This window comes from Microbulbifer aggregans, from assembly GCF_020524005.1.
In the GTDB taxonomy this organism is placed as follows: domain Bacteria; phylum Pseudomonadota; class Gammaproteobacteria; order Pseudomonadales; family Cellvibrionaceae; genus Microbulbifer; species Microbulbifer aggregans_A.
In genome coordinates this window covers 57,672-115,342 of record NZ_JAIVKK010000013.1, presented here as the reverse complement: position 1 = coordinate 115,342, position 57,671 = coordinate 57,672, and the positions used below count along the sequence as shown (strand labels likewise).

Genomic DNA, 57,671 nt, shown 5'->3' with positions numbered 1-57,671 from the left:
CGCTTCCGCTCTCGCCAGTTCCGGATCCAAGCGCGAGATAATCCCGTGGCATGCGGGTGCGCTGGGTGCGTATTACCTCGCCGCTGTGCGGCAGGGTGAACTTGCCATGGGCGCCAGCGCCGATCCCGATGTAATCCGCAAAGGCCCAATAGTTCAGGTTGTGCCGCGACTCGCGGCCGACCGGGCTGTACGCCGATACCTCATAGCGCTGGTACCCCTGTCCCGCCAGGAAGTCGCGTCCGGCACGCTGGATCTCGGCGATCTGCTCGGAACCCGGGGTAACCGGCGGTGCGGAATAGAATGCGGTGTTCGGCTCGATGGTGAGCTGATACCAGGAAATATGCTCAGCCCCCAGGTCCACAGCGCGCTGCAAATCGTTAATCGCATCGACGGTGCCCTGCCCCGGGAGTCCGTGCATCAGGTCGATATTGATATTGTCAAAGCCGGCACTGCGCGCCTGGGTAGCGGCGGTTTCCGCCTCGGGCCCCGAATGAATGCGGCCGAGGTTTTGCAGCTGCAGCGGGTCAAAGCTCTGGACACCGATGGACAGACGGTTGACGCCCGCGCTGCGGTAACCGGCAAACTTGGCCTGCTCGAAGGTCCCCGGGTTGGCCTCCAGGGTGATCTCTATGTCCGGGGCAAAGCCGACCAGCAAGTCGGCCATCTCCAGTATTTCCCCGATCGCGGCCGGTGAAAACAGGCTCGGGGTGCCGCCACCAAAGAAAATTGATCCCAACCTGCGACCCTGTACCCAGGGCAACTGGCTTTCGAGATCCCTGCGCAACTGCGCGACATATTCGCGTTCGGGCAGCTGGCTCGGGGAAGTTTTGGTGCTGCTGGCGTGGTGGATATCCACATGCCCTTCCACCCCGGCCTCGGCAACCTGATGTGAATTGAAGTCACAGTAGGGGCATTTGCGCACACACCAGGGAATATGCACATAGAGGCTCAATGGCGGCAGCTGCATCAGACCGCTGGCCGTATCACTGGAAGTGTCACCTGAAGAACGCGTATCCGGATTACTCACCCAGCATCTGCTCCCGCCACAGCTGTTCAAATTTTTTCACCGCCTGTGCGCGATGGCTCAACCGGTTTTTCACATCCCGCGGTAATTGCGCCGAGGTCATATTTTCAGACTCGACGAAAAACAGAGGATCGTAGCCAAACCCCTGATCCCCCGCCGCGCGCTCGAGGATGCGCCCAGTCCAGCGTGCGGTGCACACCAGGGGAACCGGATCTTCCGGAGTACGCACAAAGGCCAGCGCGCAATGGAAACTGGCTCCGCGCTCTGCCGCGGGAACGCCTTCAAGAGTCTCCAGCAGCTTGCGGTTATTGTCCGCATCACTGGCACCAGCGCCGGCATAGCGCGCGGAGTAGATCCCCGGCGCCCCGTCCAGTGCATCCACCGCCAGGCCGGAATCATCCGCCAGTGCCGGCAACCCGCTGGCACGGCTGGCATGGCGGGCCTTGATCAGGGCATTCTCGATAAAGCTGAGCCCGGTCTCGTCCGCTTCCTGATCCAGAAAATCAGATTGCGGCAATACAGCAATCTGCCAGCCGGAAAACAGCTGGGAAAACTCTTTCAGTTTGCCGGCATTGCCACTGGCGAGAACGATTTTTTCCATGGAAACTTTTCCAGTTTTAGAAATTTAACGCGGCACAAACAAAAACAGCGAGCTCACATGGCCCGCTGCTTTCGTCAAACGCCGGTGTCAGTTTTTGTGGAGCTGACGACGGAAGGTCAGTTCGTGGCTGCTGCCATCCGGAAGCACCAGATCAATATTGAAGGTCAAGCTTTCTTCATTCTCAAACCGGAATGGCGCCAGATAATAAACGGCATCCTGATCGCGGATTTCTTTGAACTCGAGGTTGCGCGACTGTTGGATAAGGTTTGTCGCCGTTCCGGAAAGGCCCGCACTCTCCCCTTTCATCGCGCCCTTTTTGGCAACTGAAATATTCACGAATGCCCTGTCCCGCGCGCGCACGAGATTGTAGTTGCGCGCCATTTCCGGGGAAATAAAGTCACTGTTGAATACCGTGTAGGTCACCCGGTACTCACCGAAGTCCTGATAGTTTTCAATGATCTTGGCTCCCTGCGCCGCAGCAGCAGCTGCCCACAACAACAGGGCTATGGAAAAAAATGCAGCAAACAGACGTTTCACGGCGTCCTCCTTTTTCACTCAAATTCGCTCGCTCCCAGCGTAGCAGGCACAGTTGTGTACTCCTACCGCCGGCGCGTATTACTACTATCTGACTTTTATTCTAGCGAGTCAGATGGTAAATCGCCGTTTCACCAAACAGATTTGGCAAAAAGTCCTTCAATAGCCCGCTCACCCTGGATTCGGAGACCACCTGGCGGTGTGCAATCTGCCAATTGTGCTGCTGGCACAGCACTTCAAAATCCTTGAAAGTACAAAAGTGAATATTGGGCGTGTCGTACCATTCATATGGCAATAAGTCGGATACAGGCATGCGCCCGGAAACCGCCAGGTGCCAGCGCGCCTTCCACTGCCCGAAGTTTGGGAATGTAATGATGCACTCTCGCCCGACCCGCAGCATTTCTTCAACCACCAAATGGGGAAAACGCAGAGTCTGCAGCGCCTGGGTCATGACCACAGTATCGAAGCTCTGGTCAGCGAAATTCGACAGACCTTTGTCGAGGTTCTGCTCCACCACATTGACCCCGCGCTCAACACAGCGTTGTATTTGTGCCGGGTCAATTTCCAGTCCGTAACCACTAACCTGTTTTTCGCGGGTGAGTCTCTCCAGCAGGGCACCGTCACCACAACCGAGGTCGAGAACGCGGGTCTGCGGATCAATCCAGTTGTGGATAATGTCGAGGTCTTTACGCAACATCACCGGGCCTCGCCTTGCAGTTCCGCCGCTACATTATTCATATAGGCGGCAAATAGTTTTTCGTAACGCTCGTTCGGCAGCAGGAATGCATCATGCCCCATCGCGGATTCCACTTCGGCGTAGCTGACCGGCACATTGGCATGCATGAGCGCGTCGGCGATTTCCCGTGAGCGCTCCGGGGCAAAGCGCCAGTCAGAGGTGAAAGACACCAGCAGGAATTTGCTGCACGCGTGAGAAAACGCCTTGACCGGGTCGTTGTCATACTCCCGCGCAAGATCAAAATAATCGAGCGCTCGGGTCATCAGGATGTAGGTATTGGGGTCAAACGTACCGGAGAACGAATCCCCCTGATAGCGCAGGTAGCTCTGCACCTGAAATTCCACCAGCTCTTCTACACCCTGCTCAAAGGTGCCAGAGCGCAGCTCGCGCCCGAATTTTTTGCCCAGCCCGTCGTCAGACAAATAGGTGATATGCCCGATCATCCGCGCCACCGCGAGGCCATCCCGAGGCAGGGTCTGCTCTTCCAGGTAGCGACCGTCGCGGAAGTTGGGGTCGGATGTGATCGACTGACGGGCAGTCTCATTGAACGCGATATTCTGCGCGGACAGCTTCATCGCCGACGCAATTACCACCGCGTGACGCACCCGCTCCGGGTATTCCAGCGTCCAGCGCATGGCCTGCATACCACCTAAGCTGCCGCCGACGACCGCGGCCCAGGTTTCGATACCCAGGTAATCGGCCAACTGTGCCTGGCTGTGCACCCAGTCGCGAGCCCGCAGCGGCGGGAAGTCCGGCCCCCAGGGCTTACCGGTCGCCGGATTGATGGAAGCCGGCCCAGTGGAACCGTGGCAGCCACCGAGGTTATTCAGCGCCACCACGAAGAACTTGTTGGTATCGATGGGCTTGCCCGGGCCAATGTAGTGATCCCACCAGCCGGGCCGCTTGTCGTCGAGGCTGTGATACCCGGCGGCATGATGGTGCCCGGAAAGTGCATGACAAATCAGAACGCCATTGCTCCGGTCTGCATTCAGGGTGCCATAGGTCTCATACATCAAGGTGTATTCATCCAGCACCCGGCCACAGGCCAGTTTGAACGGTCCAGCAAACGTATGGCTTTGGGGCTCGACGAGCCCAACCGAATTGGCCGGCAGCTCGGCCGGATTGCGGGGAGTCTGGGATTGCGCTTCCGTGGTCAAAATCTTGCGTGCTTATCTGATTGGCGGGGCGCCAAGTTTACGAAAGGTGGAGGGCGTAGTACACCGCGGCATATTGCCGCACATCCAGGCGTGCAGATAGCAGAGGAATTTAGGGCGAAGGCATGGGTGCCGGGTACATCCTTGTGAGACTGTCGAAAAGAGGATGTGCCCGGCACCTACGCCGCCACGGAGCCTATTCGCTCGCTATGACGCAGCGGGCGCCTTCAGTGGCGTAACGTTGCTGGCAACCGTAGCGACTGGCGCTGGCGCGATCGGCAAAGGCGCGGTGCTGGTCTGCTTGAGCAACTCCTCCAGGGAACCCAGCGCACTGTGGTTGCGTACCAGTTCCTCTTCCAGCGCGTGCAGGTCCGTGCGCTTGCTCTGGGTTTTCTGTTTCAGTTCCGTGAGCTTGATCAGGTGACGGTTCAGCAAGTGCTTCTGGTACTGCACGTGCTGCTTGAGCGGCTCCAGCGCCTGTTCCAGCCAGCCATCCACAGAGGAAATCATCTGGCTATACATGCGCCCAACCTCGTTGGCCAGCGTTGCCACAAAGCGCTCGGTCAGGCGATTGCGGCGGGCCAGCAACAATTGCGGAGACCGGCGCAGCTGTGCTGCCTGTCTGTGCAGGCCGCGCAAGGCCGCGCGGAAAGCGGCAATCTCGAAATGCTGTTCTGAAGCCGCAATATTATTCAGCGTAGAACGATCGTAAATCGCATCAACCAGCCGGTTGGCCTGATCGACCTCCCGCTCCAGATTGGCCAGCTGGTGCTCCACACCGCCCATAAATCCGTCGATTGCGCGAGCCAGTCCCAGCGGTGACCAGCGCTCGTTCAGCGCACGGCGGGTTTCATCAATCAGTTGCTGCAATTGCTGACTGGACACCGGTGCCAGCAGCGAAGAGCGCTGGCGACCCAGCATGCGTTGGCTGGACTTGAGATTGAGCAGCTCCTGGTGGCAGTACTTGTGCTGCTCACGGGCAGTCTGGTGCAGCTGCTTCAGCTCTTCCAGTTGTTCAGCGCTGGTGGCGCCCTGGCGCTTCAGGTGCTCCAGGGTCGCGCGGCCGCTGTTCAGGCGACGCTTCAGCAGGTCGCGGGTGTCTGCCATCAGGGTCAGCGCCTGGTGCAGCGAGCGATGGTTGGCCACTTTGTCGCGGTGGCTGATCAGGCGTTGCACCAGCAGTTTTTCAAAATCACCAAAACGGCTTTGCTTCAGCAGTATCGGGTCGCGCTGCGCGCGGGCCAGCAGGGCTTTTTTCGCGGAGACGCCGATGACATGTTCCTGCGGCAGGTCGAGCAACTTGCTCACTTCGGCGCGCATGCGGCGCTGCATTTCTTCCGGGTCTTCGTCCGGGTCGTCCCAAAGGACATCAATCTTGTTCAGTAACGCCATCACCGCGGTGCCGCGGTGCTCGCGCAGGGGTACCAGATGGGTTTCCCACATATTCAGATCAGTGCCGCTGACACCGGCATCCGCCGACAGCAGGAAAGCCACCGCCTGGGCACTGGGGAGAGTGGACAGGGTCAACTCGGGCTCGTTGCCAAGTGCATTGAGTCCGGGGGTGTCGATGATACGCAGCCCCTGTGCCAGCAGCGGGTGCGGCAGGGAGATCAGTGCGTAGCGCCAGGCTGGGATCTGTACCAGGTTGCCTTTGCCATCAAGGTGGCGGCGGTCAAAACCGTAGCGTGCCGCATCTTCCGGGGTGACCGCTTTGGTCTCAGCCACCTTCATCAACGCATCGCGGGTTGCGTCGGCATCGTCGGGATCGAATTCGTGGTTTACCCACTTCTGGGGAATGCGCCGGTAGCTTTCCAGGCTGGTGTTGGTGACCAGGGTTTCGATCGGCAGCAGCCTGACGGAGGCCTGTTCGGTACCATCGCTGTAAATTTCCGTGGGGCACATGGTGGTGCGACCGGGGCGTGAGGGCAGCAGGCGTTTGCCATAGGTATGCGACAGCAAGGCGTTGATCAGCTCGGTTTTACCGCGGGAGAACTCTCCCACCAGAGCCACGGTGAACTGATCGTCGACAAGCAATTGACGCGCCTGCTGGACGACCTGCCGGGCACCGGCCGAGTTGGGGAAGTGCTCCTCAAGCCAGTGGCTAAACGAATCGAACTGGCAATCCAGTATCTTTTTCCAGCGGTCGTAATCGGCAATGTGCTGGCGCAAAGTCGCATCTTCCATGTTATCGGTTCTTGTTGTCAGTGCTTGCTTTCGAAGAGTCGGCCATTTTCGGGTATGGCGGCGTCAAGATAAAGTACGTTCGTGCGATTTCGAGAACTGGCGGGGGGTTAGAAGCACCCTTGCGGGTGTGAGAAGCGGCAACTGACAGCTAAGACAGGTTGCCGGAGGGTTCAGGTGAAGGGATACCGGGGCCACTGGCGGCAGCCCCGGAGCAAAAATCAAAACGGTACGTGCCAGAAAAGGTTGTACACCATCTGCGGCATCTGCGCGCTCTCGGCAATGCCCAGCAGCAGCTTGTCGGCCACAGTGAGCAGAATAAAGATGAAGATCGGGCTGATATCGATCACCCCCAGTGGCGGGATGATTTTGCGCACTGGCCCATAGAGAGGCTCCAGCAGCTGACGCAGCAGCATCAGCGCGGGGTGCGAGCTCTGGGGTGCAACCCAGCTGACAACAATGGAAATCAGCATACCCACAAACAGGATCGCAATCAGGGTCATCAGGCAACCGAGCAGCGACCAGAGCAGCGCGGAGAGTGGGTTCAGGACACCGACACCCGCCAACAGCCCCGACCCCATGATCATGATCCAGCCTACAAGCAACGCCAGCACCAATGAGGCCATATCGATACCAAACAGGCCGGGCACCACTTTGCGCAACGGCCGCAGTAACGGGTTGGTAACTTTGACGATGCCCTGGGATAGAGGATTGTAAAAATCCGCCCGCGCCAGCTGCAACATGAAGCGCAACAGTACCGCAAACAGGAACAGGATCCCCAGGGTGGCGAGGATAAATACGCCGATATTACTGAAGGTGTTGACCATCGAGAGTCCTTGCAACGTGGTTATTTTTCTCGGGCTGCTTTTTAGCGAGCCCGGTGCCGAGTGAGTGCCGGGGTCGAGAGTTCAGCACTCACCCTCCGATTCTTGCTACTGCGCTTTAACTGAGCGCTACTGATCAAGCTCTTTTGCCATTTCAGCCGCGCGCGCCGCACAGTCGCTCATGGCCTGCTCCACCAACTGAGGAAGACCACCCTCCTGGAAGCGCTTTACCGCGCGTTCCGTGGTGCCATTGGGCGACATAACATTACGCTTGAGCTGCGCCACATCCACGTCGCTGGCCACTGCCAGTTTCGCCGCGCCCAGTGCGGTTTGCAAGGTGAGGCGTTCGGCGTCGGCGCGCTTCATACCCGCCTTTTCCGCCGCGTCGATCATGGATTCCATAAATTGAAAATAGTAGGCCGGGCCGGATCCGGAAACTGCGATGACCTGATCAATACCGGACTCTGCTTCCACCCACAGCGCGATACCCACCGCGTCCGCCATCTGCGTGGCAACGGACTTATGTTCGCTGGTAACGCCATCACCGGCAAATAGCCCGGTAACGCCTGTACCGACAAGAGCCGGGGTATTGGGCATGGCGCGGATAATCGGCACACCGGCCCCCAGCCAGCGCTGGTAAGCTGCCAGCGGGATACCCGCGGCCAGGGTAATCACCAGGGGTTTGCGGGCACTTACTTCGCTGGCGATATCTTCACACAGATCTTTCATCACCTGCGGCTTTACCGACAGCACAATCACATCCGCATCTCGGATCGCCGTGTGATTATCGGTACTGCCACGCACACCGGTGCGGGCCACGAAGTCCTTCAGTTTCTGCTCGTCGCGGCCGGTAGCGACAATATTGTCCGCTGGATAGCCACTGGCCACCAAACCACCGATCACAGCCCCAGCCATATTGCCGGAACCACCGATAAACACCATTTTTTGCTGTGACATGATTTACCCCAATGAACTTTATTTGCGGGCACCAAAAATATCGGTGCCAATACGTACGACGGTCGCTCCGCTGAAGACCGCCGCTTCCATATCGCCAGACATGCCCATGGACAGGGTATCCAGCGGCTGCTCCGGCAGCTGCGCGCGCAGGTCTTCGAGCAGCGCAGCGAGCTGTATAAAAGGCGTGCGCTGATCCTCGGTTTCCGCTCTGGGCGCGGGTATCGCCATCAGTCCGCGCAGCTCCAGGTTTGGCAGCCCGGCCACCGCTGCCGCCAGTGCTGGAAGCTGCTCGGGTGTAACACCAGATTTGGTCTCCTCACCATCGATATTCACCTGCAGACACACCTTCAGCGGCGGCAGGCCCTGCGGGCGCTGCTCAGACAGCCGGCGCGCAATTTTTAACCGATCAAGGGTATGCATCCAGTCAAAGTGCTCCGCCACATCGCGGGACTTATTGGACTGGAGCGGGCCGATGAAGTGCCACACGATATCCAGGTCGGCCAGTTCAGCCTGCTTGTCCAGTGCCTCCTGCAGGTAATTCTCACCAAAATGGCGCTGCCCGCTGGCAAACGCGGAGCGAATATCCTCTGCCGGCCGGGTTTTGGACACTGCCAGCAGCGTTACCGCCGCAGGATCCCGCCCACAACTGCGGCAGGCTGTGACAATCCGCTCAGTGACAGAATTGAGGTTTTCGACGATAGACCCTTTGCGCATATACTGGACCCAACTATTGCTCGGCGGGCATTCTATGCATTCACCGCCTGTGAGTCATTCTGGGGAGCACTGAGTGGATCGGTGGTGTCTCCGGCTTAAAGAGCGGCTTACAATCAAGGCGCGGCTTCGCGGGAAGGTTAATACCTTTCGAGAAGCCGTAACGCAGAGTGTGAGCCGCTCTTTAAGCCCCGCAGGGCGATCCGCAGAGACATCACGGATCCGCTTAGAGGTCCCCATAACAATAAGGTAGCAGTATGGACATTACAGAACTCCTCGCCTTCAGCGCCAAACAGAACGCTTCCGACTTGCACCTCTCGGCCGGCCTGCCGCCCATGATCCGGGTCGACGGCGATGTGCGCCGTATCAACCTGCCGCCGATGGAGCACAAGCAGGTGCACGGTCTGATCTACGAGATCATGAACGACAAGCAGCGCAAGGACTACGAAGAGTTCCTGGAAACCGACTTCTCCTTCGAGGTACCCGGTGTGGCCCGCTTCCGTGTGAATGCGTTCAACCACAACCGCGGCGCCGGCGCCGTATTCCGGACCATTCCTTCCAAGGTACTCACCATGGAAGATCTGGGCATGGGCCAGGTGTTCAAACAGATCTCCGATACCCCGCGCGGCCTGGTACTGGTCACCGGCCCCACCGGTTCCGGTAAGTCCACCTCGCTTGCGGCGATGATCGACTACATCAACGACAACAAGTACGAGCACATCCTTACCGTCGAAGACCCGATCGAATTCGTACACGAATCCAAGAAATGCCTGGTGAACCAGCGGGAAGTCCACCGCGATACCCACGGCTTCGCCGAAGCACTGCGCTCCGCACTGCGTGAAGACCCGGACATCATCCTCGTGGGTGAGATGCGTGACCTCGAAACCATCCGCCTGGCACTCACCGCCGCAGAAACCGGCCACCTGGTATTCGGGACCCTGCACACCACCTCAGCCGCCAAGACCATCGACCGTGTGGTAGACGTCTTCCCGGCGCAGGAAAAGGCCATGGTGCGCTCCATGCTGTCGGAATCCCTGCAGGCGGTGATTTCCCAGACGCTGCTCAAGCGCAACGGCGGCGGCCGTGTTGCCGCCCACGAAATCATGCGCGGCACCCCGGCGATCCGTAACCTGATCCGCGAAGACAAGGTTGCGCAGATGTACTCCGCGATCCAGACCGGCGCCAGCGTCGGCATGCAGACCATGGACCAGTGCCTGCAGGATCTGGTGGAGCGCCGCGTGATCAGCCGTGAGTCGGCGCGCGAGAAGGCCAAGATGCCTGAGAATTTTTAAAGTTTAACCCGGGCTTTGGGGGACTGGATCCCGGCTCAAGGCCGGGATGACGAAACGTTAGGGAAAAGGCTCGACCAGAGAGCTGCACAGCTAACGAAGTGCAAACAGTCGAATTGAAGGCGGGGTACCGGGGCGGGGTTTCAGGATCGTCGGCAACAGGGATGTTGCCGACGAAGCGTACAGGGACGTATTCGCTGGGGGGCGCCTAGCCCGGTCCTGAAACCCCGCCCCGGTGCCCCGCCGCCGCCGGCCAAGAAAAGAACACGAGCCGGGGCCTGTTAAATACACGCGAAACAATCAGCGGTAATAAAAAATGGAAATCGAACGCCTCCTGCAACTCGTCTCCGAAAAAGGCGCATCTGACCTCTTCATCACTGCTGGCGTACCGCCGTCGATCAAACTGCACGGCAAGGTCGTCCCGGTCAGCACCACGCCGCTGACCCCGGAAAAGGCCCGCGAACTGGTCGTCGGCATCATGAACGAGCGCCAGAAGCGCGAATTCGTTGAGCAGAAAGAGCTGAACTTCGCCATCTCCGTGCGCAACGTCGGCCGTTTCCGGGTATCCGCTTTCTTCCAGCGCAACCTCGTCGGCATGGTACTGCGCCGGATCGAAACCAAGATACCCACCATCGACGGCCTCGGCTTGCCCGAGCAGCTCAAAGAACTGGCCATGACCAAGCGCGGCCTGATCATCTTCGTGGGCGCGACCGGTACCGGTAAGTCCACCTCGCTGGCCTCCATGATTGGCCACCGCAACGAAAATTCGAAGGGTCACATCATCTCCATCGAAGACCCCATCGAATTTATCCACCAGCACCGCGGCTGTATCGTTACCCAGCGCGAAGTCGGCCTCGATACCGAGTCTTTCGAAACCGCACTGAAAAACACCCTGCGTCAGGCGCCCGATGTCATCCTGATTGGTGAGGTGCGCTCCCGTGAAACCATGGATCACGCCATCGCCTTCGCGGAAACCGGTCACCTGTGCCTGTGTACCCTGCACGCCAACAACGCCAACCAGGCGCTGGACCGGATCATCCACTTCTTCCCTGCGGATCGCCACCAGCAGCTGTGGATGGACCTGTCCCTGAACCTGCAGGCCATGGTCGCCCAGCAGCTGGTGCCGACGCCAGACGGCGACGGCCGCCGCGCCTGTCTCGAGATCATGATCAACACCCCGCTGATGTCGGACCTGATCCGCAAAGGTGAGGTGCACAAGATGAAAGAGCTGATGAAGCGCTCCGTCGAACAGGGTATGCAGACCTTTGACCAGGCCCTGTACGAACTCTACGACCGCGGCGAAATCACTTACGAAGACGCCCTCGCCCACGCCGACTCGGCCAACGACCTGCGCCTGATGATCAAGCTCAAGTCCGAGTCCGACGCCGAGTATCTCAACAGCGCCGCCGACGAGCTGAGTATCGCCAGCGACACCGATGTTGGCGGCGGCCCAAGCATCTACTGATCCCACTCTCCCTGTAGGAGCCTGCTTGCAGGCGAATCCGAGCGAGCGCTGAGCTCGCTTCGAAGCCCAGCCAGGGAAGGCCGGGCAGGACTCGCCCCATGGACGGTTGCTTGCGAAATTGGTCCAATTCGCCTGCAAGCAGGCTCCTACGCGCTCCAAACAGGAACCCCCACTGTGAAATTTCTGGAACTGGAAGTCCGCACCGCACTGATCGTGCACGGTTTTGATGAGCACAACCGGGAAGTTATCGAAGAAGTGAATGAGCCCAACTACATGACCAAGCTCATCACCATCGAACGCATCCAATCCATCAGCGAACAATATGTTCTGGTGACCGGCTCACATGGCCGCATCATGTACTGGGAGTATCGCGGCAACATGGCAGAACTGCGCGATCGCCTGGAAAAAGCCGGGCTGATGCTGCCGTGAACAAAATCGCCCTGATTACCGGTGGCAGCCGCGGCATCGGCGCAGCCACCGCACAGTTACTCGCCGAGCGCGGTTACGACCTCTGTATCAGCTTTCGCGAGCGCGAGGCTGAAGCACACAAGGTCATCGCCGCGTGTGGCGAATTTGGTGTACGCGCCATCGCCGTACAGGCCGATATTGCCGATGAAACCGATGTGGTCAGACTTTTTGGGGAAATTGACCGGCAACTGGGCCCGCTGACGGCACTGGTCAATAACGCCGGTATGCTGCTGCAGCAAACCCGAGTGGAAGCGCTTACCGCCGAGCGCATCAACCGAATTTTGCAGACCAACGTGACCGGCACCCTGCTCTGTTGCCGCGAGGCGGTCAGACGAATGTCCACTACCCGAGGGGGAGCCGGTGGAGCTGTCGTCAACGTCTCTTCCGGCGCGTCCCGCAGTGGCTCGCCCAACGAATACGTCGACTACGCGGCAAGCAAAGGTGCCGTCGACTCCCTGACCATCGGACTGAGCAAAGAGGTTGCCGCTGAAGGAATTCGCGTGAATGCCGTGCGCCCGGGACTTATCCACACCGATATGCATGCCGACGGTGGCGAACCCGGGCGCGTCGAGCGACTGGCACCACGTATTCCATTGGGCCGCGGTGGTCAGGACACAGAAGTGGCCGCGGCCGTGGCCTGGCTACTCAGCGACGAAGCTTCTTTCTCCACCGGTACATTCATCGATGTGACCGGTGGACTCTAGTTCGGAAACACCCACATGATGGGCTTTAAGGTATTTACGCCGCTTGTGTTCCTGCTGGGCACGCTGCTGCTCTCCGCCTGTACGGAATCACCACACGCAGACCGCATATTTATTAATGGTGACATCTTCACCATTGATGACAGTAGCCGGGTTGCCAGTGCGCTCGCGGTCAAGGATGGCAGGATCCACGCCATCGGTAGCCGTGAAGACATCGCCGCGCTCACCGGTGCACACACGGAAACCATCGACCTCAAGGGCAAAGCCCTGCTGCCCGGTTTTATCGCCGTACACGAACACCCAGCCATCAGCGCTGTGTTTCGCAATTTTGTTGATATGAGCGGTTTCCAGCATCGCACCGCCGCAGAGGCCTGGCAGGCACTGGAACAAGCGATAGCCGCTGCACCGCCGGGCGAATGGGTTTACGCCATGGGCCTGGATCCCGTTTTACTCAAAGGATTGCAGTTACCGGATCGGAATGGCCTCGACGAGATGGCACCGCACAATCCGGTATTCATCCTCGCCCAGAGCATGCATACCGCCTGGGTAAATTCTGCCGCGCTGGCGGCAATGGATATCGATGAGCAGTCACCGGCCCCGGGGGAAGGCTCCTACTACGGCCGCGATGACAGCGGCCGCCTCGATGGAACCCTGGTAGAGAAGCCGGCACTCGAACCCTTCCTGGCGGTGCACAAGAATCCGCTCAGGGTTACCAAGGCCTATACCAGTGTTCTGAGCGATTTGCGCAATGCCGGCTACACCAGTGTTGCCTCGCTCGGCTTCAACATGCCTGCCTAGCTCGCGCAGTGGGCATCCCTGGAAGGTCTGCAGCCCCGCATCCGCCAGTTTTTCTATTACCGCGGGAACAACCTGAACAAACTGTCGGGAAGCCCGGAAGATAATGGCGATTTTTTCCGCGTGCGCGGCGCCAAGTTCTGGTACGACGGTTCGCCTTACAGCGGCAGCATGGTGGTGGAGCAGCCCTATCTCGACAGCCAGCTGGCCGAACAACTGGGCATCGCCCACGGCAGCCACGGCGAACCGGTGATTACCGAGGAGGCACTGCGTACCCAGTTTCAGGAATTGAATGACCGCGGCTGGCAGATTGCCACCCATGTGCAGGGCGATCTCGCTGCGCAGGAATACTTAAACATTCTGCAGCGGGTGTACGAGAGCCTGCCCGAGTCGCAGCAGAAGGAATTTGTCACACGTAGACACCGCCTCGAACACGGACTTCTGCTCAGCAAAGAAATGCTGCCGGCGTTTGCCAAACTGGGGATTTCACCGAGTTTCCACATCAACCATATCTACTACTATGGCGATGCACTGAACACCGAATTGCTCGGACGGGAACGCAGCCAGGAAATGCTGCCGGTAAAGAGTGCATTTGAGCTCGACATGCACCCCACCCTGCACTCCGACAGCCCGATGTTCCCGGCGGAGCCGTTCAGCCTGATGCAAACCGCAATCACCCGTCGCAGCCGCGAGGGCACCGCCATCGGTGAAGCAGAAGCCCTGTCACCCATACAGGCACTGCGCTCGATGACCATCAATGCGGCCTGGCAACTGGGTATGGAAGGGGAGATCGGCAGCCTGGAAGCAGGCAAACGTGCGGACCTGGTCATCGTCGATCGCAATCCGCTCAACACACCGGTAAACGAGTGGCGGGATATCCAGGTTGTGCAAACGATTCTGGATGGCAACTGACCGCGTCAGGCCAGTTCGCTGATGCGCTCTTTCAATGCCCCCAGCAGCCTGCGGCTGACCTGTGGCTCGACATCTGTGCCGTCCAGCTGTACCTGATAGCCACTGGCGACCTTGCGCAGCCCGGCAATGTAGTCGACCGCTACCAGCGCATTGCGGTGCACGCGCACAAAGCGCCCGCTGAACTCACTTTCCAGCTCTTTCAGGGATTCGTCCAGGATCGTCTCGCCGCGGCTGTGATGGGCAATGACGTACTTGTCTTCCGCAACAAAGCAGCGGATATCATCCACATCCAGCAGCTGTACGCCGCGACGGCTCACCGCCTTGATCTGGCGGCGGCCGCCGGGCTGACTGGCTGTAGTTTCAGTCCTGAGTTCCTGAGCCCCGGTTTTTAACTGGGGTTTGCTCAGTCTTCGCGCCTGGGCAATCGCCTGTGCCAGTTGTTCCACATTGACGGGCTTGAGCAGGTAACCCGATGGAGCAACCGCAAAGGCAGGGAGCGCAAACTCGTCGTGGGCGGTGCAGAAAATGATGGCGGGTGGATTTGGGCGGTTGGCAATCTGTTCAGCGAGCTGTAACCCGTTGTCTCCGGGCATCTCGATATCCAGTAACAGCAGGTCCGGGTCGAGTGAATCCAGCTGTTGTAACGCGCTTTCCCCATCGGCAGCTTCTCCCAGCAGTTGGCAACCATCAATAGCCTGCAACTGGCGGGCCAGTCTGGCCCGCGCCAGTGGCTCGTCGTCGACGATCATCACTCCGAGAGTGGTCGGCGCACTACTCACTGAACCGCCTCCTCTCTGACCGCCGCCCGTGCCGGCTCATTTGTTGATCGGGTTTTCAGCGGCAAGCGCAGTTCCACCCGGTACTCACCGTCGTGGACACCGGCCGAGAACCGGAAGCGATTGCCGTAAAACGCATTGAGACGCTGGCGAACATTTTCCATCGCCATACCGTTGCCGCGGTGGGTCGCGGGACGATTTTCCATCTCAGAAACTGCTATAGGATTTTGAATCGACAATAGCAGCTCGCTTTCGCGGCTGCCAATGACATTTTGACGAATGGTTATTTGAACGGTGCCACCGGCGCGCAGCCGGGCAACGCCATGCAGAACCGCATTTTCCAGCAGTGGTTGCAGCAGCATGGACGGCAACTGAGCCTGTTCCGGTAACTCACCAATGTGCCATTCCTGTTGCAGGCGATCACCGAGGCGCAGGGACTCAATTTCCAGATAGCGCTTTGCCAGCGCAATTTCCTGCTCAAGAGGGACCAGTTTTGAGTCTGCGAGCGATGCACGAAACAGCGCAGAAAGATCCTCGACCAGTTTTTCCGCCCGCTCTGCATCCACCGCAATCAGGCTCGCCAGACTGTTCATACTGTTGAACAGAAAGTGTGGGCGAATGCGCGATTGCAGTGCATCGATACGCGCCCCCAACTCCGCCTGCTGCTGGTTGTGCAATTGCTGCTGCACATAGGCGTAGCGCAATACCACGCCGGCACAGATAGCCCCCACCAGCAGGTTCGCCAGCAGATCCCAGTAGTCGATCCCGGCTCCCGCCAGATCCGCCATCCACCAGTGTTGGGCAAACAGCACCGTCGACAGCACCCCCAGTACAGCGGCGAAGCTCAGGGCGGCCGCCAGCTTGTGCGATAGACGGGAAAGGAATGGGCGCAAACGGCACAGCACGGCCGCAGAAGGCAGGATGACCCACTGGATGGTCAGGGAAACCAGTCCCAGGCGCTGCCAGTTGAACGGGTGCAGGCCGTCGAGGGAGAGCACCAGTACCAGCGCCAGCAGCTCGCCCATCAGCACCAGTACCGCGATAGCCGTTACACTGCATAAATCGGGCAGGAATGGCGCCGGGCCGCCAACGTCCGGGCGCGCAGAATCTTTGCCTGAGGGGGCAATTTTACGAATTTGCTGCGCTATAATGCCCGCCGCTTGCGCGGGCCGGGAAGATGTCATACCACTTTATCTTTGTTCTGGACTCGCTCTTCAAGCAGTGAAGATACCGCCATCGCTGGCCCAGTTCCACTTCCCGTGATCGAGCCAGTGACCCGTTTCCCATTCAGACCAGAGGCAGCATGAGTAACGACAACGCATCCGCAAACAACAACCAGAACCCCGCCGCCAAACTCTGGGGTGGGCGTTTCAGTGAGGCCACCGACGCCTTTGTTGAGCGTTTCACCGCGTCGGTCATGTTCGACCAGCGTATGGCGCTGGAAGACATCCAGGGTTCCCTGGCGCACGCGCAGATGCTGTCGGAAGTGGGCGTACTGACCGCCGACGAATTTACCCAGATCGAGGGCGGCCTCAAGGACATCGCCGAAGAGATCAAGGCCGGCGAATTCCCCTGGTCGGTGGAGCTCGAAGATGTGCACATGAACATCGAGTCCCGCCTGACCCAGCGCATTGGCGCCACCGGCAAGAAACTGCACACCGGCCGCTCGCGCAATGACCAGGTCGCTACCGACATTCGCCTGTGGCTGCGCAACCGTATCGACCTGATCGCGGCCGAGCTCACCCGCCTGCAGACCGGCCTCGTGGACCTCGCGGAACAGGAAGCGGACACCATCATGCCCGGCTTCACCCACCTGCAGAGCGCGCAGCCAGTCACCTTCGGCCACCACCTGCTGGCCTGGAACGAAATGCTGACCCGCGACTACGAGCGCCTTATGGACTGCCGCAAGCGCGTCAATCGCTCGCCGCTGGGCGCCGCCGCCCTGGCCGGCACCAGCTACCCGATCAACCGCGCGCGCACCGCCGAGCTGCTGGGCTTCGACGCCCCCACCGAGAACTCCCTGGACTCAGTGAGCGACCGCGACTTCGCGATCGAATTCTGTGCGTTCGGTGCCCTGCTGCTGACCCATCTGAGCCGTGCCAGTGAAGAGCTGGTGCTGTGGACTTCCAGCCAGTTCAACTTTATCGACCTGCCCGACCGCTTCTGCACCGGCTCCTCAATCATGCCGCAGAAGAAAAACCCGGATGTACCGGAACTGGTGCGCGGTAAAACCGGCCGCATGAACGGCCACCTGATTGCCCTGCTGACCCTGATGAAGAGCCAGCCGCTGGCGTACAACAAGGACAACCAGGAAGACAAGGAACCACTGTTCGACGCCGCCGACACCGCGCTGGACTGCCTGCGGGCCTTCGCCGATATGGCGCCGGCGCTGAAGCCGAAGAAAGAGAACATGCTCGCCGCCGCCGCCAAGGGCTTCTCTACCGCCACCGACCTGGCAGACTACCTGGTGCGCAAGGGCGTGGCGTTCCGCGACGCACACGAGATCGTCGGCCAGTCCGTAGCCTTCGCGATCGAAAAAGACTGCGACCTCGCCGATCTGAGCCTCGCGGAACTGCAGAAGTTCTCCGATGCCATCGGCGACGACGTATTTGAAGTACTCACCCTGGAAGGCTCCGTGGCCGCCCGCGACCACATCGGTGGCACCGCGCCGAACCAGGTGCGCGCAGCCTGTGGGCGCGCGCGCAAGTTGATCGCTTCCCGTTAATCAGGGGAGCGCGGGCCGCAAGGCCCGCCGTGATCCCGGCTCAAGGCCGGGATGACACGTAGGTGATTGGCCTGCCCCCAGCTTTGTAAACCCCTCGTCATGCCGGACTTGATCCGGCATCTAGCGATACTGGCGCAGGACCCCAGTGCAGCCCAATCGCCAGCAAGCAGGCTCCTACTGTACACATATACTTTCACGGCACTGCGCCACAACTCGCCAGAATTCATCCCGCCTTCCGCCACTATTCCACTTCGGTAACCCGCTAGACTCAGCCCGTTCACAGGGAGAGTCGCCATGCGCAAATATCTACTTTTTGCTATCGCCGCATTCAGCATCGCGGTCTACCTCACCAATGCCTCCTGGCTTGCGGAAAACCGCAGCGGGAAACCCACGCTGATTTCACATCGGGGCATCTACCAGACGTTCGACCAGGTGAACCTCGGTCGCGACGAATGCACCGCAACCCGGATTTACCCGCCGGAACACGAATACCTGGAAAACACCCTGGCCTCCATGCACGCAGCTTTCGACGCCGGGGCGGATATTGTCGAAATTGATGTTCATCCCACCACCGATGGTGAGTTTGCGGTCTTTCACGACTGGACCCTGGATTGCCGCACTGAAGGGATCGGCGCGACCCGCGACCACCCGATGCGCTATTTGAAAACCCTGGATATCGGTTACGGGTACACCCATGACGGCGGCAAGACCTATCCATTTCGCGGTAAGGGCGTAGGGCTGATGCCGACACTGGAAGAGGTATACCGGCAATTCCCGGACAAGCAATTTCTGGTCAATATCAAGGGGGGACGGCCCGAGGAAGGGAAGCGGCTGGACAATTACCTACGCAAGCGGGATTTGCCACCGCGAGGCAATTTGCTGGTCTATGGCAACGAAAAGGTCATGGAGCAAATCCGCGTGTTACGCCCCAATGCCTGGGCATTCAGTCGCGACAGTGTCAGACATTGTACCTACCGCTACCTTTTCCTCGGCTGGACCGGCTATGTACCCGAGGCCTGCCGGAATGGTGCCGTGGTCGCACCAAATACCTGGCAGTGGGCACTCTGGGGCTGGCCAAACCGGTTTATGCAACGCATGGAGGACGCCGGCAGCCTGGTGATGGAGCTGGATTTCGAAGTCCGTGGGCGCGGTATGCATGGAATTTACACACCCCAGCAATTGGATTTTCTACCGCCAGACTATCGCGGAGCGCTTTGGATAGAGAAGATCGAAGTAATTGGGCCCTACGCGGGCGACAAGTTCAGCCACGATAGCACCCGACCACGGTAGGACTTTTGCAGGGCGCTATCCGCGAGTATGTGTTTATTCCCAAGCCGTTCTGCGTCAAGTTCCCGGTTGAGTAAAGCGCTCAGCCAACCAGTTGCTCATCAGGTTCAGTGCTTTGGGGGCAATGGTTTCCTGGATTGCCCCGTACTCAGTCACAACCCCCGTTTCAGCAGTCTGGAACAGGTGATTCAGGCCTTCCAGCTCTACAATCTGGAAGTCGCCATGCTGACTTGCACTGAGCGCCTTGCGTATCCCGGAAAGATTCTGTTGTGCAGAAACCTGAATATCCAGACTGCCATTGAGTGCCAGTACCGGCATGTTCAGCCCCTTGATATGGGGCTCGGGATCAAATTTCAGGAAATATCTGAACCAGGGGGAAGCATAAGTTTGCGCCAATGCGGCGACCTGACTGTCAATGTCACTCGGATTAGAGACTTCCGTCGTGCGGGATATTTCTCGCAAAGACTCAAGCGTTTCTGAAGTAAGGCTTTCTCCCGAGGACAATTGATTGATCTGCTCGAAGACAGACCGGTCGAGCCGGCTTATCTTGTTCAGGTTCGACTCTTGAACACCCAATGAGCGGAAGATATTCATCCGTTGCTCAATATAGAGGTCGATGATTTCAACTCCGGGGGCGGCCATCATGATGACAAAGGCAAGATCGTCCCGCTGGCTTGCCACCATCGGTGCAATCATTCCGCCTTCACTGTGGCCTATCAACCCGATGGACTGGGACGGAATATCCTCCCTGCCCTGCAAGTAGTCCACCGCAGCACTGATATCCCCCGCAAAATCCGCCGAGGTCGCCGTCGCAAAATTACCTGAGGATTGCCCCACCCCGCGATCATCCAATCGGAGCACAGCGAAACCCTTTCTGGTCAGATGGTCTGCAATCACCGCGAAGGGCTTGTGCCCGACAATAGATTCATCCCGGTCCTGGGGGCCAGACCCGGTAATCAGGATGGCAGAGGCCTTGATCTCACCCTCAGGCCGGGTCAGGGTCCCTGCGAGGGTTATATCTGCTGCCTTGTTGAGAACTTGCACCTCTTCCACTTCATATGGAAAAGGCGCCACCGGTGTCTGGGGACGGACGAGCTCGCCTGCCTGCCCGGCGGATGGGGTGTGGCGAGAAAGTTCCAGTTCGATCGGCTGTCCCTGGCTAAACGTCCCGCGAATGATTCCATGCTGAGAATCGAGCATTCCGCGATAACTGGCTTGCAGGCTGGCGATCTCGAATTCCAGCCTGTTGCCATCCACTTCGACACTGGACATGGGAATGGCAAACGCACCTTGTGCGGGTGAATCAAGCGTACCCTGCCACTTGTCTGCTGAGTGCTGCAGGTGAATGACGAGTGGCAACTGTATCGCGGAACTGACCTTCAACGTACCGCTCCAGTCGCCCCCAAGCTCCGCGGCATTTCCTGTCAGGGCGAGCTGGGCGAGGACAATGCCCGCCAACAGTCGCTTTATATTCTCAATCCAATTTTGACTCGCCATGCTCAATCCTTGAGTTTGGTAAAACTTCGTTTTGGGAGCGGCTCCAGTCGCTAGAGTCCCAGCGACATCGGAGCGCCCTGCTGTTCAGTCAACACTCGATCCAGCAGTGTCGGCAGGTCTTCACCGGTAGTTGTGCACTTCCAACCCGGGTTTTCGAACTTGAGGTGGTAGCCACCGGAGCGCGCCGCCACCCACAACTCCTGTACCGCACTCTGGCGCGACAGGATTACCTGGGTGCCGTTGTCTTCCAGGGTGATGGTGAGCACCGCATCCGCGCGCTCGTAATCCATATCCACATCGCAATTATCGAGGGCGTCCTCGATCGCAATCAGGGTTTCTTCGATGGCGGCGTTGTAGGCGGTTTGCGAGGCGGCCTGGCTCATAATCTGGTTACTTCTGTTACTGTGTTGCTTAAATGCTTGGGCCGCTATACTAGCAGGCTTTTCCAGTCTTTTTCGTCGCAGACAAACCCATATGCCAACCCCTATGAAAGCATTGTTGATTCCCCTGGTTCTCCTGCTCGGCGCATGTGGCCAAAAGGGCCCGCTGTACCTGCCGCAGGATCCGGCACAGCCCGCATCCGCCGCTCCCGCCCCGGCGACTGCGCCAACCGGAAGCAGTGAGAGTGAGAAAACCGGGGAAAAAGCGGACGAAAAGGACAACTCCCAGCAACACACGGAAGCAGAAGCAGTATCCAAATGAGTGAATTCCATTATCAGCAAGGAAGCCTGTGGGCCGAAGGTGTAAGCCTCGAACAGGTCGCCAAACAGTTCGGCACCCCCACCTATGTGTACAGCCGCGCGCATTTCGAACGCCAGTACCAGTCCTACGCCGATGCCCTCGGCGAGCACCCGGGCCTGATCTGCTACGCGGTCAAAGCCAACAGTAATTTGGGCATCCTGTCCGTGCTGGCCCAGCTGGGTGCGGGCTTCGATATCGTCTCTGCCGGTGAACTCGAGCGGGTTCTGATGGCGGGCGGTGATGCCTCCAAAGTCGTGTTTTCCGGTGTGGGCAAAACCGCGGCGGAAATGCGCCGCGCGCTGGAAGTGGGCGTGCACTGTTTCAATGTCGAGTCCGAAGCGGAACTGGAGCGCCTCGACGCGGTGGCCGGAGAGATGGGTGTGATTGCGCCAGTGTCCCTGCGGGTAAACCCGGATGTGGACGCCAAGACCCACCCGTATATCTCCACCGGTCTGAAAGAAAACAAGTTCGGTATCGCCATTGAGCGTGCGCCGGAGGTCTACCGCAAGGTAGCAGCATCGGCGAACCTGAACGCCGTGGGCGTGGACTGTCATATCGGCTCACAGCTCACCGAAATCGCGCCCTTCCTGGATGCGCTGGATCGTTTGCTGGTACTGATCGACCAACTCGCGGAAGACGGTACCGTGCTCAAGCACCTGGACCTGGGCGGCGGCCTGGGCGTGCGCTACCGCGGTGAAGAACCGCCCGAAGTGAGCGATTACCTGGGCGCAGTGAAAGAAAAGCTGGCCGGGCGTAACCTGGCGCTGGTGCTGGAACCGGGCCGCTCCATTTCCGCCAACGGCGGTGCGCTGCTGACCCGGGTCGAATTCCTCAAGCGCACAGAGGAACACAACTTCGCCATCGTCGACGCCGCCATGAATGACAACCTGCGCCCGGCCCTGTACCAGGCCTGGCAGGATATTGTTACCGTGACGCCAAGCAATGGCGAAACCGAGAGCTGGGACATCGTCGGCCCCGTATGTGAAACCGGCGACTTCCTCGGCAAGCACCGGTCGCTGGCCCTTGAGCCAGGGCAACTGCTGGCCATGCTGTCTGCCGGCGCCTACGGTTTTACCATGAGCTCCAACTACAATTCCCGCACCCGCGCCGCGGAAGTGCTGGTGGATGGTGACAAGACCTATCTGGTCAGGGCCCGCGAGTCCTTCGCCGACCTGGTACGGGGCGAAACCACCGTACCCGCCAAAGACTGATAAACGAAAACAACAAACAGTTAGGAAACCAATCGATGCGGCTGAAATTCACCAAAATGCACGGGCTCGGCAATGACTTCGTCATGCTCGATGGCATCACCCAGCGCATCAAACTGTCGCCGGAAAAGATCCGTTTTATTTCCGATCGCCACACCGGAATCGGCTTCGACCAACTGCTGCTGGTGGAAGCCCCGCGCAATCCCGATATGGATTTCCGCTACCGGATCTACAACGCCGACGGCAGTGAAGTGGAGAACTGCGGTAACGGTGCACGCTGCTTCGCGCGCTTTGTGCGCGATCGTCGCCTGACGGCCAAGGAACAGATCCTGGTGGAAACCGCAGGCGGGGTTCTCGAGCTCAAAGTGCAGGAAGGCGATCAGGTGGCGGTCGACATGGGCGCGCCCATTCTCGAGCCCAAAGAGATTCCCTTCGAAGCCGATATCCAGGCGGAGACCTACCCGCTGGAAGTCGGTGGCGAGGTGTATAACGTCGGTGCCGTCTCCATGGGCAACCCCCATGCGGTGCTGCTGGTGGAAAATGTGGACAAGGCGCCAGTAGAGACGCTTGGCGCGGCCATTGAACACCACCCGCGTTTTCCCGCGCGGGTGAATGTGGGTTTTCTGCAGATCGAATCCCGTGACAAGGCCCGCCTGCGGGTATTTGAACGCGGTGTGGGCGAGACCCGCGCCTGCGGCACTGGCGCCTGCGCCGCCATGGTGTCCGCGCGCCTGCGCGGCCTGGTGGATGAAGAGCTGAAAATCACCCTGCCCGGTGGCACCCTGACAATCCACTGGCCGGGGCCTGGCGCGCCGGTTACCATGACCGGACCCGCAACCGCGGTATATCACGGACAGATAGTGCTCTGATAAAGACTGCCTGGAATCAGCGAAAGAACAAATGACCGACCACAGCGATGCCTCTCTAATCGACAACGCCGTCGAGGCCAGCCTGGAGAAACAGGAAGCCTCCGACAGTGAAAACCTGCGCAACAAGAAATTGCTGGCACGGCAGGTGGCGCGCTACCTGATCCAGAACCCCTCTTTCTTTGCCGAACATATGGATCTGCTGGAAACAATCCAGCTGCCGAAGGAAAACGGCAAGACCGTGTCGCTGATGACACACCAGACCAACCTGTTGCGCGAGCGCAATATCGAGATGCGCCAGCGCCTCGACCAGCTGCTGCAAAATGCCCGCGACAACGACCAGCTGTTTATGAACAGCCGCCGCCTGGTACTCGCCTTGCTGGAAGCACGCACCGTCGCAGAGGCCGGAAGCGCACTGCTGAGCAGTTTCCGTGACGATTTCGGTGTGGAGTTTACCGCGCTGACCCTGTTCGGCCCCCTGCCCGGGTCCGCCAGCAAGCTGGGGGACGTTCGCTGCAGCTCGCGCTCCGGCGCGGAAACAGCCATCGGCTCGATCCTGCGTAACGGGCGCACTGTCTGCGGCACCCTGCGCCCGGCGGAGACCGCCTACCTGTTCGGCAATACCGCCGACCAGGTCGCCTCCGCCGCCGTGATTCCACTGGCGGACCAGCTCGGTGTGCTCGCGGTGGGCTCCAGCGACCCGAACCACTACCGCTCCAGTCTGGGCACGCTGTTCCTGTCCTACATCGGTGAAATTCTCGAGCGCCTGCTGCCAAACCTGCTGGCACGGAGCTGAGCATCGTGCAGCTCGCAGCAGCAACGGACGCCTTCCTGCTGCACCTGCAGCACAAGAACCTCTCTTCCCACACCCTTTCTGCCTATCGCCGCGACCTGCAGAAAATGCAGCAGCTGGCGGACGGGGAACAGCTCAATGATCTGCGCGAGCTCGGCGAAATGCGCCTGCGCAGCTGGCTCGCCCACCTGCACCGCGAAGGGCTGGGTCCCAAGAGCCTGCAACGGTGGCTGTCCGCGGTGCGTACCCTGTTGCGTTTCTGTGTACGCGAGGGTTGGCTGCCCGCCAACGTGGCGGAAGGGCTTCGAGCACCCAAAGCTGACAAAAAGCTGCCCAAACTGCTGGACGTGGACGGCGCCGCTCAGTTTGTGGAAAGCCCCACGAATGAGGCCGACGACGACCTGCTGGCAGTGCGGGACGCCGCGATTATGGAGCTGTTCTACAGCAGCGGCCTGCGCCTGTCAGAACTCACGGCGCTCAACTGGCCGGATCTCGACCTGGGTGCAGGCGAAGCCCGGGTAACCGGTAAGGGCAATAAAACGCGACTGCTGCCAATTGGTCGCCACGCGCGCCAGGCACTGCAAGCGTGGCGCCGGCAGGCTCCCGCCACCCTGGGCGACGAACGCGGTCAGGAACCAGTATTCACCACCGCCAAAGGCAAGCGCTTGAGCAATCGTGCGGTACAGGCGCGCCTCAGCTACTGGTCCAAGCGCGGTGGCGCCGAGCAGCGGGTACACCCGCATATGCTGCGCCACTCTTTTGCCAGCCACATGCTCGAATCCAGCGGCGACCTGCGCGCGGTGCAGGAACTGCTCGGCCACGCGGATATCAGTACCACCCAGATCTACACCCACCTGGATTTCCAACACCTGAGCCGGGTGTACGACAGCGCACACCCACGGGCGCGGAAGTCCGGCGACGATTAGGGTTTCTGGCGGAAAAGTTCAGGCGAAGGGTAACCGGGACAACGTTTTGGAAGGAAGAAACTGAACCCCGGCCATGACCGGGGCGATACCTCAACTGGCATCCTGCCGGCGCAATACCGGCACTCAGAATTTCAGCGCGTTCAGATCGGCCTGCTGCCGTACTTCGGTTGTGGCTTGCGTGGCGGATCTGCGGTGACCTCTGGTGCTATCTCGTTGATGGCGCCGCCGCCGGCGAGGAACGCCTCGACTTCAGAACTGAGTTCGCTGCGGGCCCGCTGGCGGGAGGTAACGGTGCGCTCTTCACCAAACTCTTCCGAGTCCTTCGAACGCGTGGTGGATTGCTCGTCTTTCATGTCACTGTACCCTGTAACTTGATACCCCTGTTACAGAGGAAGAACCCCTGTGCCGCGTCACTGCGGCGACATATTTATAGGCAGTGTCTGCGCAGCCTGCCAGAAAAGGTTCCTCGTTTCGGTAGAGTATTTTTTACCAATTTATGCAGGATTTATTGCAGTTGGTTATGCTGTTTTTTACGCCACGTAAAAAACGCTCTTTCTCACCGAGAATTTCGTGTGACACGACTGGAATGCAATCCTTACTGAGCCAGATTGCGGGCACAAAAAAGCCCCGCATGCGGGGCTTTGCAAAACACTGTGATCGGAGATTCGATCAGACCGCTTCGCTACCGGTTTCTCCGGTACGGATACGGATCACTTCTTCCAGTGCCGTGATGAAGATTTTGCCGTCACCGATCTTGCCGGTCTGCGCGGCTTTGGTGATCGCTTCAACCGCACTGTCGACCATGCTGTCGTCTACAGCCAGTTCCAGCTTCACCTTGGGCAGGAAGTCCACGACGTACTCGGCACCGCGGTACAGTTCAGTGTGTCCTTTCTGACGACCAAAGCCTTTCACTTCGGTCACGGTCATGCCCTGCACGCCGACTTCAGACAGCGCGGTGCGCACATCGTCAAGTTTGAAAGGCTTTACGACAGCCGTAATCAATTTCATCTACTTATCCTCTGTATTTGTCTTTCTGGCACCGGCCCGTCTATGGCCGGCGCCGGAAAAATCTTGCTGCCGCCGATACCTGCTGCGCAGTACTGCACCGGCGGCTCCTCTCTATGAGCGATTATTTGCTCATGAATTCCGGATAAGCTTCCATTCCGCACTCGACCAAGTCAACACCCTGCTGCTCTTCTTCTTCGCTTACGCGAATGCCGGTGATCAGCTTGAGGGCGAACCAGACTACGAAGGAGGCGGCGAATACCCAGATGAAGATGGTAGCGGCGCCGATCAGCTGGCCAGAGAAGCTGGAACCACCGTCTTCAGTCAGCGGGTTGGTCACTGGCACCAGCATCAGGCCCAGGAAGCCAACGACACCGTGCACAGAGATGGCACCAACCGGATCGTCGATTTTCAGCTTGTCCAGGGTAATGATGGAGAAGACGACCAGAACGCCACCCAGTGCGCCGAACAGGGTCGCCTGCAGGGCAGTCGGGGTGGAAGGTTCAGCGGTGATCGCTACCAGGCCTGCCAGCGCGCCGTTCAGCAGCATGGTCAGGTCGGCTTTGCCGAACAGGATGCGACCGGTGATCAGCGCAGCCACAGCGCCGCCGGCAGCCGCGGTGTTGGTGTTCAGGAACACCATGGCAACGGAGTGTGCGTTGGCCGCGTCGCCCAGTTTCAGCACGGAACCGCCGTTGAAACCGAACCAGCCCATCCACAGGATGAAGGTACCCAGGGTAGCCAGCGGCAGGTTGGCGCCCGGAATAGCGTAAATTTCGCCGTTCGGACCGTATTTGCCTTTACGTGCGCCCAGCAGCAGTACGCCAGCCAGAGCAGCGGCAGCACCTGCCATGTGCACGATGCCGGAACCGGCGAAGTCGGAGAAGCCCAGTTCGTCCAGCTTGTACATGCCGAAAACTTCAGCGCTGCCCCAGGTCCAGGAACCTTCCAGCGGGTAGATAAAGCCGGTCATAACCACAGCGAATACCAGGAAGCTCCACAGCTTCATGCGCTCGGCCACGGCACCGGAAACGATAGACATCGCGGTAGCCACGAACACTACCTGGAAGAAGAAGTCGGAAGCGCCGGAGTAAACGGAATCGCCATCGAAGCCGTTCTCCGCGGAGCTCGCCAGTACGCCCTCGAGGTCAAACGCCTCGATACCAGACAGCAGCCAGCCGCCGTCGTACATGATCGCGTAACCTGTCACCAGGTACATGATGCTGGCAATGGCAAACAGCGCCACGTTTTTGGTAAGGATTTCCGTGGTGTTCTTGGAACGCACCAGGCCTGCTTCCAGCATGGCAAAGCCCGCTGCCATCCACATGACCAGTGCACCACACACCAGGAAATAAAATGTATCAATTGCGTACTGCAATTGAAAAATTTGATTTTCCATTTTTCGCTCCGTTTAACCCAAAATTTCCCGAGTTACCCCGGTTGTTCATTCGTAAGATGAATTCGTCGTTATTAAATGGCCGCGGTACCGGTTTCCCCAGTACGAATGCGGATCGCCTGCTCGAGATTGGCGACGAAGATTTTGCCGTCGCCAATCTTGCCGCTCTGCGCGGCACTGCCAATCGCCTCAAGCACGCCGTCGACCTGGCTGTCGTCGACAGCGATCTGCAGCATGGTCTTGGGCAGAAAATCCACCACATATTCCGCGCCGCGATAGAGTTCGGTATGGCCTTTCTGACGCCCGAACCCTTTGACTTCACTGACGGTGATGCCGCTGACACCGGCTTCTGCCAATGCGTCGCGCACAGCGTCCAGCTTGAAAGGCTTGATGATTGCGGTTACCAGTTTCATGGTCTCCCCCCTGTTATAAAGGCCCACCCCTGAGGGCAGGCCCGGTTATCTGGATTACCAGCTGTAGGTCGCGCCCGCCAGAATGGTCGGCTCACACCAGTCGGTGTAGAAACACTCGGCGTCGCTGACATCAGTACCTACCAGCGAAGCGGACAGCCCGAGGCCACCGAACTCCTTGCTGACGGAGACTGAGTAGTCGATGTAGGAATCGGACTCACTCAGGAAAATTTCGTCATCAAACAGGTTGAGACCGGCACTCAGGTCCAGCGCGATGTCATTGGGCAGCGCGAAGGAGTAGGCACCACTGAAGTAATAAAACTCACCAGACTGAAGCCAGTAGTCGTCCGAGTAGGCAAAGCCAACACTCAGGTCGCCAAAGCTCAGGCTGCCGTAGATTTCCTGATAGTCCTCGTCCTGGTCACTGCCGTGGTAGGCGTAGTAGATGTAGCCCACGTCGTAGCCAACACCACCAGCGGTTTCACCGGCGTAACCGCCGTAGAAGTCCTGCTCGAAGTCGGTTTCGTCAGCGCCGTAGTTAAAATCCACCTGAGACGCCCAGGTACCCAGATAGAAACCGTTGCCCATATCCAGATCCAGGCCGCCCTGAATCGCCGGGCCGGTGTCAGTCTGGGAAATACCGCGGAAGCGGTAATCGCTCACAACACCCACATTAGCGCTGAAGCTCGGACCGTCTTGGGCCACGGCAGCGCCACTGAAAATCGCCATGGCCAGCGCGCTACCCGCGACAAGCCCGTTGACAGTAGTGGTCACACATTTATTGGTTTTAATTCCCACTTTGGTTCTCCTGGTTCTCGTTCGTGAAACTGCTTGTTTATTTTTATTAGCGGCTTCGACAACGCCGGGGGAGCCGGCACCCGCCGCGCTCGCCTGAGTACCTCGGTGAAGGTTGGTTCCCTGCCTTCACGGTCAGTGCGATTTGCCGATTACTACTTGCAGAGTTAGTGCCAACTATGAGAACTGCGTTACAAATCAATGAGTTAGGCCATTTTTTTGCACCTTGAGCGGGCTGCGGAGGAGGTGCGCGAAGAATCTGCGCAATAACGGTGCGCACCAAAATGGAACCTGCACCGCAGGTGTGCACCAAGTGAAAACTTCGACCGGTATTGCGTACCAGAAAGGGGCACCTTGTGGCGCCTTGGTGGTAAAAGCCCACTGCGGTACTATTTCTCACCATCAAAAATCGATTTATTAGCGGAGAATTGCGCTTGGCTGCGGACAAATTGCAACAGTTACTCAACGAACTGCGTCAACAGGGGGCGGTGATCACCGGTGACCTGCAGGACGCACTTGCCGTCGCTCTGGGCAAACTGCCCCTGGTCAGTCAGCGGGAATTCGACATTCAGGCGGCGAAACTGCAGCGGGCAGAGGAAAAGCTCGCGCAGCTCGAAGCCCAGGTGAAGGAGATGGAAGCGCAGCTGGACCGCGACACCGACTAAGGCCTCGGCCACTCATCAGGATTTCAGGGAAGAAATTTGAACTTATCAATTACCTATGCCCGCGCGCAGCTGGGCATCGACGCACCACTGGTGACGGTGGAAACCCACCTCGCCAATGGCCTGCCCGCATTCAACATTGTCGGCCTGCCGGAAGCGGCGGTAAAAGAAAGCCGCGACCGGGTACGCAGCGCCATCATCAACAGTCACTTCGAATTCCCCCAGCGCCGTATTACGGTCAACCTGGCCCCCGCCGACCTGCCCAAGGCCGGAGGGCGCTACGATCTCGCGATTGCCCTGGGCATCCTCGCCGCCTCGGGACAGGTACCCGGCGAGCAGCTGGAAACCTACGAATTTATTGGCGAGCTGGCGCTGTCAGGAAGCCTGCGCCCCATTCCCGGTGCCCTGCCCGCGGCGATGGCGTGCCGGGACAGCGGGCGCACGCTGGTGGTCGCCGCCGGGTCCGCCGCCGAAGCCGCCCTGATCGATACGCCGATTAAGGCCGCGTCCTCCCTCCTGCAGGTCTGCTCGCAACTGCATGGCCGCGAGCCGCTGCCCGCCGCAGAACGGGATATCCCGCCGGTGGATAACGATTGTGCAGATCTTGCCGAAGTGCGCGGGCAGCTGAAGGCCCGCCGCGCGCTGGAAGTGGCCGCCGCCGGAGGCCACAACCTCTTGTTTTATGGCCCCCCGGGTACCGGCAAGACCATGCTCGCCAGTCGCCTGCCCGGGATACTCCCGGCGCTGAGCGAACGAGAGCTGATCGAAGTCGCCGCGCTCTATTCCAGCGCTGGCCTGGCGCGGATCCAGCAACGTCCGTTTCGCGCACCCCATCACTCCGCCTCCCCCACGGCACTGGTCGGCGGCGGCAGTACCCCGCGCCCGGGTGAAATCAGCCTCGCCCACCGCGGTGTCCTGTTTCTGGATGAAATGCCGGAATTCCCGCGCTCGGCGCTGGAGATCCTGCGGGAACCACTGGAGAGCGGAGAAGTACGCATCTCCCGCGCCCGCGCGCAGGTGACCTTCCCGGCGGATTTCCAGCTGGTGGCAGCGATGAACCCGTGCCCCTGCGGCTATCTCGGTGAAACCCGCTGCCGCTGTACCCCGGATCAGATCGACCGCTACCGCAACAAGCTGTCGGGACCATTGCTTGATCGCATCGATATGCAGGTGGAGGTGGCGAGTATGAGCGCGGCGCAGTTACAGGAGGCACCGCCCGGGGAAAGGTCTGCCAGCGTGCGCGAACGGGTGGCAATGGCACGTACACGGCAGTTGGATCGGCAGGGAATAATCAATGCGGAGTTAAAGGGCGCAGCGCTCGATACACACTGCGCCTTGGGTAATGCGGAAAGTAATCTGCTGCGTGCGTCGGTGGAAAAACTCGGGTTGTCAGCACGCAGCTATCACCGCGTGCTGCGCGTCGCGCGCACGCTAGCCGACCTGTGCGGAGAGGAGCGTATCGGCACTGCGCAGATTGCCGAGGCCTTGGCGTACCGCAATCTGGATAGAAAGCCGGTCGTTCCGGTTTAGCCCACTTTCCTGTAGGAGCCTGCTTGCAGGCGAATGGATCGCACTCCGGAATATTCGCCTGCAAGCAGGCTCCTACAAGGGGTTTGCGAGGCGATATAGGACGTGCTCTTGCATCGGATGCCCCTGCGGCAACGCGGGATGCAGAAAATTTTCGTCCTGCTGCATACCGAGTTTTTCCATTACTGCGCGCGATCGGAAATTACCGGGCACGGTGAAAGAGACAATTTCCGGCAGCTCCAGTTGTTCAAAGCCAACCTGCAAACATGCCCGTGCTGCCTCGGTGGCAAACCCGTGGCCCCAGGCATACGTGGCCAGTCGCCAGCCGATTTCCACTGCCGGTGCAAATGGCATATCGGCGGTTACATGCTTTATCCCCACAAAGCCGAGAAATTGGCGGTCTTGCAACCGCTCCACCGCCCAGAAACCCCAGCCGTATTGTTCAATATGCGCAATCTGCCGGTCGATGCCCGCATCGCTTTCTTCCCGGCTCAGTAGTCCGGGAAAATATTCCATCACCTTCGGATCCGCATTCATTGCGGCAAAGGGTTCGCGGTCGCAGTCACGCCACTGGCGCAACTGCAGGCGGGTAGTTTTGGGCTCGATCAAGTGCGACATGAATCAGTGCCTGCGCTGCTTTTCGATCTGTTTTTCCAGCTGGATCTGCGCATTCGCGGAATAATCAGCGCAGTCCATTTTTTCTTTCTGCACCGCACTGGCTCCATATTCCCAACCGCTGGCAGCCGGGTGCGGCGTCAACAGCAGGTCGCAGGGGAGATCGCGTACTTTGGCAAAGCTGAGACGGAAGTCGTGCAGGATTTTCGGGTAGCGCGGGTTTTCCAATAATTGGTAACCGGGCGCGGTGAGACTGTCCACATAGGCAATTTTCACTTCCCGGCCATCGCGGGTATCGCGCCAGGTCCAGGCCATGCTGCCCGGTGTGTGGCCGGGGATGAAATGCACCGTCAGTTGTATATCACCCAGTTTCACGATTTCACTGTCGAGCAGATAGCGGTCCACTGTCACAGGAGGAAACAGTGGTCCATCACCGAAATGGATATCGCCGGCGCCGCCGTTCGCCAACAGGTGGGCAGACTCGGCATTGCTCACAACTTTTGCCCCGGTAGCGTGTTTCACCGCTGCCAACGGACCCGCGTGATCAGCGTGCGCGTGACTGTGCAGGATCCATTTCAGCTGTCCCGCCGTCACCCCCAGCTTACGCATATTAGCCAGCAGGTGATCCGCAGACTGTGGCATCCCGCCATCAATCAGTAGCGCACCTGCATCGGACTTTATCAGCAGCGCACTCAGGCCGCGGGTTCCGATCTGCCAGGTGTGATCGGCAATCTGAAGTGGTTCCACGGGTGTCCGCCAGGACTCTGGCACTTCATAGCCCTGCAGTTGCGGCAGCGGAGCCTGTTGCGCATCGGCAAACGCAGCAATGCCTCCTACACACAGAGCCAGCAAGCCGCGCAGTCCGAACTTCCCTCGCATATCAGCGTTCCATTTCCATTGTCTGATCCAATATTCCAGTTGCCGGCGCCGTCAGGTAATCACACCCGCGCAGCCAATCGCCGGGCTCCGGGTAATCCGTCAAACGGAACCCCAGTTTTTCGTAGAGCGCACGCGCGGCGGTATTGTTTTGCAGTACAAACAGTGAGGTCTGCGTTAGCTGGAGGGCATCCCTGCCGTGCGCCACCAGCTGCAGGATCAATTGCCGCCCCACCCCGCCCCCACGCGCCTGCGGGGCCACAACCAGGCGGCTCAGGTGGCAGTGATCGAGCCGGTTATAGTACTGCCCAAAAGCCAGCATCGCGCCACTCTGGTCCAGCAGTACAAAGCTGGGCAGCTTCTGCCACAGACTATCCTCGGCAAAACTCCGGGCATCAAACGGGTAGCGGAACGGTGGGCCACCCCACTGACGGCACTCGGTAGCCGATGTAAACCAGCACATCAGTTCAGCAATATGGCGTTCGGTACACGGTGTGAAATGCAGCGGCGACCTTGGCATCATCCAGCTCCTCTATTTTTTACGCTTGGCCTGCATCAGCCAGCGATCCAGCTGATCGGCAAAGGCCTTGCGCTCCTGCTGGCCGAGGGGCGGAGGACCGCCAGTGTGCACGCCGCTGGAGCGCATGGTTTCCATAAAGTCGCGTATATTCAGGCGCGCACGCACATTGGCTTTGGTGTATCGCTCGCCACGGGGATTCAGCGCACTCGCGCCCTTTTCAATCACTTCGGCCGCGAGTGGAATATCCGCAGTGATGACCAGATCTTCTGCTGTGCAGCGCTGCACAATTTCATTGTCCGCGACATCGTAGCCGGCTGTGACCTGCACGGCGCGAATAAAGCGCGACGGCGGCACGCGGACATATTGGTTCGCGACCAGTGTCATCTCGGTCTCGGTGCGCTCGGCGGCGCGAAACAGGATTTCCTTGATGACGACAGGACAGGCATCGGCATCGACCCAAATACGGGACATCAATAATTACTCTTAATTAGTCTTAACAAGCGCCTTGCGGTTGCTGGTCAGGCGGCGCACCCTGGTCGCATTTTTTACACGCCAGCGTAGAACCCAGCATACCGGCGCGCCCCTCCGGTGTCGTTACCCAGGGCCGGTTTTGCCAGGGCGGATCGTGACGTACATGCTGGTTGTGGCCACAGGCCAGTTGCGCCACCCAATGATTTTCGTCGTCTCGATGAAAGCCGGTAATAGATTGTTGCATGCGGCGATTCGGTTCCAATTCAGGTTGCGCGCGTTTCTACGTTGTTGCCGCGGCACCTTCCAAATGGGCGCAATTGAGCTTTCTCTCGATTAACGCCGCACTTCGCCCGGCACGAAATATTAGCAAAACTCTCCGCCACCCAGGCTTTCCACCAGCGCGATTTGTTTCATCCGTCTGACGCATTTTCATCACTCTATTGAAATCTTCGGCGCCTAGGCTTGCGGCCCCATAAATGGCGCGCCCGTTCTCAATAGCATTTGACCGGTAATGAATTACTGGAGGCAAACGCTGCACACGGATAACTCAGAAAACTCAATTGGGGGATTTACCATGCAACTCAGCCGATTCTGTAAAACACCTCTCGCCGCACTGCTGGCGACTGTCTGCGGTACTGCCGCCGCCCAAACCACCGATATGCAGGCCAACGACGTTCAAACCAAAAGCGCAAGCGGAGTCGTTGAAGAAGTAATCGTCACCGCCCGTGCGGGTTCCGGCGAGTTGCACAAGGCGGATGCCAGCTATGCCATTTCCAGCCTGTCCGCAGACGACCTCAATGCCGCCAACCCGCGCAGCACGGCCGATATTCTCAAGTCTGTACCCGGTTTCTGGGTGGAGTCTTCCGGTGGTGAGGCCAGCAACAATATCCGTGCCCGTGGTATCCCGCGCGACGGCTACTCCTCGGTTTCCCTGCAGGAAAACGGCCTTGCCATCCAGCACGACGGCGGCCTCGGTTACCTCAATGCGGACCAGTCTTTCCGCCTGGACGAAACCATTGAGCGCGTAGAAATCGTGCGCGGTGGCCCCTCGGCGATCTTCGCCTCCAACGCACCGGGTGGCGTGGTGAACTTCATTACCCGCAAGCCCTACGATGCCGCCGAGAGCACCGTAAAAGTGGAAATGGGTGATTACGGCCACACCCGCGTTGATGGTTTTTACGGCCAGCCGGTGGGCGAAGACATGTTCGTTTCCGTCGGCGGTTTCTATCGCCAGAACGACGGCGTGCGCGACCCGGGCTTTACCGCCAACGACGGCGGCCAGATCCGCCTGAGCCTGGGCAAGCGCCTGGATGAAGGCGAACTGTTCTTCGACCTGAAACACATCAATGACAGCGTGGCCTTCCTGCTACCGGTTCCGCTCACCACCGACAGCAATGGTGATGTGGCGGCAATCCCCGGCTTCGATGCCAACTACGGCACCATGATGGGCCCGGAAGTGAAGCACAACACCTATCGCAACCTGGGCAACGGCTACGACTTCAACCTGGGCGACGGCACCCACACCGAGCTGACCCAGTTCACCTTCACCGCCGACCACAAACTCGGCGATTGGGACATGCACAACACGTTCCGCTACCGCGTCAGTGAAACCCTGCGCAACGGCCTCTTCCCCACCGGTGGTATCCAGACCGCCGAAGAGCGCCTGGCCGACTACGCCGCGCAGCTGGGCCTGCCCGATGCATCCGCGCTGGAAATCCGCTTCGCCAACGACTCATCGCAAACCTTTGATCTGGCCAACAACGCCCGCAACGGCCTGGTGCTGAACGGCAACCTGCTGTCCGTGGATGTACCGCTGGACGAAATGATCAATGATCTGCGCTTTACCCGCACCTTCGAGATCGGCACCCAGCAACACGACGTAGCATTCGGACTCTACTACGCCGATTTCGAATACGACTTTATCCGCTACATGGCCACCGGCATGTTTGAGGCCGCCGAGCAGGCGCGCCTGCTGGACGTTGTTGCCAATGTGGGCGGGCAGGAAGTTGCCATCACTGAAAACGGCATCCTGCGATACGGCTCCCTTTACAACAACGTACACGGCACCGGCGAAACCACTGCGCTGTATGCATCTGACGAGTGGCAAGTGAACGACCAGCTGCGCATCGACGGTGGCCTGCGCTACGAAATGATCGCGCTGGGTGGTTCCGTTGAAGGTACCCAGGTGGTCGACCTGCAGCAGAGTGCGAGCCTCGCCGACGACCAGTTCATCACCGGCAACGGCGAGTTCACCGCGATCGACCGCGAGTACAACGAATTCGCCTGGACCCTGGGCATGAACTACCAGTTCAGCGACAGCCTCGGCGCCTTCGCCCGTTACACGGATTCCTTCCGCGCGCCGAGCACCGGTGACTTCAACGGCAGCCCGGAGCGGGATGACCTACGCGTTGAGCCAATCATGATGATGGAAGGCGGCATCAAGCACACCAGCGAAATCTTCGACGTGTACGCGACCGCGTTCTACACCCACTTCGACAACATGCGCTTCACCGACTGGGTGTTCGATACCGCCAACAACGAGTACACCAGCCGCACCGCCTACGGCGATACCGAAACCCTCGGCCTGGAACTGGAAGCCAAGTTGCGCGTGAACGAACTCCTCGACTTCGGCGTAACCGCCACCCTGCAGTCGCCGGAATACAAAACCTTCGCGTTCACCCAAACCGACGGCACCACCAAAGACTACAGCGGCAACCAGCTGATCCGCGTACCGGAAATGTCTTTCCGCGGTGTTACCGGCGTCAACCTGCTGGACGACAAACTGCGCGGCGAGCTAGTAATGGAGCATTTTTCCGACCGCTACGCGGATACCGCCAACACCCAGGAACTGCCGGAATTCACCACCTGGTCGCTCAGCCTGCGCTACGACCTGAGCGAGCAGATGGCGCTGCAATTCAACGGCCACAACCTGACCAACGAAATCGGCCTCACCGAAGGCAACCCGCGCGCAGGACAGTTTGAAAGCGCCGAAGCGGGCCAGGAATTTTTCATGGCGCGCCCGATCCTCGGCCGCTCCTACACCGCGAGCGTTCGCTACAACTTTTAAGTTGAGCAGCCTTTCGGCTTAAAAATATTCCTCTCTATTCGCCCGCGCCCCCGCGCGGGCTTTTTTATTTGCGGATACGTCATATGTTTCACTCCAATATTGTGCGCGGGCTGGTCACCGGCCTGCTCTGTTTATGCGCTGTCGCTTCCCTGGCGCAGGAAGCGGACCTGCTGTTAACCGGCACCCTGTCCCGTGACGACCACCAGTCTTACCGGGAGATCCAGTTTACGGTGCCGGCGGGCACCGAGCGCATTACCGTCGAGTTCAGCTACGACCGCAGCGAGCGCACCACCGTGGATCTCGGCCTGTACGACAGCCAGCGCTTTCGCGGCTGGAGCGGCGGCAACAAAGCCCGCTTCACCCTGTCGGAAACCGACGCCACGCCATCGTACCTGCCCGGCCCGCTGCCCGCAGGTGAGTGGCGGCTGCTATTGGGCATTCCCAATATCCGTGACGGCGTGACCTCCGAATATGCCGCGCGAATCTATTTCCAGCGCGGCGCCGCCGCCCACAACCAGGGCTTTACCGAGCAACCGCTGGCAAACGCCCCCGGCTGGTACCGGGGCGAACTGCACGCACACAGCGGCCACAGCGATGGCCGCTGCACTCGCAACCGCCATGACGACAGCCGGCACCCCTGCCCCCTTGAGGAAAGCCTGCGCGCCGCCGAGGCCCGCGGCCTGGACTTTATTTCACTGACCGAACACAACGCGCGCTCACAGTACGGCGTACTGCGCGAACTGCAGCCCCACTACGAAAAACTGCTGTTGCTCCCCGGCCGCGAGATCACCACTTTTTACGGGCACGCCAACCTGTTCGGCACTACCGGGTTCGTAGATTTCCGGGTGACCGACGGCGACATCCGCCCGCTACAACAGGCTGTACAGCAGCTGGGGGGCGTTCTGTCGATCAACCACCCGGGCCTGCCCTCCGGGGAAGACTGCATGGGCTGCGGCTGGACCGCGCAAACCGACTACCGGCACATCACTGCAATGGAGGTGATCAATGGCTCCACCCTGAACAAGGCGCAGGGCAAAGTGGATCACCCCTACTCGGGCATCCCCTACTGGGAGAAGCTGCTGCAAAGGGGCTACCGGATCACCGCCATCGCCGGCAGCGACAACCACAACCCGACGGCGGCAACAGAATACGGGCACGGGGATATCGGCGCGCCGGCCACCGTGATCTACGCGCGCGAGCTCTCCCAAGCCGCACTGATGGCAGGCTTGAAGTCAGGGCGGGTGTTTATCGACCTGCAGCCGGAGCACAAGCGCACCTTCGAGATGCAAGCCAGTGCCGAGCGCGGCACGGCAGCGATGGGCGAAACGCTGGAAGTGGCCAGCGGGGAAACCGTGGAGATCACCCTCAACGCCCGCGGCGTGGACCAGCCACAATTCCGTCTGGTCACCGTCTTTGGTCGCGAAGACATCGCCGGTGTTCAGTCCGGCGGCCAGTGGCACGGGACTTTCCGCCTGCCGGTCACCGCGAACCTGAAATGGGCGCGGGCAGAAATCCGCGATGTGGACGGAAATTTGCAGGTACTGGGCAACCCGGTGTTTTTCACCGCCCGTTAACATCGGGGTCACAGGCGGCCCGACGTCAGTGGCCTACCGGTTCTGCCCTCCCGGTCAATATTTGGCCGGGTACAACCGCAGCCAAGGCCGCTCCCGGCTGATAGAATCGCCGCCCTGAGAACCCCCTTGTTTTAACCTGCTTTCCGGATCCAGTTGTACCCATGACCAAACTCAATCCCCGCCAGGCGGAAGCGGTAAAGTACATCGACGGCCCCTGTCTGGTGCTGGCCGGCGCCGGCTCCGGCAAGACCAGCGTGATCACCCGCAAGATCGCCTACCTGATTGAGGAATGCGGCTATCAGGCGCGCAATATTGCTGCCCTGACCTTTACCAACAAGGCTGCGCGGGAGATGAAGGAGCGAGTCGGCAAGCTGATAGTTGGCCCGGACGGCAAGAAGTCCAAGGCTTCCCACGGCCTGACCGTGTCCACCTTCCACAACCTGGGACTGAATATCCTGCGCAAGGAATACCGCGCGGCGGGCTTCAAACCGGGCTTTTCCATCTTCGATGCCGAGGATGCCCGCGGCCTGATCAAGGAGCTGATGCTGCGCGACGGCGACCTGGATACCGATCTGCTGGACCGGGTACAGAACCAGATCTCCAACTGGAAAAACGACATGCTCACCCCACGCAAGGCGCTGGAAGTGGCCCAGAGCCCGGGCGAGCAGGCAATGGCGGTGGCCTACGGGCGCTACTGCGACGCCCTCAAGGCGTATAACTCGGTCGACTTCGACGACCTGATCCTGATCCCGGTACAGCTGTTCGATACCGACCCGGAGCTGCTGCAGCGCTGGCGCAAGAAAATCCGCTACCTGCTGGTGGACGAATACCAGGACACCAACAGCTCCCAGTACCTGCTGGTGAAACTGCTGGTGGGCGGCCGCGGCGGCCTCACCGTGGTGGGCGACGACGACCAGTCGATCTACGCCTGGCGCGGCGCGCGCCCGGAAAATATGAGCCAGCTGAAGCAGGATTACCCCAACCTGCGCCTGATCAAGCTAGAGCAGAACTACCGCTCCACCAGCCGTATCCTCAAGGTGGCCAACCACCTGATCGCGCACAACCCGCACGAATTCGACAAGGCGCTGTGGTCCGATCGCGGCCTCGGCGACGAAATCCGCGTACTCAAGATGAATAATGAGAACGAGGAAGCCGAGCGGGTCGCCAACGAGATCTTTCTGCAGAAGGCCCGCCGCGGCGCCAAGTTCATGGATTTCGCGGTGCTCTACCGGGGCAACCACCAGGCGCGCCTGATTGAGATGAAGCTGCAGGAAAACCAGATTCCGTACCAGATGTCCGGCGGCACCAGCTTCTTTGCCCGTGCGGAGATCAAGGACGTGATGGCCTACCTGCGTCTGTTAGTTAACCCGGACGACGACAACGCCTTCCTGCGTATCATCAATACCCCGCGCCGCCAGATCGGCACCAGTAGCCTTGAAGCGCTGGGTAATTACGCCAAGGGCCGCGAGATCTCGATGCTGCGCGCCTGTTCCGAGATCGGCTTCAGGGAGCACATCACCGAGCAGGGCTATGAGCGCCTGGACCGTTTCGCCCACTGGCTGGAAGGCGTGGCCCGCAACTGCCGCGACAACAGCCCCGAATCCGCGTTGCGGGAAATGCTCGACGACATCGACTACGCCGGCTGGCTCAGCCAGAACGCCAGTAGCGAAAAAGTGGCCGAGAAGCGCATGGAAAACGTCTACTGGCTGCTGGATAGCCTGATGAAGACCATGGAAGGCACCGACGACGAGCTGGAGCAGGACGTGCGCCTGGAGCAGGCCATTTCCAAGCTGATCCTGCGCGACATGCTCGACCGCCAGGAAGAAGAGGAAGCCACCGACAAGGTCAGCCTGATGACCCTGCACGCGTCCAAGGGCCTGGAGTACCCGCACGTGTTCATGATCGGCATGGAGGAGAACCTGCTGCCGCACCGCAACAGCATCGAGGATGACAATATCGAGGAAGAGCGGCGCCTGACCTACGTGGGCATCACCCGCGCGCAGAAGACGCTGACCATGACCCTGGCGGGCAAGCGCAAGATGTTCGGCGAGAACCAGGACACCACCCCCAGCCGCTTCCTCGACGAACTGCCGCAGGATGACTGCGTGTTTGAGGGCTTTGGCAAGGCGACGCCGGAGCAGAACCAGGCCAAGGGGGAAGAGACGCTGGGCTCGTTGCTCAGCATGTTCGACTAACCGCCAAAGGTCATGCCGGACTCAATCCGGCACCCACCTCTGAAGCTGGATACCGGCCTTCGCCGGTATGACGATGTAGAGCATAGATTCCCCTCATCCCGGCCTTGAGCCGGGATCCAGGCATAAAACCAGGCACAAAAAAGGCCGCTCACTGAGCGGCCTTTTTTGTCGGCTTGAGTAAGCAGTCGCTTACTTGCTGTTCTCTACCATATGGTCAACAGCCGCCTTCACTTCGTCGTCGGAACAGGTCATACACAGACCTTTGGGCGGCATCGCGTTGAAGCCATTCAGCGCGTGGGTGTAGAGCGTATCCATACCCTTGGCTACGCGAGGGCCCCAGGCGCCAGCGTCACCGAACTTGGGTGCGCCAGCCGCGCCAGTGCCGTGACAGGCTGCACAGTGGCCAGAGTACACGTCAGCACCGCTGCGCGCGCCACCGGAAGAGGCTGCTGCTGCCGGCGCTGCCGCCGCGCACTCGTCGCCCTTCATGCAGGTCTTGCCCGCCGGCGCGATGCGCTCGGCAATCTGCTCGTCCACAGACTGGGCCACAGCTACCGCCGCGCCCGCTACCACGGCCAGGGCCGCTACGAAATTCAATACAACTTTCATCCATTCCCCCTAAAGGCCCCTAGCGGCCTGTAGATTCCGGCGTGTTGCCACTTACCTCTACAATTCAGCCGCGCATTATAAGCATAGCGCCGCCCCCTGCGAAGGCCCGAGCACAAATAGTGCCCATTAAACCCGGTTTCGGCGGGCGCACCACGCCACCAATCCCCTACTCCCAGCCGGGTGCGCGGGAACATTAACAGGTAGACTGCGATGCCTGAGTGAGAGTACAGAGACCTCCACATGAAAAAAATCTGTGTTTACTGCGGCTCCAGCCCCGGGCGCCGGCCAGAATACCTCGCCGCCACCGAGGCCCTGGCGGAGGAACTGGTGCGGCGGGATATCGGCCTGGTATACGGGGGCGCCGGTATCGGCATCATGGGCGCGATGGCGGATGCCGTGGTTGCGCGCGGCGGTCATGTTACTGGCATCATTCCCCACGCCCTCGCCAACCGGGAAGTTGTCCACAGCGGCCTCAATGAGCTGCGGGTGGTCGGCTCCATGCACGAGCGCAAGGCGCTGATGGAGGACGTCTCCGACGGCTTCATCGCCCTGCCCGGCGGGCTCGGCACCCTGGAGGAACTGTTCGAGATCCTCACCTGGTCGCAACTGGGCTTCCATCGCAAACCCTGCGGGTTGTTGAACGTGGCTGGCTACTATGACGGCCTGATCAGGTTCCTCGATCACACGGTGGCGGAGGAGCTGGTGGCGGACCAATATAGAAAGATGCTGCTGCAGGCAGAAGACCCGGCGCAACTGCTCACGCAGATGGAAAACTACCAGGCCCCGGCGATGGATGAGCGCCTGTCGAAAAGCGCGCGCTGAGTGATAAGTTGGCGGTCGCACATTACGCGACCGCATTCGGGAAAACCCGCTATTTGCCTTCCACGGTATAGGGCATCTGGTCCCGGTAGGTCTCCCAATCGCTGACCAGGGTGTCCACCACGCGGCTGCCGACGCGGTAGGCGCTTTCCAGTGACAATTGCAGGCCGGCGTAATCCTCGCCCTCGCTCAGCAGACTTTCCGCCGCGGTCATACCCGGATGCGGTACGGTGAAGTTGCTCGCGGTGCGCAGCACCATCAAACGCTCGTAGTCGGCCTTGCCTGCGCGATCCAGGTAAAACAGAGACTGTGCCGTGCCGGTGTCTTCCATTGCAGAGGAAACGAAGCTCCCCTGCCCTTCGCTCCAGTAATCCACCCACCGGTTGGCCCAGCGGTTCAGGTAGTCGCCATGCCAGAAGGTCATGCCGGCAAGGTTGTCCCCCTTCAGCACAAACGGTTTGCGCTGCGCATTGGGAAACTCGGTGAACGCCTTGCGGTTCTCGGCGATGGTGTCGTCATCCCCGAGGTCGATATCCTTGGTCAGCTGATAGGCCCACTCGGTGAGTTCACCATTGATGCGGAATACTTCGCCCTGATTCAGCGGCCGTTTTTCCGGATAAGGCCCCTTGCTGAACAGCGGGAAAATACCGGTGGACCAGTCTTCCGGCAGTTCACGGCTGTCGATCTCGTGCATCAGGTCACCGTCTACCAGCCATTCCGCCCAGGCCGCGGAGCCGATGGACGCGTCCGCCGGATCGAAACCGGAAATACCGGCCACCAGCCAATAGGCCTTGCTCAGGTCAAAACGTGGGTCCAGTCCCAGCGCCATCACCGCCGACGACGATTTGTTGGTGCCCATACCGGTCACCATACCCAGCACCCCGGTTTCCGGGTTCAGGAACAGGTCGTGGTGTGACTGGGGAAACGGGAAGCGCTGGCTCAGGTTCTGGCGCTCTTTCCACAGCTGGAATTCCCCCGCGGTATCGCCTTCGTCCTCACCGATTTCAAACATATTGACCACGACCACTTTTACCGGGATCGCACGGGAAGATTGTGGGCCCGGTTTTTCCTCCGAGTTTTCCACCTTATTTTCACAGCCAGCCAGGGCAAACAGGGAAAACAAAACGGAAATCGCTGCGCGACGGCAGAAGGTTTTTTTCAACATCATTTTTCTCTTGGTATTTTTCGACTTTATGTTCAGTTGGCGGCCGCGAGCGGCGTGGAATACTCACACAGCTCGTACTGCTTGCAGGTAAAACTGTGGCTGCGGGGCACAACATCCCCCAGCGACGCCATGCCCCGGCGCTGGAACCGAGACTTGAAACGCGCAAGGCGTGCTTCGTAATCCTTCAGCAATTTCTGTTTGGTCTCGTCATCCACAAAACTGTGCTGCAGGGAGTTGCGGGCCAGGGAAGTCAGCTCCTCCCAGGACAGGTTGAACTCCTTTACCGCGACAAAATATTCATCGGTCATATTGGAATCCCACATGCCGCGGTCATCGGTAGACAGCGCCACCGGGATACCCATGCGCAGGTACTCGGGGAAAGGATGCTGGCTGTAGTCGTCCACGTAGTCCAGCAGCAGGTTGCTGATCAGGTTGATCTCCACCAGGTAGTTGCTGTTGCGCATCAGCAGCATGGTGTCCGGGTCGCTGACCAGGTTAACGCCGTGACCGATCCGGGTGGCACCCAGCAACAGGGTGTCGCGCACGTGGTGATTGGGTTCATCCACCTCGCCCGCATGAATGGACAGCGGCACTCCGGGGATATCCCGGCGCAGCTTGCGCAGGGTGGGCAGGAAGCGCAGCGGGTGGCCTTTGTCGTTATCTTCGCGACCGACCATATTGATGCCCACAAACAGGTCCCGGTTCTGGTCGACAAAGCGATAGATCCACTCCAGGTCTTCCTCGGCATTGCCGATAAACCGTAACAGGTAATACTGCATACGCGCGGTCACACCGGTCGCGACCGCGTCGGGCTCCGCCAGCCGCTTGCGGAAAATGTCTGCAACTTCATCCGGGGCAAAGGCGCTGCCATCGGGATGGCTATAGAAGCGGGTACCCTCCATGGTCTCGAGGTAGGTGAGTCCTTCGCGGGCAAACGCCTGCATGTTTTTCACCAGCATCTCGGCATTGATATAGGGGTTATGCCCCAGGTCATTGAGGCGCTGCCAGTGGGTCTGGAAAAACTCCTCGCGTCCCTCGTGCGCCTTGTCCAGTCGCAGGCTGTCCAGCCACGCCGCTTTTTCCCGCGTATCCAGCGCGTCGATTTTTTTGTATTCACCCTTTTCACAATCGGAAAGCGCCGCGTAACTCGACGACTGCAGATTGCGGAAATACATCAGGTAAGGGGCGCGACCGAACATATCCTGGCCGTAGCCAACACAGTTGTTAATGCGCACGCGGGTGTAATACTCATAGCCACCATTCAGTGTTTTGTTGGTGGCCAGCTCGTACCACCACTCGCTGAAATTGGAACCGGTGAGATGGTTGTGCAGGTCGCCACCCTTGGGCAGCGCGTAGAGAAAACGGTAGAGGTCGCGGTCGTCGGCAGAGGTTTTGAATTCCTCGAACCAGTTTTCGACGGCACTGGCCGCCGGGCTCAGCATGCATAAAAGCAGGCTCGTACAAAGGCCTAATGCAGGGAAAATCGTCGGTTTCGATCGGTACGCTGTGGTCAAAATCTAGCTCCGGCAGCAGGACAAATAATAAACCCGGCGAAAGAATCTACCGGGTTAATGTGGCGATCGTGTGGCCGCCCGCGCGGGCATTGATGCTTTGCCGGCACGGACGGATATTCAGCAACACTCCAATATCGGTCAGAAGTTCTTGCGGAATTCCACACCGAGAATACGAGGATCGTTGACGAAACCGGTCAGGTTGTTGAAGTCGATCTGGCCTTTGATGTTTTCCTCGTCGGTGATGTTGCGCCCAAAGAAAGCCACTTCGTAATCACCGGAGAAGCTGGTGTAACCGGCGCGCAGGCCACCCTCGAACTGGTTGTCGATGGTGTACTCCTCCGCGGTATACAGCGCGAGGTGGGTTTCACCCTGGTAAGCCCAGTCGGTGTAGAAGAAGGCTTCACCGTCATTGCCTACCGGCAGGCTGTAGCGCAGGGTGAAATTGAATACGCTTTCCGGTGCCGACTGGAACGAGTTGCCGTCGATCATGGCAAGGCCGTCGGTGGTCAGCGGGTTGGTGACCGTACACTGGCCAGAGCCACAGGGCGCAGTGGTGAGGTCCGCATCCTGGATTTCGGTATCGGCAAATCCGGCACCGGCAGTAACCAGCAGGTTCTCGTTGACCACCCACTCCAGGTCCACTTCAAAGCCTGTGCCCACACCCTTGTCGGCGTTCAGCAGTCGGTTGAAGTTGCCACCACCGCCGACGGCGGTGAGCTGGATATCGTCGATCTGGTAGTAGAACAGCGCGGTGTTGAGGCGCAGGGTATCTTCCAGCAGGTCCGCCTTGTAACCCACCTCGAACGAAGTGATGGTTTCGGAATCCGCCACCGACGGGCTGCCTTCGAAGGCCACGTCACGGGCCTGAATGGACTGCGCGCGGAAGCCTTCGGCCAGGCGCACATACACGCTGGCGTCATCATTCAGCGCATAGTTGAGGCTGGTCTCCCAGCTCAGCTGGTCATCGTCGATCTTGACCGGGTCGTAGTCCTGAATGCTGGCGGCACCGATCACCGCCGCGAAGCCATCCACGTTCTGGTCACCCACCACCAGGGATTTTTCATCGTAGGTGTAGCGTAGGCCCACAGTACCAGTCAGGGCTTCAGTAAAGTCGTAGGAAGTCTGGCCAAACAAAGCCCAGGAGGTGTTGGCGTGGCTGACGGTAGTTGCGCCATAGAAGCCATCGATGCTGGTGACGTCCAGGTCGGAGTCATAGTAGAAACCGCCCAGCTGCCACTGCAATGGATCGGATGTGTTGCTGGCGAGGCGGACTTCCTGGGTCACCTGGGATACGTCCGCGGTGTCTTCGGTAACGGCACCGAACGGAATAAAGCCGGGGCCATCGCCAGCCACGCCGCCATCGATATCGCCCTTACTGGAGCCGTCGGCGCTCTCGTAGGCAGTAATGCTGCTCAGCGTCATGCCGTCCAGGTCCCACTCCAGCTTCAGGGAAGACCCGGCGCTCTCGTATTTCTGCGGGTTATTGTCGCCGTCATCGTAGTAGACCGCGTCGCGGTCAAACGTATTGTTCAGCTGGCCCTGTTCGCCCTGTTCATAAATATTTGCGCGGAACACGCTGGCAGTGCCGTCGAGATCGCGCTGGTGCACATTCAGCAATGCGCTGAAATCTTCGCTGGGGGTCCACAGCAACTGTCCGCGCACAGCCAGTTCGGTAAAGCCACCCATCGCGTCCTGTTCGCCGGTATAGGTGTTATCAATCCAGTCGCCGCGCTCCTGGCGCAGCATGGAAACGCGGCCCGCGAGCTTGCCGTCGATCAGGGCACCGCCAAAGGCGCCTTCCACATTCGCGGTACCCAGTTCGCCAGCACCCACCTTCATATAGCCGTCGTTTTCCATGGTGGGTTTGCGGCTGTCGAACTTGACGATACCGGCGGTGGTGTTGCGCCCGAACAGAGTGCCCTGCGGGCCGCGCACCACTTCCACCTGCTCCACGTCGAAGATCGGGAAGCTCTTCAGCACTACGTTTTCCTGCACCACATCGTCGAAGATGATGGATACCGGCTGTGAGGCGGCAAGGTCGAAATCGGAGTTACCGAGGCCGCGAATATAGAAGCGCGGTGCCGCGCGGCCGTTGGAGGACTCGGCATACAGGTTCGGCACCCGCGCCGCCAGTGCGAGGATGTCGTCACCCGCGGAGAATATGCTGTCGAAGCGCTCACCGGACAGTGCCGCCACCGAAATCGGCACTTCCTGCAGGCCTTCTGCACGTTTCTGTGCGGTAACCGTGACTTCCTCGAGCACCGCCGGTTTGCGTTTTGCTTCGATATCCTCCGCTGCAACGGCCCAGGCCGGCAGTGTTGCGGCGATGGCGGTGGCGAGGAGAGAGGGGGTGATTGCCTTGCTCATTGATCAGTGTCCTTTGCGCAAACCGAGTGCCTGAACAGGCAGCCGGTGGTCTTCAGTTCTCGTTTTGCTTCTTATATGTGGAATATCCCGATAACCAGAAGAGCAACGAGCGTGCCAAAAATTAACCGATCAGTCAGATTGTCTAACGGCGCCACCGACCAGTGAATAACAGGCCAATCCGCACCTTCACCGCGCAATTTCCCCCACTCACCATTGGTGAAGCTGCACCGAAATACACCAAATGCCCCTGAAAACCCTCAATCTCGCACTGTTTTTAGGCTTCCACTTTTATTTCGCTAGTGAACGTTGTGCCGATATGCCACTGCCTCGCGACGGGCGATGGAGCCTGTGTTTCGCTCTATAACTAGCCCGGCACGGGCCTCCCACACCATTTGAAGCATTTCGACGCCACCGCAACCAATTTCTGACAGCTTGGTCAGGTTTTGGCACATTTTGTGCGAATCAGTGTTCGGCGCGTCCACGATGGCGCAAGCGAGTTCTGGCCGGGATGTTTTGATGGCCTGCAATCCAATCCTCAAAAACACCAAGGTGACCGAACCCATGTACCGCTCCATTCTCAACGCCGTATCCCAGGCGCGCTCCCCACTCAGCGTGGCCATTGCCCTCGCGATCACACCCGCTGTCCTGCATGCCAACCAACTGGAAGAAGTGACCGTGGTTGCAGAAAAGCGCAGTGAGAGTTTGCAGGACCTTTCCCAGGCCGTAACGGCGCTTTCCAGCAATGACCTGGAAACCAAGGGCATCGAATCGTTTGTGGACCTGAGCGGTGTGGCACCGGGCGTTACCGTGGCCAAGAATGAGGGCTACAAAACCGTGATTTCGATTCGCGGGGTGGGTAACGAGGCCAACCAGAACGCCATTGCCAACCCGTCGGTTTCCTACCATATGGACGGCATCTACATCGCATCCCCGTTTGCATTGCAGACCGACTTTATCGATGTAGAGCGTATCGAGGTGCTGCGCGGGCCCCAGGGTACTCTGTTCGGCCAGAACTCCACCGGTGGCGCGATCAATGTGATCAGCCGCGCGCCCTCTACAGAGGCATTTTCCGGCAAGGTGGATACCACTCTCGGCAGCTACAGCCTGCAGAAGGTACGCGCGTCGATCAATGTGCCGCTTTCCGATGTTGTGGCCATGCGCACCTCTGTGACCAGTGCCAGCCGCGATGGCTATTCGAAGAATGTCCTCAACGGCCAGGAACTGGACGATATGGACAATCTGAGCCTGCGCACCGACTGGCTGTTCAACCTGTCTGACAGCGCGAGCCTGCGGGTCTTCGGCCAGGCGTTCGACGAAGACGCCAACGGTGCGGCGATCAAGGGCATCGACGACCCGACCCCGGACGAGCGCAAACTCGCCCAGGACACCCGCTCCAAATACACACTCGAGTCGCGCATTGTCGGCGCCATTCTGGAAACCGACCTGGGCGCGGCTTCCCTGAAGACGTTGGGCAGCTGGCAGAAAGACGACATCCTGGTGGTACGCGATAACGACCGCCATTCCTATGCAGTAACCCCGGAATACACGATCAGTGCCTTCGACCCGGAAACCTCCGTAGTCGAAACCCGCACCCTGGAAGTAAACGTGATCTCCAACGAGCCGCTGTTCGATAAGGTGGACTGGATTGTCGGCGCCTTCTATCTGGATACCGAGCTGGAAAACCATATCCGTGAGGAGCTGGATGCAAACGGCAATGGCACACTGGACGGCTACCCCACCACCTTTCCAGATGTGTTCGCCGGCGATGTCGGCTTTATTTCCGACGCCTTCCCCACCCGGGAATCCCTGTCGCTGTATGGCCAGACCACCTTCTACGCCAGCGACACCACACGCCTGATCACCGGCCTGCGCTACACCGAGGACGAGGTGTACAGCGAGGTCTCCAACTTTTTCGTGCCGTCGCCGGATATCATCGAGGCTGACACCGACGTAGTCACCGGCCGCCTGGCCCTGGAACACGACCTCAGCGAAGCGGCGATGCTGTATGGCTCCTACACCCGCGGCTTCAAGCCCGGCGGCAGCAACCTTACCTACGGCAATAGCGAAGACGGCTCTCCCGCACTGGTGGATCCCACCTTTGACGATGAAACCATCGATGCCTTCGAGCTCGGCGTGAAAGCGGAACTGCTCGGCGGCCTGTTGCGTACCAACCTGGCTTCTTTCTATTACCGGTACGACAACCTGCAGTTCCAGGCCACCGACCCGGACATCTTCCAGGGCGGTGTAGCCAATATCCCGGAATCCGAGATCTACGGTGCCGAACTCGAAGTGACCGCCCTGCTCGGTAGCGCCTGGCTGCTGGACCTCAAACTTGCGGCGATCGAATCCGAAATCACCTCCGACTTCGACGCCCTCGATAACGTTGCCGTAAGCGGGACCTTTTTCGGCGATGAACTGCTGCGCTACAACAGCCGCGAGAATGTGAACGGCAACGAGCTGGCCAAGACCCCGGGCACCACCGCTGACCTGAGCCTGCAATACTCCAGCACCTTTGAATCCGGCACCGCCTTCACCGGCACCCTGCAATACACCTACCGCGGCAGCTTCAGCCAGCGCATCTTTGAAAACCCAGCGGTGGATAAGGTACCCGCCTACAACCTGGTCAACGCCGTAGCGGCCTTCGACCTTGCCAACAACTGGGGCTTCGACCTGATGGCCATGAACCTGTTCGATGAGGACGGGGTCAACTCCCGCATGAGCGACGTGTTTGGTGTCAATGCTACCGGTGTGGAACTGATCCCACCGCGCCAGCTGATGGCCCGTGCACGCTACCAGTTCTGACCCTTTCCCCTCACGAGGCCACCTCAAGGCCATTGCAGGAACATCCCGCCCCCTCGACCGGGTGGCGGGAAACCGGCACAAAGTGAAATCCATGCTTTGCCCCATCCCGGTGCTTCTGTATAATCCGCCTCCGCACTGGCCCAGCCAGTAGCACATCCACCGCCCGTAGCTCAGCTGGATAGAGCGTTGCCCTCCGGAGGCAAAGGTCAGAGGTTCGAATCCTCTCGGGCGGGCCATATACAAAAAAGGCCACCCATCGGGTGGCCTTTTTTGTATATCGTCCCAAGCCCTAGGGCTTCGACCAATTCCAGGTTCGACTCGCAGGCGCAAAGCGCCGGAGAGCAGCGAGCCCAAAGGGCGAAGCTAATCCTCTCGGGCCAGCCTAGTTACATATCCTCCCAAGCCCAAGGGCTTCAACCAATTCCAGGTTCGACTCGCAGGCGCAAAGCGCCGAAGAGCAGCGAGCCCGAAGGGCGAAGCTAATCCTCTCGGGCAGCTTGGTTACATATCCTCCCAAGCCCAAGGGCCTCGACCATCTCCCAGGTTCGAGCGTAGGTGGCGGAGCCACCGGAGACCAGCGACCGAAGGGAGCTAATCCTCTCGGGCGACCTATCTGCATACCCGTCCGGCGTAACCAATAGGCTGCAGCCGGTTGTCCCCTTGCGCAAAACCATACGCCACCATATGCTGTGAGGCACGGATATTGCAGTTGAAGGTAGCGACAATGGTCCATAAACCAGTGAACTGCACAAATACCAAGCTTCAGAAATTTTTTTATCAAGATAAACAGCGCATACCTTCACATGCTTTGGTTAATCTTTCTGGGTGCAGGGTTATCGATAGTTAAAAAACGTCAAGACACCATGGAAGGCCTGTCAGCAAACAAATATGACCAACCTTAGGTTGGAAAATGTTCCCTGTTTGAAGGCGTGTCAACACCAAAATTTTTCAGAATAAAGTTCACGGATGAATACCTTTATTTCCTCTACTCGTTTCCAGAGTATCCGTCAGTTTATCCAAAAGCCTGAGCTCTCAAGCGCTATATTGGTTATTGGCACAAGAGGCATAGAAATTTTTCTTCGCCTGGTATCCACGATCATCCTCACCCGGCTTCTGTCCCCTTCAGTCTTCGGTGAAATACTGATAGTCACCACCATTTCCAGTGCCATCGTATTATTTTCTGAAGTTGGCCTCAGGGGCAGCATAATCAACAACAACCGTGGAAACTCTGACTCCAACTACGTCAATACCATCTGGACCCTTTATATTACCCAACACATCGCGATTGCCGCGGCATTGATTGGGGCATCATTTTTTAGCGAAAAAATTTATCCCGCTTTCGACAACCTATCTTTTTACTTGCAAATTTCTGCAGTCATCGCTCTTGTTTCAGGTTTCAACTCCACCAAACTTTTCCAACTGGAAAAGAAGCTCGATATGACCATTCCATGTCTTTTTGTAGTCGGAAAAAGGTTTTTGGGGCTTATTTTCGCAATTTTACTTTGTTACTCATGGCCATCTGCCAGTTCAATTCTTTTTGCAGACTTGATCGCAACAGTTTTTTTTGTCGCCCTGTCTCATAGAATTGGAAGCGGCACAAAAAACCGTATCCATATCGACAGGGTTTCATTTAAAGAAGTTTTCAATTATGGGAAATGGATTTTACCAACAACTGGTGTCACCTGGATCACCAGGGAAGGAAACAAATTAACATTAACATTCATTCTGACAACAACAACTTTGGGATTTTTCTCTGTCGCCTCGAATGTTGGCTTAATTTTCTGTGGTATAGCGCAAAACCTGAGCGACAAATGGCTTTTCCCTGTATACACCAAATACCGAGAGAGCAAAAACATTGATCTGATTGCGATCAAAATACGGTCAATGATCCTGATAGGCTCTTCGATTGGTATTGCACTTTTATGCGCCGGATCCAACATTATCGTAGACTTGGTTTACGAAGAAGAATACGCCGCAGTAGGCCCCATCCTTGCCACAATTGCTGCAGGATCGGTTGGACTCATCGTTGCTAACTGCTATCTACCGATTTTCAAAGCACACGCTAATTCAAGAGCTCTATTCAAGGTGAGAATCGTTCAATCGATTCTCCTGGCTAGTGCGATGCTACTCGGGTACCTATCTTTTGGGACAAGCGGATTGATTCTTGGCGTCTCATATTCCCAACTTCTATTCGGGATATTCGCAGCGTTTTCTACACGCCATTATTTTACTAAGAAATTATTCCTGCTTGATTCGATCATAATCACCATACCTTTCGGCCTCTGGCTGCTATTTCTTTTTGATGAGCTTAAAAAAGTATTCTGATTCGATGGTTACGCACAAACCTTCTACTTGCATACTTTTTACATGTAAGAGCAAGGCGCGCGCACCCTTCCTACTCTCAATACTTGAGCGCCAATATTCATGAGAAAAAATAGTCGACGGCACTATCATGGCGCCGCCAGTCTCACTCAACGAGAACCTTGTAGCGGATTAAAACTCTGTAAAACAGACTCTCTGATATCTTTTGGCCGTATCGCACACACTAAACTCCTCACATCCCTGTGAGGGAGTTCTCACTCAGCCTAACCTAAGACAAATTTCATCATATTCAGGGGGTCAACTCGCAACGAGCACCAATACTGTTGTTGCAACTAATCAGCTTGGATCCATATCTCAGCTGTGCAGTTTCATTTTGAAGTGTTTGATTCTGATCGCCCGTACCGGCAAATCATCCGGAACTAAAAGCTGCTTGTGCCACTCTGACACGACTGGCGCCAGAAGCTTCGCATGATCGTCAACACCGTCCGGATATCGCCAATCAATGTGAATGATTGGTTTCAAAAAAGCGGAAGCCGACCAATAGGTCGAGACCAATTTGTATTGCTCATGACCCACCCGGCAATTCGCAGTCACAACATTTTTTGCGTGGTAATTGATACATATAGATCTGGCCTACAGTCTTATTCAGTTTCGCTATAAACACTTCTACCAACTGCGCTACTAGTCACAGTATCCATAGCATGGCGTGCTTATCATGCTATGAAACCCTTGGGGATGTACCTATGTTCAGAAAAACCTTGATCTTACTAACCTGCGTCGTCGTCGCCGCATGCGGCGGTGGAGGCGGCTCCAATAAAGGTGACCTGCGGCCAGATCCCGGTGGCAGTAGCAGTTCAGGAGGTGGGTCAGGAAGCGGGTCCAGCAGTGGCTCAGGCTCTACCAATGCCGCACCCGTCATTACTCTCAAAGGCGCAGCCAGCGTGGAGATTACCGCGGGAGACGCGTTTGTTGATCCAGGCTTTTCCGCGGATGATGCCGAAGATGGTGACCTGACATCCAGCGTTGTTCGCTCGCCGGCCAATATTGATACGTCTACCGCCGGCACAGTCCAGATTACGTATAACGTGAGCGACGAACAGGGCAAGGCTGCCATCGAGAAAAGCCGCACCCTGACAATTCTGGAACCAGAATCAGCGGGGCTGGTCATCAAACTGAACGGCAGCCGTTCACTGGTCATCCCTGTAGGTGAGCCCTTTGAAGATCCCGGTGCAACTGCTAAAGATGGTGAACAGGATTTATCGGATCAGATTCAGGTTGAAGGGTCCGTCGACACCTCCATCGCAGGAAGTTACCCACTTACTTACTCCGTAGCGAATACGGATGGAGAAACTGCTTCAATTGTTCGCACAGTTCATGTCAGTAATTCTGACGTCCAGTCTGACGATATTGCAGCCAGCCTGCGTGTTCTTACTCGAGTGGAAGGTGTCTCGCCCGAGACCGTTTATTTTTCTGCTCAAGACTCGACGGACGTGAGTTGCGAGGACTTTCAAGGTGGTAACGATGCGACTGCGTGTGCTACAGGACAGTGGTTGAGCTATCACTTTGATTTTGACGATCCGGATTCCGGAGAATTCGCAACGACCGGCAATAGTCGCAATTCCCAAGTCGGACCAGCCCCCAGAGCCATACATACCTTTACCTGTACACCAGAAAGTAGCCGCTATGAAAATGGCAGCTGCACTTACCGTGTTGGAGTAAGGGTGCAGAATCCTGATGGAATTTACAATGATGAATTTATCACGGTTACCATCAGGAGCCAGGAGAACTATTACACCGCGGCTAACACGCTCTGTGTATCTCCCGCCGGAAATTATGATGGATGCCCCGCTGGCGCCCAACAAGCAGCCCGTATGCCCGACGCTGGCGGCTTTAGTGGTAAGCGTGTTCTGCTCCATGCTGGTGAAACACATGGCGATATATGCATCGGGTATACGGAAAAGAACGTCACTATAGATCGGTATGGAGCCGGTGCACGCCCGCTGGTTCCCCTCGCGGTTATTGGCGTGGATACAGGCTGCAATGACAAGGCGCCCAATACGTCCTCTGCTAACGCTTACGATATGCTCAGTCGCGATAGCAATGGCTATATCAACAAAGGCTGGGCTTACAATATTACACTCACCGGGCTGCGTATCGGCCGGGCCACTGCCGGAATGTCGGGAACACTTCAGACATATCACGATCTTGATTTGAATTGGGCCAACGATGCCACATACGAAGGCTCTTTCTTTTTTGGTAATGCAACGACTTTTTGCACTAATAACCCCGACGAACTGGACTGCGACCTCGTCCCGCTGCCTTATGGCCTTTTCCTGACGGACTCCGTAGTTAAGAGCAACGCCAATAATTTGCCCAAGGTCAATATCGGCTGCTTTAACGAATGCAACCTCATTAATAGCGGTATGGCTGGTGTGGAAGCAAAAACAGCCGACGAACACAACGCGAGGTTCATGGGTATTTGGGGCATGGTAGTTTCCAATAGCTGGCTACGAGGCAATCATATTGGCGGGAGCGGCCCCAAAAGTCGCCTTACTCTTCGTCCCGCCAGTGACAGCATACAGTTAAACAATAAAGTGGCCGAGGATTTTGATTCGGGGGGTCACATTCGTCCTACAGATTCAACGATGCACTGGGCACCCCACTTCGTTTTCGTCATCGATAATATTTTTAACGATACGATACAGGATCCCGGCCACACATCAGCGGCAATGGTCGCGAACCACGCACATTTTTACTCTGGAATTTTTAATAATTCATTTCTGCAAGACAAGGTGGACACCGGTGCATTCCAGTTAAAAATGGGTGGTGTCAATGTTGTTGAAAGGGGAACCCAGTTCAATTCAGAGAACCCCGCCTGCGGCTACAACCCGATTGAAGTCACAGATGGACTCATGGACATGGACCGAGTCTACGCAGCGACGAAAAATTGTGTTGCGGCTGTTCCCAATGAGTTATCGATTCCTCTTCCGCCCGCGCGTTAGACTGTAACTTTAAGAAGCCGTGCCTAGAAAATGCGCGGCTTCTTATTTAAAGATCCAGAAGATTCCTATCCACCTGCCTATTCCGCCATCACGCTCCTGTGAATACCGGCGACCACACTGCAAGATCGCACGTTTAAATATGCGCCATCTTTTTTAGCGCCCCATATCTACGCTTAAACTGTTCTGGTAATCTGGAACAAAATTTTACCGTCAAAAATATCCCCTATTGTCTGCGGGTGAAATTTTTCACCTCCGGTACAACTGAAAACGAGCTATTTTTCCGGCAATCTAAGCATCGAAAGTACTCATACCCTTCTTAAGCCTGACACATCTAGATACAAAGGAATGGACTATCCACGATATGAAAGCTCTTCTCGTTATAGAAAGCTGCAACCCGGAGTTTAGCTCCGTTCCATTGGTCGGCTATTATTTTTACGAGCAGACCAGTAAATTCTGCGATGTAACCCTGGTAACCCACTGTCGAAATCGTGAGGCTTTGGAAAAAATACGGGGAGAAAGAGAGATTATTTATATAACGCCAGGTGCATTCGAGAATTTCTATTACCGTGCAATCGTAAAGCTAAGTACTTTGAGAGGCCAGGTAATCTGGCCCTTGAGACACGCTTTACAGTTTCCAATCTATCACTTCTTCGATAAAGCGGTCGTTTCACTTTTCCGTCATAGAATAAAAAATAGGGAATTTGACATTGTGCACGCCATGACGCCCATGATGCCAAGGTATCCCTACAATATCTCAAAATACTGCAACGATATTCCTTTTTTGATGGGCCCGGTGAATGGCGGCGTACCTTTTCCGGATGCATTTAAGAAGACAGGACGAAAAGAATTTAGCGCTTTGTATTTTCTCAGGTCTATCGGACGCTGGCTTATCCCTGGATATCACGCCACATACAAGCGGGCAGATCTGATTCTTTCAGGTTCGACTTATACCAAGGACTGGATCGAAAAGAACCTCCGCGTTTCAAAAACCAAACTCGCTTTAATGTATGAAAATGGTGTTCCGGACAATTTCTACAGGCCCCAGCAGGAAGTTAACGGGGAAAGGGAAGCCAGCCAGAATGACATAAGGCTGCTTTTTGTTGGCAGGCTCGAACCTTATAAAGGTTGCGATATGTTACTGGAGGCTATTCATAAAATCGTTCAGGAAAGCTCCAATAGACACAGGCTACAGCTCACTATCGTAGGGGATGGCTCCCAGCGCACTGAACTTCAGCAAACCAGTAAAAAACTCGCTCTCGACGATATTGTTACCTTTACCGGTAATATTCCACACCAGGAAGTAGCCGAGCATCTCTCACAAAGTGACCTATTCTGCTTCCCCTCAATCAGGGAGTTTGGTGGCGCCGTGGTTATGGAAGCAATGGCCTGCGGCACCCCATGCATCGTTGTTGATAATGGCGGAATTGGGGAATATGTTACAGAGAAAGATGGCATCAAGATCGCGCCACTGGGAAGGAAGCATGTGATCGATTCACTCGCAAAGGCAATCACACATTTACGTGATGATCCGGAAGCGAGACATCGCCTTGCCGAGCAGGCGCGAATGAGAGCCAATGAATTTAGCTGGAGCGTGAAGGGTAAAGAGTTAAGCCAGATCTATTCCGTGCTCGTAGCACACAAGTCCGGTGTTGAGCAGGTTGATCCGGTATCCTGAGCGGAGTATGTGAAGTAGACGAAGTAGCGCCGTCCCGCATTTTGGAAATTATAAAAAAGCCCCACCATCCGGTGGGGCTTTTCGTTTAAGTTGCTTTCGAGTCCTTACGCTTTACAGTTTAACCAGCAACTTACCCTGATTACCGCCGTTAAATAACAGGTTGACCCCCTCCACGGCACTCTCCAGCCCATCAAGCACATGGCTGCGGAAGCGGATCTGGCCATTCTGTACATACTTGGCCAGAGCCTCGGTGGCTTCCTGCGCTTTGTCCAGGTGATCTGGCACTACGAAGCCTTCTACCCGCAGGCCTTTAAGGTTGATGTCCATCCAGTTCGGACCCGGTGCGGGTTTCTCGAAGTTGTACTCGGCAATCATGCCGCACACGAGGATACGTCCGAAGCGGTTCATGCGCTCGTAAGCCAGTTGCTGGATCGGGCCGCCGGTATTTTCGAAAAACAGGTCGATGCCGTTCGGGCAGGCTTCATCCAGTTGCGCGGCAAGGTCGTCAGACTTGTAGTTGATCGCCTTGTCGAAGCCGAGCTCGTCTTCCAGCCAGCGACATTTCTCTTCACTGCCCGCGGTACCCACAACACGCAGGCCTTCGGCTTTGGCAATCTGACCTGCCAGGGAACCAACAGAACCCGCTGCGCCACTGATCAGAATCGTCTCGCCAGCTTTCGGCCGGCCAATGCTGATCAGGCCTACATAGGCCGTCAGGCCGGTGACATAGAACACGGACAGCAGTGCTTCAGGGTCGATGGAGCTATCCACAACCTGCATTTCCTCGTTGCCAAGGACATATTCCGCCCAGCCAGTGGTACCCAGTACCCGTGCACCGACCGGAAAATTGGCGTTGCGGGACTGAACCACCTCACCAACACCGTAGGAACGCATTACTTCGCCAACCTGGACCGGCGGCATATAGCTATCTTCACGCGGATTCAGCCAGGTACGCATCGCCGGGTCGAGAGACATATAGGTCTGCTTGACCAGGAACTGGCCCTCCTCCAGAGCCGGGGTTTCCAGCTCTACGGTTTCGAATATATCCGGTGTGATATCGGCGCTCGGGCGCTTGCTCAACTGGATCGCTTTATAGGTCATGCTACTCACTT

Annotated in this window: 49 protein-coding genes, 1 tRNA gene and 1 pseudogene (1 of these 51 only partly in view); 23 read left to right on the top strand and 28 right to left on the bottom strand. The window is 58.1% G+C overall.

Annotated elements, in window-relative coordinates:
* The 9 genes from hemW to LC093_RS18880 form a co-directional block, all read right to left on the bottom strand.
* Window positions 1-967, bottom strand: the 5' portion of a protein-coding gene (hemW, locus tag LC093_RS18920) for a radical SAM family heme chaperone HemW (protein WP_226668623.1). 263 nt of this gene lie to the left of the window's left edge; 967 of the gene's 1,230 nt are visible here — the first part of the coding sequence; it begins with the start codon at window positions 965-967; the stop codon falls past the left edge of the window.
* A gap of 52 nt (window positions 968-1,019) precedes the next feature.
* The gene (gene rdgB, locus LC093_RS18915; protein ID WP_226668593.1) at window positions 1,020-1,625 is read right to left on the bottom strand and encodes an RdgB/HAM1 family non-canonical purine NTP pyrophosphatase; all 606 of its coding nucleotides are present in this window, start codon (window positions 1,623-1,625) and stop codon (window positions 1,020-1,022) included.
* An 87-nt stretch (window positions 1,626-1,712) separates the two neighbouring features.
* A complete protein-coding gene (locus LC093_RS18910) occupies window positions 1,713-2,162 on the bottom strand; it encodes a DUF4426 domain-containing protein (protein WP_226668589.1) in 450 nt (149 codons plus the stop codon).
* 100 nt (window positions 2,163-2,262) lie between these two features.
* A complete protein-coding gene (metW, locus tag LC093_RS18905; protein WP_226668621.1) occupies window positions 2,263-2,853 on the bottom strand; it encodes a methionine biosynthesis protein MetW in 591 nt (196 codons plus the stop codon).
* Between the two features lie 2 nt (window positions 2,854-2,855).
* Window positions 2,856-4,052, bottom strand: coding sequence for a homoserine O-succinyltransferase MetX (gene metX, locus LC093_RS18900; RefSeq protein ID WP_226668586.1), 1,197 nt, complete (start codon window positions 4,050-4,052; stop codon window positions 2,856-2,858).
* 204 nt (window positions 4,053-4,256) lie between these two features.
* Complete coding sequence (locus LC093_RS18895; RefSeq protein WP_226668583.1) at window positions 4,257-6,233, bottom strand: dynamin family protein; 1,977 nt, start codon at window positions 6,231-6,233, stop codon at window positions 4,257-4,259.
* Between the two features lie 218 nt (window positions 6,234-6,451).
* A complete protein-coding gene (locus LC093_RS18890; protein WP_226668581.1) occupies window positions 6,452-7,057 on the bottom strand; it encodes a YggT family protein in 606 nt (201 codons plus the stop codon).
* Between the two features lie 126 nt (window positions 7,058-7,183).
* Window positions 7,184-8,011: a pyrroline-5-carboxylate reductase gene (gene proC / locus LC093_RS18885; RefSeq protein ID WP_226668578.1), complete on the bottom strand. Its 828-nt coding sequence runs from the start codon at window positions 8,009-8,011 to the stop codon at window positions 7,184-7,186.
* An 18-nt stretch (window positions 8,012-8,029) separates the two neighbouring features.
* The gene (locus tag LC093_RS18880) at window positions 8,030-8,725 is read right to left on the bottom strand and encodes a YggS family pyridoxal phosphate-dependent enzyme (protein ID WP_226668575.1); all 696 of its coding nucleotides are present in this window, start codon (window positions 8,723-8,725) and stop codon (window positions 8,030-8,032) included.
* Window positions 8,726-8,979: 254 nt separating this feature from the next.
* Here LC093_RS18880 and LC093_RS18875 point away from each other — a divergent pair, with 254 nt between their 5' ends.
* The 5 genes and pseudogenes from LC093_RS18875 to LC093_RS18855 all read left to right on the top strand — a co-directional run bounded on the left by LC093_RS18875 (window position 8,980) and on the right by LC093_RS18855 (window position 14,352).
* Window positions 8,980-10,014, top strand: a complete 1,035-nt coding sequence (locus tag LC093_RS18875; RefSeq protein WP_226668572.1) for a type IV pilus twitching motility protein PilT — start codon at window positions 8,980-8,982, stop codon at window positions 10,012-10,014.
* Between the two features lie 313 nt (window positions 10,015-10,327).
* Window positions 10,328-11,476, top strand: a complete 1,149-nt coding sequence (locus tag LC093_RS18870; RefSeq protein WP_226668569.1) for a PilT/PilU family type 4a pilus ATPase — start codon at window positions 10,328-10,330, stop codon at window positions 11,474-11,476.
* Window positions 11,477-11,650: 174 nt separating this feature from the next.
* Window positions 11,651-11,905 carry a hypothetical protein gene (locus tag LC093_RS18865; protein ID WP_226668567.1) on the top strand — a complete coding sequence of 85 codons (255 nt, stop codon included), beginning with the start codon at window positions 11,651-11,653 and terminating at the stop codon, window positions 11,903-11,905.
* Window positions 11,902-12,648: an SDR family oxidoreductase gene (locus LC093_RS18860; RefSeq protein WP_226668565.1), complete on the top strand. Its 747-nt coding sequence runs from the start codon at window positions 11,902-11,904 to the stop codon at window positions 12,646-12,648. The genes LC093_RS18865 and LC093_RS18860 overlap by 4 nt, the downstream gene beginning before the upstream one ends.
* A 15-nt stretch (window positions 12,649-12,663) precedes the next feature.
* Window positions 12,664-14,352, top strand: a pseudogene (locus LC093_RS18855) (amidohydrolase).
* A 5-nt stretch (window positions 14,353-14,357) separates the two neighbouring features.
* On the opposite strand, the gene LC093_RS18850 reads toward LC093_RS18855, so the two are convergent.
* Both LC093_RS18850 and LC093_RS18845 read right to left on the bottom strand, forming a co-directional pair.
* Complete coding sequence (locus LC093_RS18850; RefSeq protein WP_226668564.1) at window positions 14,358-15,131, bottom strand: LytR/AlgR family response regulator transcription factor; 774 nt, start codon at window positions 15,129-15,131, stop codon at window positions 14,358-14,360.
* Window positions 15,128-16,312 carry a sensor histidine kinase gene (locus LC093_RS18845; protein ID WP_226668563.1) on the bottom strand — a complete coding sequence of 395 codons (1,185 nt, stop codon included), beginning with the start codon at window positions 16,310-16,312 and terminating at the stop codon, window positions 15,128-15,130. Before LC093_RS18845 ends, LC093_RS18850 begins: the two co-directional genes overlap by 4 nt.
* Before the next feature lie 119 nt (window positions 16,313-16,431).
* Here LC093_RS18845 and argH point away from each other — a divergent pair, with 119 nt between their 5' ends.
* On the top strand, window positions 16,432-17,853 hold the full coding sequence (gene argH, locus LC093_RS18840; protein WP_226668561.1) for an argininosuccinate lyase: 1,422 nt from the start codon (window positions 16,432-16,434) through the stop codon (window positions 17,851-17,853).
* Window positions 17,854-18,147: 294 nt separating this feature from the next.
* Window positions 18,148-19,143, top strand: coding sequence for a glycerophosphodiester phosphodiesterase family protein (locus LC093_RS18835; RefSeq protein WP_226668559.1), 996 nt, complete (start codon window positions 18,148-18,150; stop codon window positions 19,141-19,143).
* A gap of 54 nt (window positions 19,144-19,197) precedes the next feature.
* On the opposite strand, the gene LC093_RS18830 is transcribed toward LC093_RS18835, so the two are convergent.
* Window positions 19,198-20,637 carry an alpha/beta hydrolase family protein gene (locus tag LC093_RS18830; RefSeq protein ID WP_226668557.1) on the bottom strand — a complete coding sequence of 480 codons (1,440 nt, stop codon included), beginning with the start codon at window positions 20,635-20,637 and terminating at the stop codon, window positions 19,198-19,200.
* Window positions 20,638-20,687: 50 nt separating this feature from the next.
* Window positions 20,688-21,020: an iron donor protein CyaY gene (gene cyaY, locus LC093_RS18825; protein ID WP_226668555.1), complete on the bottom strand. Its 333-nt coding sequence runs from the start codon at window positions 21,018-21,020 to the stop codon at window positions 20,688-20,690.
* 103 nt (window positions 21,021-21,123) lie between these two features.
* On the opposite strand from cyaY, the gene lptM reads away from it, so the two are divergent.
* Genes lptM through xerC form a run of 5 tightly spaced genes read left to right on the top strand, consistent with a single transcriptional unit; the run spans window position 21,124 to window position 25,171 of the window.
* Window positions 21,124-21,339 carry an LPS translocon maturation chaperone LptM gene (gene lptM / locus LC093_RS18820; protein WP_226668549.1) on the top strand — a complete coding sequence of 72 codons (216 nt, stop codon included), beginning with the start codon at window positions 21,124-21,126 and terminating at the stop codon, window positions 21,337-21,339.
* Complete coding sequence (gene lysA / locus LC093_RS18815; RefSeq protein ID WP_226668544.1) at window positions 21,336-22,589, top strand: diaminopimelate decarboxylase; 1,254 nt, start codon at window positions 21,336-21,338, stop codon at window positions 22,587-22,589. Before lptM ends, lysA begins: the two co-directional genes overlap by 4 nt.
* A 35-nt stretch (window positions 22,590-22,624) precedes the next feature.
* Entirely contained in the window at window positions 22,625-23,455 is an 831-nt protein-coding gene (gene dapF, locus LC093_RS18810; RefSeq protein ID WP_226668543.1) for a diaminopimelate epimerase, read from the top strand.
* Window positions 23,456-23,486: 31 nt separating this feature from the next.
* Window positions 23,487-24,248, top strand: coding sequence for a DUF484 family protein (locus tag LC093_RS18805; protein ID WP_226668541.1), 762 nt, complete (start codon window positions 23,487-23,489; stop codon window positions 24,246-24,248).
* Window positions 24,249-24,253: 5 nt separating this feature from the next.
* Window positions 24,254-25,171, top strand: coding sequence for a tyrosine recombinase XerC (xerC, locus tag LC093_RS18800; RefSeq protein WP_226668539.1), 918 nt, complete (start codon window positions 24,254-24,256; stop codon window positions 25,169-25,171).
* A 140-nt stretch (window positions 25,172-25,311) separates the two neighbouring features.
* Here xerC and LC093_RS18795 read toward each other — a convergent pair whose 3' ends face one another.
* From LC093_RS18795 to LC093_RS18775, 5 genes are all read right to left on the bottom strand, one after another.
* Window positions 25,312-25,524 carry a hypothetical protein gene (locus LC093_RS18795; protein ID WP_226668537.1) on the bottom strand — a complete coding sequence of 71 codons (213 nt, stop codon included), beginning with the start codon at window positions 25,522-25,524 and terminating at the stop codon, window positions 25,312-25,314.
* 316 nt (window positions 25,525-25,840) lie between these two features.
* On the bottom strand, window positions 25,841-26,179 hold the full coding sequence (locus LC093_RS18790) for a P-II family nitrogen regulator (RefSeq protein ID WP_043319767.1): 339 nt from the start codon (window positions 26,177-26,179) through the stop codon (window positions 25,841-25,843).
* Window positions 26,180-26,300: 121 nt separating this feature from the next.
* On the bottom strand, window positions 26,301-27,575 hold the full coding sequence (locus tag LC093_RS18785) for an ammonium transporter (protein WP_226668534.1): 1,275 nt from the start codon (window positions 27,573-27,575) through the stop codon (window positions 26,301-26,303).
* Between the two features lie 71 nt (window positions 27,576-27,646).
* On the bottom strand, window positions 27,647-27,985 hold the full coding sequence (locus LC093_RS18780; RefSeq protein ID WP_226668531.1) for a P-II family nitrogen regulator: 339 nt from the start codon (window positions 27,983-27,985) through the stop codon (window positions 27,647-27,649).
* A 54-nt stretch (window positions 27,986-28,039) separates the two neighbouring features.
* Complete coding sequence (locus LC093_RS18775) at window positions 28,040-28,780, bottom strand: TorF family putative porin (RefSeq protein WP_226668529.1); 741 nt, start codon at window positions 28,778-28,780, stop codon at window positions 28,040-28,042.
* 431 nt (window positions 28,781-29,211) lie between these two features.
* Here LC093_RS18775 and LC093_RS18770 point away from each other — a divergent pair, with 431 nt between their 5' ends.
* Together LC093_RS18770 and LC093_RS18765 are read left to right on the top strand one after the other, a co-directional pair.
* On the top strand, window positions 29,212-29,442 hold the full coding sequence (locus tag LC093_RS18770; protein ID WP_226668526.1) for an accessory factor UbiK family protein: 231 nt from the start codon (window positions 29,212-29,214) through the stop codon (window positions 29,440-29,442).
* A gap of 36 nt (window positions 29,443-29,478) precedes the next feature.
* Window positions 29,479-30,969 carry a YifB family Mg chelatase-like AAA ATPase gene (locus LC093_RS18765; protein WP_226668524.1) on the top strand — a complete coding sequence of 497 codons (1,491 nt, stop codon included), beginning with the start codon at window positions 29,479-29,481 and terminating at the stop codon, window positions 30,967-30,969.
* A gap of 72 nt (window positions 30,970-31,041) precedes the next feature.
* On the opposite strand, the gene LC093_RS18760 is transcribed toward LC093_RS18765, so the two are convergent.
* The 5 genes from LC093_RS18760 to LC093_RS18740 are packed head-to-tail and all read right to left on the bottom strand — an operon-like array spanning window position 31,042 to window position 33,692.
* Window positions 31,042-31,584, bottom strand: coding sequence for a GNAT family N-acetyltransferase (locus LC093_RS18760; protein ID WP_226668515.1), 543 nt, complete (start codon window positions 31,582-31,584; stop codon window positions 31,042-31,044).
* 3 nt (window positions 31,585-31,587) lie between these two features.
* Window positions 31,588-32,460 (bottom strand): subclass B3 metallo-beta-lactamase, encoded by an 873-nt coding sequence (bla, locus tag LC093_RS18755; RefSeq protein ID WP_226668511.1) that lies wholly within the window; start codon window positions 32,458-32,460, stop codon window positions 31,588-31,590.
* Between the two features lies 1 nt (window position 32,461).
* Window positions 32,462-32,980, bottom strand: coding sequence for a GNAT family N-acetyltransferase (locus tag LC093_RS18750; protein ID WP_226668508.1), 519 nt, complete (start codon window positions 32,978-32,980; stop codon window positions 32,462-32,464).
* Between the two features lie 9 nt (window positions 32,981-32,989).
* The gene (locus tag LC093_RS18745) at window positions 32,990-33,448 is read right to left on the bottom strand and encodes a YaiI/YqxD family protein (protein ID WP_226668505.1); all 459 of its coding nucleotides are present in this window, start codon (window positions 33,446-33,448) and stop codon (window positions 32,990-32,992) included.
* 22 nt (window positions 33,449-33,470) lie between these two features.
* Window positions 33,471-33,692: a DUF3565 domain-containing protein gene (locus LC093_RS18740; protein ID WP_226668501.1), complete on the bottom strand. Its 222-nt coding sequence runs from the start codon at window positions 33,690-33,692 to the stop codon at window positions 33,471-33,473.
* 330 nt (window positions 33,693-34,022) lie between these two features.
* Between LC093_RS18740 and LC093_RS18735 the strand changes: the two genes are divergently transcribed.
* The 3 genes from LC093_RS18735 (at window position 34,023) to rep (ending at window position 40,284) form a co-directional block, all read left to right on the top strand.
* Entirely contained in the window at window positions 34,023-36,515 is a 2,493-nt protein-coding gene (locus LC093_RS18735; protein ID WP_226668498.1) for a TonB-dependent receptor, read from the top strand.
* A gap of 83 nt (window positions 36,516-36,598) precedes the next feature.
* A complete protein-coding gene (locus tag LC093_RS18730; protein WP_226668496.1) occupies window positions 36,599-38,089 on the top strand; it encodes a CehA/McbA family metallohydrolase in 1,491 nt (496 codons plus the stop codon).
* A 161-nt stretch (window positions 38,090-38,250) separates the two neighbouring features.
* Entirely contained in the window at window positions 38,251-40,284 is a 2,034-nt protein-coding gene (rep, locus tag LC093_RS18725; protein ID WP_226668493.1) for a DNA helicase Rep, read from the top strand.
* Window positions 40,285-40,473: 189 nt separating this feature from the next.
* Here the strand turns inward: rep and LC093_RS18720 are convergent, their stop codons facing one another.
* The gene (locus LC093_RS18720; RefSeq protein WP_226668491.1) at window positions 40,474-40,893 is read right to left on the bottom strand and encodes a c-type cytochrome; all 420 of its coding nucleotides are present in this window, start codon (window positions 40,891-40,893) and stop codon (window positions 40,474-40,476) included.
* 240 nt (window positions 40,894-41,133) lie between these two features.
* Between LC093_RS18720 and LC093_RS18715 the strand changes: the two genes are divergently transcribed.
* Entirely contained in the window at window positions 41,134-41,715 is a 582-nt protein-coding gene (locus LC093_RS18715; protein ID WP_226668489.1) for a TIGR00730 family Rossman fold protein, read from the top strand.
* 49 nt (window positions 41,716-41,764) lie between these two features.
* On the opposite strand, the gene LC093_RS18710 is transcribed toward LC093_RS18715, so the two are convergent.
* The 3 genes from LC093_RS18710 to LC093_RS18700 form a co-directional block, all read right to left on the bottom strand.
* The gene (locus LC093_RS18710) at window positions 41,765-42,880 is read right to left on the bottom strand and encodes a purine nucleoside permease (protein WP_226668486.1); all 1,116 of its coding nucleotides are present in this window, start codon (window positions 42,878-42,880) and stop codon (window positions 41,765-41,767) included.
* Window positions 42,881-42,909: 29 nt separating this feature from the next.
* Window positions 42,910-44,319, bottom strand: a complete 1,410-nt coding sequence (locus LC093_RS18705; protein ID WP_226668482.1) for an adenosine deaminase family protein — start codon at window positions 44,317-44,319, stop codon at window positions 42,910-42,912.
* A gap of 210 nt (window positions 44,320-44,529) precedes the next feature.
* Entirely contained in the window at window positions 44,530-46,758 is a 2,229-nt protein-coding gene (locus LC093_RS18700) for a TonB-dependent receptor (RefSeq protein WP_226668479.1), read from the bottom strand.
* A 516-nt stretch (window positions 46,759-47,274) separates the two neighbouring features.
* Between LC093_RS18700 and LC093_RS18695 the strand changes: the two genes are divergently transcribed.
* The 5 genes from LC093_RS18695 (at window position 47,275) to LC093_RS18675 (ending at window position 56,559) form a co-directional block, all read left to right on the top strand.
* A complete protein-coding gene (locus tag LC093_RS18695; RefSeq protein ID WP_226668476.1) occupies window positions 47,275-49,560 on the top strand; it encodes a TonB-dependent receptor in 2,286 nt (761 codons plus the stop codon).
* Window positions 49,561-49,719: 159 nt separating this feature from the next.
* Window positions 49,720-49,796, top strand: a tRNA-Arg gene (locus LC093_RS18690).
* A gap of 730 nt (window positions 49,797-50,526) precedes the next feature.
* A complete protein-coding gene (locus LC093_RS18685; RefSeq protein WP_226668471.1) occupies window positions 50,527-51,885 on the top strand; it encodes an oligosaccharide flippase family protein in 1,359 nt (452 codons plus the stop codon).
* Window positions 51,886-52,625: 740 nt separating this feature from the next.
* Window positions 52,626-54,884 carry a DUF5011 domain-containing protein gene (locus LC093_RS18680; protein ID WP_226668468.1) on the top strand — a complete coding sequence of 753 codons (2,259 nt, stop codon included), beginning with the start codon at window positions 52,626-52,628 and terminating at the stop codon, window positions 54,882-54,884.
* A 361-nt stretch (window positions 54,885-55,245) separates the two neighbouring features.
* On the top strand, window positions 55,246-56,559 hold the full coding sequence (locus LC093_RS18675; protein WP_226668467.1) for a glycosyltransferase family 4 protein: 1,314 nt from the start codon (window positions 55,246-55,248) through the stop codon (window positions 56,557-56,559).
* Between the two features lie 111 nt (window positions 56,560-56,670).
* Here LC093_RS18675 and LC093_RS18670 read toward each other — a convergent pair whose 3' ends face one another.
* On the bottom strand, window positions 56,671-57,660 hold the full coding sequence (locus tag LC093_RS18670) for an NADP-dependent oxidoreductase (RefSeq protein WP_226668464.1): 990 nt from the start codon (window positions 57,658-57,660) through the stop codon (window positions 56,671-56,673).
* Window positions 57,661-57,671 lie beyond the last annotated feature (11 nt).

Coding starts and splice junctions, on each gene's coding strand:
- LC093_RS18705 (WP_226668482.1), bottom strand. CDS start 44,319: ATGCTGAGCCCGGCGGCCAGTGCCGTCGAAAACTGGTTCGAGGAATTC.
- LC093_RS18680 (WP_226668468.1), top strand. CDS start 52,626: ATGTTCAGAAAAACCTTGATCTTACTAACCTGCGTCGTCGTCGCCGCA.
- dapF (WP_226668543.1), top strand. CDS start 22,625: ATGCGGCTGAAATTCACCAAAATGCACGGGCTCGGCAATGACTTCGTC.
- LC093_RS18830 (WP_226668557.1), bottom strand. CDS start 20,637: ATGGCGAGTCAAAATTGGATTGAGAATATAAAGCGACTGTTGGCGGGC.
- LC093_RS18805 (WP_226668541.1), top strand. CDS start 23,487: ATGACCGACCACAGCGATGCCTCTCTAATCGACAACGCCGTCGAGGCC.
- proC (WP_226668578.1), bottom strand. CDS start 8,011: ATGTCACAGCAAAAAATGGTGTTTATCGGTGGTTCCGGCAATATGGCT.
- bla (WP_226668511.1), bottom strand. CDS start 32,460: ATGCGAGGGAAGTTCGGACTGCGCGGCTTGCTGGCTCTGTGTGTAGGA.
- LC093_RS18760 (WP_226668515.1), bottom strand. CDS start 31,584: ATGTCGCACTTGATCGAGCCCAAAACTACCCGCCTGCAGTTGCGCCAG.
- LC093_RS18750 (WP_226668508.1), bottom strand. CDS start 32,980: ATGATGCCAAGGTCGCCGCTGCATTTCACACCGTGTACCGAACGCCAT.
- LC093_RS18740 (WP_226668501.1), bottom strand. CDS start 33,692: ATGCAACAATCTATTACCGGCTTTCATCGAGACGACGAAAATCATTGG.
- LC093_RS18795 (WP_226668537.1), bottom strand. CDS start 25,524: ATGAAAGACGAGCAATCCACCACGCGTTCGAAGGACTCGGAAGAGTTT.
- LC093_RS18700 (WP_226668479.1), bottom strand. CDS start 46,758: ATGAGCAAGGCAATCACCCCCTCTCTCCTCGCCACCGCCATCGCCGCA.
- LC093_RS18730 (WP_226668496.1), top strand. CDS start 36,599: ATGTTTCACTCCAATATTGTGCGCGGGCTGGTCACCGGCCTGCTCTGT.
- argH (WP_226668561.1), top strand. CDS start 16,432: ATGAGTAACGACAACGCATCCGCAAACAACAACCAGAACCCCGCCGCC.
- LC093_RS18875 (WP_226668572.1), top strand. CDS start 8,980: ATGGACATTACAGAACTCCTCGCCTTCAGCGCCAAACAGAACGCTTCC.
- LC093_RS18675 (WP_226668467.1), top strand. CDS start 55,246: ATGAAAGCTCTTCTCGTTATAGAAAGCTGCAACCCGGAGTTTAGCTCC.
- cyaY (WP_226668555.1), bottom strand. CDS start 21,020: ATGAGCCAGGCCGCCTCGCAAACCGCCTACAACGCCGCCATCGAAGAA.
- LC093_RS18710 (WP_226668486.1), bottom strand. CDS start 42,880: ATGATGTTGAAAAAAACCTTCTGCCGTCGCGCAGCGATTTCCGTTTTG.
- LC093_RS18695 (WP_226668476.1), top strand. CDS start 47,275: ATGGCCTGCAATCCAATCCTCAAAAACACCAAGGTGACCGAACCCATG.
- LC093_RS18785 (WP_226668534.1), bottom strand. CDS start 27,575: ATGGAAAATCAAATTTTTCAATTGCAGTACGCAATTGATACATTTTAT.
- LC093_RS18880 (WP_226668575.1), bottom strand. CDS start 8,725: ATGCGCAAAGGGTCTATCGTCGAAAACCTCAATTCTGTCACTGAGCGG.
- rep (WP_226668493.1), top strand. CDS start 38,251: ATGACCAAACTCAATCCCCGCCAGGCGGAAGCGGTAAAGTACATCGAC.
- rdgB (WP_226668593.1), bottom strand. CDS start 1,625: ATGGAAAAAATCGTTCTCGCCAGTGGCAATGCCGGCAAACTGAAAGAG.
- LC093_RS18720 (WP_226668491.1), bottom strand. CDS start 40,893: ATGAAAGTTGTATTGAATTTCGTAGCGGCCCTGGCCGTGGTAGCGGGC.
- LC093_RS18890 (WP_226668581.1), bottom strand. CDS start 7,057: ATGGTCAACACCTTCAGTAATATCGGCGTATTTATCCTCGCCACCCTG.
- LC093_RS18870 (WP_226668569.1), top strand. CDS start 10,328: ATGGAAATCGAACGCCTCCTGCAACTCGTCTCCGAAAAAGGCGCATCT.
- LC093_RS18745 (WP_226668505.1), bottom strand. CDS start 33,448: ATGTCCCGTATTTGGGTCGATGCCGATGCCTGTCCTGTCGTCATCAAG.
- LC093_RS18715 (WP_226668489.1), top strand. CDS start 41,134: ATGAAAAAAATCTGTGTTTACTGCGGCTCCAGCCCCGGGCGCCGGCCA.
- LC093_RS18790 (WP_043319767.1), bottom strand. CDS start 26,179: ATGAAATTGATTACGGCTGTCGTAAAGCCTTTCAAACTTGACGATGTG.
- LC093_RS18845 (WP_226668563.1), bottom strand. CDS start 16,312: ATGACATCTTCCCGGCCCGCGCAAGCGGCGGGCATTATAGCGCAGCAA.
- LC093_RS18670 (WP_226668464.1), bottom strand. CDS start 57,660: ATGACCTATAAAGCGATCCAGTTGAGCAAGCGCCCGAGCGCCGATATC.
- LC093_RS18835 (WP_226668559.1), top strand. CDS start 18,148: ATGCGCAAATATCTACTTTTTGCTATCGCCGCATTCAGCATCGCGGTC.
- LC093_RS18685 (WP_226668471.1), top strand. CDS start 50,527: ATGAATACCTTTATTTCCTCTACTCGTTTCCAGAGTATCCGTCAGTTT.
- LC093_RS18780 (WP_226668531.1), bottom strand. CDS start 27,985: ATGAAACTGGTAACCGCAATCATCAAGCCTTTCAAGCTGGACGCTGTG.
- LC093_RS18735 (WP_226668498.1), top strand. CDS start 34,023: ATGCAACTCAGCCGATTCTGTAAAACACCTCTCGCCGCACTGCTGGCG.
- lptM (WP_226668549.1), top strand. CDS start 21,124: ATGAAAGCATTGTTGATTCCCCTGGTTCTCCTGCTCGGCGCATGTGGC.
- LC093_RS18895 (WP_226668583.1), bottom strand. CDS start 6,233: ATGGAAGATGCGACTTTGCGCCAGCACATTGCCGATTACGACCGCTGG.
- lysA (WP_226668544.1), top strand. CDS start 21,336: ATGAGTGAATTCCATTATCAGCAAGGAAGCCTGTGGGCCGAAGGTGTA.